Here is a 57430-nt window from a genome sequence, read left to right as displayed (position 1 = left end):
GTGCAGGGCAGCACAGCCGAAGATCACGCCATCGTGTTCGATGACGGTGTAACTGGCGATGTCGCGTTCGATCTCGGTGCGGTCGCGCTTGACCAGCGTGCCGTCGCGCTCGAAGGGTTCGATCAGCTGAATGATGCCGCCCACGTCGTCGATCGTGGCCTCGCGCAGTTCTTCGAGCTTTTCGTCAATGACCATGGTGCCGATGCCGTCGTGCACATAGATCTCCAGCAGCAGCGCTCCGTCGGTCGAAAAGGGCAGGATATGGCTGCGCTCCACGCCATGCTCGCAGGCGCGTACACAGTGCTGCAGATAAAAGCCCACATCGGTAGGTTGCTGTGCAGGCGGGAGCTGGGCCAGCAGGCGGCGCGCGGCGTCCAGCGGCAGCTCGGTATCGATAGGGTTGTTCTCGTCGGCCGGGCCGCTGGGGTCCATGCGCACTCCGGGCACTTCGGTCAGGAACAGCAGCTTGTCAGCCTTGAGTTCGATGGCCACGCGGGTGGCGACTTCTTCCATGCTGAGATTGAAGGCCTCGCCCGTGGGCGAGAAGCCGAAGGGGGAGACCAGCACCATGGCTTCGGAGTCCAGGGCGCTGCGAATGCCTTCCACGTCGACCTTGCGCACCAGACCGGAGTGCATGAAATCCACGCCGTCGACAATGCCCACGGGACGGGCCGTGAGGAAGTTGCCCGAAATCACGCGTACCCGCGCACCGGCCATGGGCGTGTTGGGCAATCCCTGGCTGAAGGCGGCTTCGATCTCGTAGCGCAGCTGGCCGGCCGCTTCCTGGGCGCAGTCCAGCGCGATGGAGTCGGTGACACGCATTCCGTTGTAATAGCGTGGCTCCTGGCCCTTGAGGCGCAGCTGCTCGTTGACCTGGGGGCGGAAGCCGTGCACCAGCACGATCTTGACGCCCATGGCCTGGATCATGGCCAGATCCTGGACGATGGAGCTGAGCTTGCCCGCATCAATGGCTTCACCGGTCAGGCCCACCACAAAGGTCTGGTGTCGGAACTTGTGGATATAGGGAGCCACAGACCGGAACCAGGGAACAAAGGTGAAATTGAAGACGGTGGACATGGCAGTGCGCGAAAACCTCGAAATCGGGGGAAAAAAAGGCCTGCGTGGGGTATTACGCAGGCCTGCGGCGCAAAGTGTAGCGGTTACTAGCGTGCCTGAGCTAATTGCTGCGTGGTTTTATGCGCGCTGATCGCACAGTTTGTGGCTTTTGTGGCGCGATGTTTTCAAAAAATGACGACTTGTACCCAGGAGCAGCTCCTGGAGCTGCGCGGAAAGCCGGGTGCGGCAGCTACGGACGCGGGCTTGCCGGCCGTGACGGCCCTGGGCCTAGCTCTGTCGTGCATTGGTGCGCTAGTTCCAGTTGTCGATCTTGGTGTCCTGGGGAGACGGGCTGCCTTTGCCGGTCTCGACCAGAGCTCTGAGGCTGAGCAGGAAGACGGCCCATTTCATGCTGCAATGGGCGGTGAACTCGACCGTTTCGCGCCAGTTCCGGTGGCCGAACAACAGGATGGTGTAGCCGTCCTGGCGGCTCAGCTCGAAGGTCGCCTCGGTGCCTATCCATTCTTCGGGCCCCTCCGTGAAACGCCAGCGCACGCTGTGCTCCCTCTCCGGCATGACGAGGTCGAAACAGATTTTTCCGAGCTCCCGACCGTCCTGGTCGATGAAGCGAGCGCTCATCGCGACTTCGGGCCCCGCGCTTGCGCTCATCTCCCGGGTCCACCAGCCGGCTATACCTGCAACGGACGAGATCGCCTGGAAAACATCGCCGACAGGCGCTCTGATACCAATTCTATGAATGATGTCCACCATGTCCTCGGTCTCCTCGTGGATTCAGATGGTCGACGATACCGATAAATCGGCGCCAACCATACAGCAGTTCCACCCGCAAGGCCAGGTGCGGCAGGCACAGGCAGCGCAGGCTCAGGGGCGTGAGAACACTTCCACCCTCGCCGGCGGCAGATTGCCCCACACGGTTTCGCGGTCTATGCGCTTGAGGCCGGCGCTCTGCCAGGCGGATGCGCCAAACAGCGAGTAAGTGAACTGGATCACGCGGCCATCGCTGGTCAGCGAGCGCGCCCAGGTGTCGGTGATCTTGTGCACTGACTGATGGGGCAGCGAGCGAAGCGGCAGGCCCGAGACTACGGCCTTGACCGCTGCACGACCGAGAATCGAGGGCCAGTCACCGGCATCGGCATGAAAAACGCTGATCTGCGGGAATCGCTCGGACAGGTAGCTGGCGAACGAGGAAGACTTTTCTATGATCACCAGTCTGCCGGGTGCGATGCCGCTGCGCAGCAGTGACTCGGTGATGACTCCTGTTCCTGCACCAAGCTCCACCACCAGACCCTCGTCTCCGCCACCCACCAAAGAGGCCATCGTATTGCCCAATCGCGTCGAACTCGGGCACAGGGCACCGATCTCGCGGGGAGACCGTATCACTTCGTTCAGCAGCATGAAGTTGCACGACATATTTTTCATTCAGAGCTCTCCCGGGTCTGGCCCATTGTGCGGATGAGTTTGAAATCATCGCTGCAGGAAATATTGAACGCGCTTCGTCAGATAGATGGAAAAAACGGTAACAACGCCGCTGCCCAGCATGTCCACCAGATAGTGCCCGCCGTTGATGGGCGTGGAGATCAGCATCAGGATGTTCAACGCGAGCACCCAGCGAAAAAGCCGGAGCTGTCTGTAGGCATGGATGAGCAGCAAGGCAATCGTCGTGTGATAGGAAGGGAACGTGACTATGCCTTTCAGATCCCCGAATGCGAACTCGCTCAGGCTTGCCTCCCTGAGCGCCATGAAGTGAGGCAGGTGCACGGCGTTCTCCAGCCCGACGGAGTGGAAGAAGAGAGTCCCTCCGGCAGGCAGCAGCCCCGATAGCAGGGCCGTCAGCATCAAGGCGATGGAAGACGACCACCACAACTCCTCATTTCTGTCGTTTCTTGCGCAGTGCGACAGGTAGATGATCGAGAAAAAGACTTGCAGCAGGCCGCTGAAATAGGCCAGCGTGAGCACGGCCCTGAGAAGCGGGTGTTGCTGGACAAAGCCATAGAAGGCCAGCCAGTTGAAGCCCAGCGCCTGATCCAGTCTGGTGAACTGGGCGTCGAGCAGCGGCAGATTCAAGGTCGCGAAGATATAGGTCAGTATGGCGCCGATCAGCGCTGTCACTATCCACAGGGCTGCGTAGAACGACATCTCGGACAAGGCCAGGCTACGCCCCGAATATCCATAGATCCAGCTGATGCTCAGCAGGATCAGAGTCGTCCAGAACACCGGCTCGGTGCCGGAAAAGACAAGCGGATGGGCATGTATCCACAGCGCTTCTCCGAGAGCCAGGGTGGCCAGGAAAAGCATGGGGGCGAGCTTTCGGGGACTGATCTGCTGCCAGCCATTGACGGTTCCCTGCATCAAGTTCATCGCAAGCTCCCTTGTGGATCCATTCGATCGTCCGCGAAGGCCGGCCGCTGCGTACCCAGGCCTGGGTTGTCCCTGCCTGGCGGCATGCCCGGGTCGCCAGGGGACTGCCGCAGTGGTGCGGCAGTCCGGGCGCGGCCTAGGCGCTTCCCGCGATCATGGGCAGCACCATGCGCAGCAGTCTGATGATTGCCGGGCCGAGAACCACCATCACGATGGCGGGGAAGATGCAAGTCACCAGCGGCAGCAGCATCTTGGTGGGGATCTTGGCGGCCAGTTCCTCGGCACGCATCTGACGCTTGTGGCGCAGATCGTCCGAGAACACCCGGATGGAGTCGCCGATGCTGGTGCCGAAGCGGTCCGCTTGCGTCAGCATGGCCGTGAAGGCGTGTATCTCGTCCACTCCGGTGCGGGCGGCCAGGTTGCGCAAGGATTTCTCGCGGGTGCTGCCGGCGCGCATTTCCAGATTGGTCCAGTGAAGTTCCTGGGCCAGGGCTTCGCTTTTGATGCGGATCTCGGCAGTCACCTTGCCCAGCGCCGCATCCAGTCCCATGCCTGCCTCCACGCAGACCAGCATCAGGTCGGCGGCATCGGGGAAATTCTCGAAGATCTCGCGCTTGCGGCGTGCGGCCATCCAGCGCAGCACCAGATTGGGCAGATAGCAGGCCACAAGCCCGGTGACCAGCGGATAGAGCAGCAGCTGCAGGCTGTCTGTCGTGCCCTGGGCCAGCATCAGCGAATAGACCAGGAACATCATCACCAGAGGCAGCAGCGTCTTCGCGCCAAAATACAGCAAGGGCGCGTTCTCGTGGCGAATGCCGGCATTTAGAAAGCGCAGACGCAACGGGGTGGCATCACTGCCCGCAGTGGGGGAGGAGAGGTGGGCGAACGGCCCAACCAGCTTGACCGCAGTTTCTGTCCAGCTACCGGACAGGGGGGCTGGGCTCAGCTCTTGCAGGCGCTGTTCTGTGACCGTGGGCGTGACCCAGAAGAACAGGGCTCCTGCAGCCAGCATGAGGGCGGCGAAAGTGAGCAGGGCGACGATTAACATGGCGGACTCCTTGCGGTTGGGATGCACTCATACCCGTATGCGGACAATGCGGCGCAGCATCAACATGCCGATCACCATGAGTCCGGTCAGCCATTGCAGAATGACGATGCCTATGGGGTCGGTCCACAAGGTGGACATGAATTCCGGGTTCACGAAATTGAGCAGGGCTGCCAGGGCAAAGGGCATCAGCCCCAGGATCCAGGCCGACATTCGTCCTTCGGAGGACAGAACCCGGATCTTGGTGTGAAGCTTGAGCCGCTCGCGGATCAGGCGGCTCAGATTGCTCAGCATCTCGGTGAGGTTGCCTCCCGATTCGCGCTGTATCAATACGGCGACGATGAAGTAGCGCAGATCGGTGATCGGTATTCTTTCTCCGAGATTGTTCAAGGCCTGCTGCAGCGTTGTGCCGTAGTTGATCTCGTCGTGCACGAGACGGAACTCGCCGGCTATGGGCTCTGACAGCTCTTCTCCGGCCATCTGCAGGCCTGCCGAAAATGCGTGGCCGGCGCGCAATGCCCGCGCAATCAGGTCCAGCGCCTCGGGGATCTGGCGCTCCAGCAGGCCCAGACGCTGATTGCGCTTGCGCTGCAGGTACAGCCATGGCAGGCAGCCCAGGACGGCACCGGCGAGCAACACCAGCTCCATGGGCAGATGGAACATGCTTGCGGCCAGTGCCCCCAGGAAAAATAGTATCCCGATGCCGAGCAGCAAACCGGAAACCGTCCATTCCAGGCCTGACTGAACAATCACGCGGTCCAGCTGGTGGGCGCGCGGCATGCTTTGCAGCATGCGCTGCATCCTGGGCATGTCGCTGAGTACGCGTTCCTTGACCAGCTTGGTCGGAGTGCTGTGATCGTCGGCGGCAGACAAGGCCCTGAGCCGGCGTTCAAGTCGCTTTGCCTCAGGGCTCTTGTACTGCTTCCAGACCAGGTGAACGCCTTCGAGCAGCAGGAGTACGGCGGCAAACACCAGCGCAATGATCACCAGGATCGAGTGGGAAGAGAAAAAGGACAGCATGGCAGCACCTTTGGGCCGAGTTCATTGATAGTGACGCTCTGGAGCGAAGATGCTGTCAGGCAGCGCAATGCCGAAGCCTTTGAGCCGGTCGGCGAACTTGGGCCTGACGCCTGTGGCATGGAAATACCCCTGGACTTCGCCGCTGACACCGACACCGGTCTGGGTGAAGGCAAAGATCTCCTGCATGGTGACCACATCGCCCTCCATGCCGGTGATCTCCTGGATGCTGGTGATCTTGCGCTTGCCGTCGGTAAGCCGCAGCACCTGCACGATCACCGTGATGGCCGAGGCAATCTGCTGGCGTGCGGCCTGGTGCGGCAGGTTGAGGCCCGCCATGCCGACCATGTTCTCCAGACGTGCCAGCGAGTCGCGCGGCGTATTGGCGTGGATGGTCGTCAGCGAGCCTTCGTGGCCGGTATTCATGGCCTGCAGCATGTCCACGGCCTCGGCGCCGCGGACTTCGCCGATGATGATGCGGTCAGGGCGCATGCGCAGGGCGTTGCGCACCAGCGAACGCTGCGTGATCTCACCGCGGCCCTCTATATTGGGCGGACGCGTTTCCATGCGCACCACATGCGGCTGTTGCAGCTGCAGCTCGGCGGCATCCTCGATGGTGACCACCCGTTCCACGGCAGGAATGTAGCCCGAAAGAATATTGAGCAGCGTTGTCTTGCCGGCGCCCGTGCCCCCGGAGATGATCATGTTCACCTTGGCCTTGGCCAAGGCTTCCAGAGTCAGAGCCATGCCTGGTGTCAGGCTTTTGAGGTCCTGGATCAGGTTCTCCATGCGCAGCGGGATGCGTGCAAAGCGCCGGATCGACATCATTGGGCCATCGAGCGCCACGGGCGGAATGACGGCGTTGACGCGCGATCCGTCGGGCAGGCGGGCATCGACCATGGGACTGGACTCATCGATGCGTCGGCCGATACGCGAGACGATCTTGTCGATGATGCGCAGCAGATGCTTGTCGTCCGTGAAGACCACGGGCGTGAGTTCGAGACGACCAAGGCGCTCCACATAGATCTGATCGTGACGGTTGACCAGGATGTCGGAGATCGCAGGGTCGGTCATGAGCAGCTCGAGAGGGCCGAAGCCCAGCATCTCGTGCTGGATGTCGCGGATCAGCAGCCTTCTTTCCAGATCGTTGACGACCGCTGCGTCTTCCTCCAGCAGGCGTTCGGTCATGCCGGCAATCTCCTGCTGCAGCGTCTGCGTGGGCAGCGACTCGAGCGCAGCCAGGTCGAAGCGCTCCAGTAGCTTGGCATGAATGCGCGTCCTGAGTGCCAGATAGGCTGCGGAGTGTCCGTAGTGCGGGGCGGGCGGCGCAGAGGGAGGCGCTTGCGGCGCGGCGACCTCGGGTGTGTCCGCTGCTTCGGTAACAACCTGCAGCGCCGGCTTGGAGGCGCGTGTCGCTGATGTGGCCAAGAAATCTCTGAGTGACATGACGGTCTCCTTGTGCGCTAAGGGATGGCTCATGCCCGGCGGAAGAGCCGGTTCAAAAAGCCGTTGCTGTCTTCCCGGGACTGGGGCGACAGCGCGTCGGCCCAGGCACCCAGTTCGCGGACCACGGCGCTGTTGCGGCAGGATTCGGCCAGCGGCACTCCCGCATTGATGCTCGCCTGCACCTCCGGCGCGGCGTCGGGAATGCTGCGCCATTGCTGCTCCAGGCCCAGTGCCTTGCGCACTTCGGGTAGGCCGATTTCGCTGCGCCGGTCGACCCGGTTCAGTACCGGATACAGACGGCTTTCGGGATAGCCCAGATCGTGGAACATGTGCAGCAGCTTCTGCGCATTGCGCACGGCCGGCACATTGGGCAGCAACACCGGCACGATCTGCTGGGCCCTGTCGAGCACACGCAGAGCCAGCGGATCGAGCACACGCCCCATGTCGATCAGCACAAAGTCATAGTGCATGCCGGCGAGCTGCAGGATGGCATCCACATGCAGCGGCTCGACCTCCATGGCATGCATGGCGCTTTCGGGGGCCGCCAGCACATGCAGATGAGGGGTGATCTTGACGGTGCTGGCCGTGAGAAAGGACGCATCGAGTCGATGGATGTCACGGGCCACATCTGCCAGGGTCGATGCGGGCTTGGCTTCATGCAGATAGGCCAGGGTGTCGCCGAACTGCAGGTTGAGGTCGATCAGCAGTACCGAGTGCTTGCGTGCCAGCATCCAGCCGAGGTTGGTGGTCAGAAAGGTGGCTCCGCTGCCGCCCTTGCAGGGCAGCAAGGCCATGACCTGGCCCTGATGGCGGTCCGCCGTGTGATGCTGCAGCTTGGCGGCGATGCGGTGCACGGCGTCCAGCAGGGCCTGATGCGGAGCCGGTGAAGTCAGTACTTCGCGAACGCCGGCGCGCATGGACTGCAGCAGAAACTCGGGGGTCTGCTGGGCACACAGCAAGATGACGGCGATGTGCGGCTGATGCGTGGTCACATACTCCACCGGCGCCAGGTCGGCCGGCTCGCAGCACATGCCGTCCACGATCATCAGATCGGGCCGGTGCTGCTCGGCAATCGAAGGCATGCGTGTCTTGCCGCCTTCGAAGGTCTGAACCTGGTGCGATTGCTCCTGCAGCACACGGGCCATCTCCTGAAGATGGGTGGTGTTGGGAGAGATGATGGCGATTTTCATGATGTGGGCACCCCTGGTTAGCTTGAGCAGGCCGTGCTGCTGTTGATGTCCTGGCGCATGACTTCCCGGGGCAGCGTGCTCGAGAAGCCGGGCATGGGGATGGCCGTTTGCAGGCCCTTACCCACGATGGGTGAAATCCATTGGAATTTCAGTCCCGTGATCGCGACGGTCACGCTTTGGCAGCTTGCCGCGGTGCAGCCGGAGGGGGCCCAGCTGACATTGACGGTGCTCACCTGGGGAAGCAGGGCCTGCATGCGCGCAAGCACCTTGGCCTGCTGGGCGGTGTCGTCGCAGACCGCGGCATAGCGTGCCCCCGCGCGCGCGGCTTCGTTGGCCGCCACCCAGGTGAACAGCATGCGGCTGAAATCCACGATGCCGAAGAGAAACATCAGGAAGACCAGCAGCGCCAGGGCAAACTCGACGATGGTTGCTCCGCGCTCGGAGCGGGAGTGACGTGGCGTTTTCATGTCTGTGTCCTCATCGTGGCGGCGATATTGCTCAGCGTCAGGCCGCCGTTGGCGTCGCCCAGTCGCAAGCCGAAGACGCTGGCCGTCATGGAGCGGAAGCGGTAGCCGGTGACGGTCACGGTGACGGTGTTGATCAGCGGATAGGTGCCGCTGGTCTGCCAGGAGCAGCTCACGGCCCCGGTGTTCAGACCGGGCGCCAGAGGCGTGGTGCCAGCCGTGGTCTGGCCGTACACCACCAGATTCTGGGCCTGGCTGCAGCCGGTGTTGGGCAGCTGGACCGAGAGATAGCGCACTGCATCACGTACCGATTTGGCGACCGTGTTGTATTCGTAGAGCGCACGGCCGAATTCGACGAGCAGCATGCTCAGCAGGAGCAGAAAAGGCAGGATCAGAGCCAGTTCCACCAGCTCCACCCCTTGTTGCCTATGGTGCTTGGACATGGCGTTCACCTCACGAGGACGGGAACCAGCGGGCCGGCCGAGCCGCCTGCGAGTCCGCTGGTGGTGCAGGGGCTGCCAGTGGCACTGGCATTGCCCAGGTACTCGAGCTGCACGTCATCGACCGGGATCTTCATGGGCTCGAGCATGAGCATGCAGGCGAAATCGACCACCTTGCGGCTGGTGTTGACGATGGGCACCGTCACGATGCGACGGTCCGCGCCATAGGTCCTGTGCTGGGCCGATGTGGCGACCGAAGAAAAGCCGCCACCCTGCTGTCCGCACTGCGACGGGTTGTTGCCGCAGGGCGTGAACGCCAGGCGCTGGGCGAGAAAGTTGGGCGTGCTGCCCGAGCTGCCGTTGTAGGCGCTGCGACCGGCGCTCCAGGTGCTGGTGTTGTAGATATAGCCGGTGTAGTCGGGCCGGCCCACGCTGGGTCCGCTGGAGTTCTTGTAGATGCCGAACCGGTAGTTCCAGATTTCGACGATGGAAGCCTGAACGCCGGGTGTGCCCAGGGTGTCGCCCAGCTTGCTGCCGCAATGGCCGTTGAGCTCGTCGGCGGTCTCGGAGGCGCTATTGGATCCGTCCAGATTGGCCCAGCCGAAGGTGCTGCCGCCGTTGGACTTGGCCAGCAGGGTGAGCCAGTCTCCCACTGTGTAGCCGTAGTCGGGCTTGGTTGCCCCAGGCGTTTTGGCCTGCAGTGCCACGGGAATCGGGCAGGCGCTTTGCGCGCTGGCCCTGGTGGCCACTGCATAGGTGCCCACATTGCCGGTGGCCGGAAAGCTGGCGCTGTTGCCGGAAAAAGCACCCAGGGCCTTCAGCAGCCACATGCCGATATTGGATTGGGTGTGCGTGCACTGCGAATAGACGGCAGCAGTCGCGCTGGTGGTGCTCAGATAGCTGGCGTCGCGAAAGCTGATATCGGCAGTGGTGATCTGGCCCTGACCGCTCCAGTTGGCCGACTGCAGGTTCACTCCGTTGAGATTGCCGGCTGCAGCACCGGCGCTCACGGCGCGGGTGATGGCATCCGGCTGCTTGTTGAGTTCGCGCGCCGCGGCCAGCGCGCAGCTGTCAAGTGCCGTCTGCAGCTCTGTCCTGACGATGAACAGGCGCCCGAAATCGAGCGCGATGCCCATGAATCCCAGCAGCAGCAAAAGAGCCAATGCTGCCGTGACGATGATGGCGCCATGCTGCTGGCGCCGTGAATTGTGCCGGCTGCGGCTTCCGGCAGGCCGCACCAGGGTCGGGGCAGGAATGCGGGTGCTCATGATGGCCTCTCATAGGGCGGCAGAACCGGTGAATGATTGCGGGTCAGAGGCGGTCGGCACCGCAGCAGGACTGCTGCGCCGACCCCTTTGACATCGCTCCTAGGTGCAGGTGCCCGTCAGGCAGTTTGTGACTCGTGTGATGAAGTCCGCAAACTTGCCGCCAGCCAGGCCCTGAATCGCCACGACCAGTGCTATGGAGACCACGGCAATGATCAGCGCGTACTCGACGACCTGCGCACCTTCATCGTCCCTGAGCAGTTGCTGCAGACGCAGGCCCGATTGGGTGATGGAGTACATGGCGTTCTCCTGTAAAGGTGTATGTCCGGGACAGCCTTGAGCCGGCTCAAGAGCAGGTCGAGGTTGTCAGGCAGTTCGTGACGCGGGTGATGAAGGAGCTGAAGCCACCACCGGAGGAGGTGAGGGCCTTGAGCGCGACGACCAGTGCGATGGAGACCACGGCAATGATCAGTGCGTATTCGACGACCTGCGCACCCTCATCGTCACGAGCAAAAGACAGCAGGGAATGGCCAAATTGTTGAGCGATATGGGACATGATGAACCTCACAATGTTGATGGATTGAAGACAGTTTCGAAAGGTCGGCGGCTGTGCCGAGGGCTGGCGTGCAAGGCCGGTGTGCGATCGGTGCTCCTTTCGGAATCAATTGGTTGGATGGTGAAAAACCGTGGGCTGTTCAGGGCGTTCCGCCGCTGCCGCCGGAGTTGTTGCTGGTCAGCGAGCCGCCGATGTTGATGACGTTGATGGCCTGAGGCGGGCTCTTGTAGCTTTGCTCGTACCGCTCCATGCTGTGGCGCGTGGCGCGACCGTCCATGCCGGTGGCGCCGTCCACGCCGACTCCGGCCGTCTTGCCCGCTTGCGGGTCTATGGTCATCTGCAGTCGGGCGCTGCGTACGGCTTCGCCAAAGCGGGCGTCGTAGTGCGGTGTTGCGCTGCTGCAGCCCGCCAGCAGGGCGGCGAGGGCCACGGGAAATAGGATGCTGCGTTCGGTCATGGCTTGCCTCCGGTTCAGGTGGGCGGATTCAGGGGAGCAGGGCGGTCGACCGAGGGCTCGGCCGGCGCTTGGGGTTGCAGCTCCTGGGGTGCTGCGGCTGGTGCCGGCATCGGTGTCGCTGCGCCGGCAGGCATGGCAGGTGTGGGCGCCGTCTTCTCTGCGGGCGCGGGCTTGGAGCTCTCCAATGCGCCGTTCAGATAGACCTCGGCGCGTGAGGGCACCACATGGTTGTCGGTGGGCACCCTGGGGGCTTCGGCCAGAGCCTGTACCAAGCGCGGCGTGATGACGAACATCAGCTCGGTCTGATCGGTCTGGAACTCGGTGCTGCGGGCCAGCGCGCCGAGAACCGGTATCTCTCCCAGCCCCGGAAAGCGCTTGATGGCCTCGGTGACGTTGTTCTTGATGAGGCCCGCAATGACCAGGCTTTGTCCGTCATTGAGCTGCACCGTGGTGTCCGCGCGCCTTACCGTGAGCGAGGGAATGACGGAGGTGACGCCGTTGATGGAGGTGAAGGGCGAGCCGGTCTGCGACAGATCAGAGACCTCGGACACCAGCTTGAGGTTGACGCGCGAGTTGCCGAGCACGGTGGGCGTGAACTTGACGCCGATACCGAACTCCTTTTCCTCCAGCGTCATGACCGGCACGCCATTGGTATTGGTCTGGGCCACTGGAATGAAGATCTTGCCGCCCGAGAGAAAGCTCGCCTGCTGGCCGCTGATGGCCATGATGTTGGGCTCGGCCAGGATGCGCACCAGGCCGTCATCCTTCTGGCCATCGATACTGATCGAGCCCCTGCCCAGGCGCATGGCGTTCAGCAGGCCGCCGCCGCCGCTCAGGAAGTTGGAGAGGATGGTGTAGCTGTTCTGGCCGTTGCTGGTGACGCGCTGGCCGCTGAGGCTGGAGCCCAGCTTGTCGAGCAAGGTCTTGCTGATTTCGGCAATCTTGACTTCCAGCATCACCTGGTGAGGCGAGGTGGTGCGCAGCAGGTTGACGATCTTCTTGCTGTCGCTGTAGGCGCCGGCCAGCGTCACCACATCGTCCAGGCGCAGCGGATTGCTGATCTCTCCGCTCAGGACCAGGGCATTGTCGGCACCCTGGACGCGGATGCTGCGTTCCTCCGGCATGAGCTCGCTGAGCTTGGCCTGCAGCGGTCCCGGGTCCATGGTGACGATCACATCCTTGATGAAGCAGGCACCCTGGGCGTTCTGCAGGATGACGTTCATGGAGCCGGACTTGCGGCCGCGAAAGAACAGATCCCTGGGGCTGAGCAACTGCACTTCGATATCGCCCATGCCGTTCTGTACCTGCATCTGCGGCTGTCCGGTGGCGGCTGCCTGGCCGGCTCCCGGCGTCTGGCCGCTGACCAGGATGCGCGCCATCGGCGAGTTCAGCGGAATGACCACCGATTTACCCAGCGTGACCGTGGTCGGGTCTTCTGTGTGAATGGCCGTACAGTTCCTGGCGGGCAGGGTGGTGCGAGGAGCTGCGGGAGCGGGGGCGGCCGAAGCCGCGGCCGCAGTGCCGGGCTGGGCAGCTGTGCCCGCAGACTGGGCCAGCACAGGTGCTGAGCTGGCGAGCAGCATGCTAGCTGCTATATATAAGTGATGGTGTTGCACGGCCGACCTCTCTGAGTGGTTGCGGGTAGAAGATCAGAAGCAGTTGAGAGTTCGAGCGCCGCCCTGGATCACTTCGACACAGGTGGCTGTCGAAGCCTGGGGTGCGGGCCTGGCTCGCTGCATCACGGGTTTGGCAGGTGCTGCTACCTTGACGGGGGCAGGTGCAGGCTCAGGTGTTCCAAACAGCTGGTGCTTGGTGATGCCGACGGTGCTGGTCGGGTCCTTGTCGATCTGGTTGCGCAGCACCAGTGACAGATTGCCCACGCTGCGTGCAAGATCGAGCTTCTCGGCATCTTCGGGGCTCAGCTCAAGGGTGACGGCGCTCACCACCTTGGGTTTGGTTTCGTCGCGGTCGGCTTCCTGGGCCACGGCCAGGACCAGCACGTTTTCAAGTACGGTCTTGCTGATCTGGCGCGAATCCTCCATCTTGCCGGCCTGCTCCTGCTGGGCATTGACCACCACATCCACGTAGTTGCCGGGCAGGGCGAATCCCGCCACACCGACCACATCGTTGACGCGCACCGTCATGGCCCGCTTGCCCGGAGCGATGACGGCTGCCAGTCCGCCCTTGGTGCCGACCGGGGCCAGCTTGCCTTCGAGCACAGCCTCGCCGCGCAGCACGCCGACCTTGACGACCCGGTCTTGCAGCTGCTGCATGTCATGGAAAGCGCCATCCGGTATGGAGCCCCGCGGCCAGTCCACCGTGTTCAGCATGTTCGGCAGGATCTTGCCGCCCAGTGGAATGTCGGTGGCAGCAACGACCACCTTGTCGGCGTCCAGGCTGCCGCGCTGGGCGACCCAGTTGGCGGCGTAGACCGCAGCCGCCAGGCTGGCCAGTACGGCGAGGACAAACAGACCCAAAGCTTTGAGGTTTTTCATGGGAGGCTCCCGCTATGCCGTGATGTAAGTGACTAGACCCAGGTGAACTGCCGAGCGACCAGGAACGCCAAGGTTCCCAGGGCGATGCTGACGCCGTAGGGCAGCTTGCCTACGGAATGCGCCGAACTGGAGCGGGCATCGGGAGCGATCCCTGCCGCGACATTGATGTAGAGCAGCTGGACCGCCTCGGCAGAGTTGCGCAGCAGCTTGCCGGCCATGCGGTGCCAGAGTGCGTAGCCGATGGCTGCCACACCGCCGGTGATGAAGACAAAGATCACGGCCTGCCAGGTGGCTTCGGGTCCGATGAAGCTGCCGACCATGGCCATCAGCTTGACGTCGCCGCCGCCCATGGCATGCAGCAGATACAGAGGCAGCATCATGGCCAGACCCAGCGCCATGCCGCCCAGTGCCCAGAAAAAGCCGCCGCCATGGGGGTGAGGTGCCAGCAAGCCATAGAGCAGGGCCAGGGCGATGCCGCCGAAAGTCAGGCGATTGGGGATGCGCCGTGTGCGCAGGTCGCTGATGCTGGCCGCCAGCAGAAGCAGCAGTAACACCAGCGAGCGCGGCTCTGTGAACAGGCCAGCCATCAGCTCGGATGCTGCGCTGAGTTCGGAAGATGTCATGGTCAATCTCCAGTTCTGTGTTCAGCGAATCCTGTCCAGACCTCAGATGCCACGCTGGCTGCTGCTGCTGCTGCGTTCAGGTCATTTGGCGGGTGCCGGCATGATTCGGGCGATCTGTGACTAAATACAATTTTTCTATCAACTTCATTCTTTTGTTTAATTTTGTGGAAATACTATTCCTATAGAAAACGCTTATCAATATTCTGGTTCGTAAGAATTTTCCTAATCATCATGAGATGCAAATGTGACGCTGTTGTAGGTTGCGTAAGCAGTGGTCTCAGCGCTTGCTGACGCAGTCCGGCCAATGGTCGGTGCCGGCTGCAAGGGGCGATCACAGGCCTTGCCTGGAGCCCGCGTGTAGAGGGCCCGGGAGGCGGCAGAGGCGTTGATGCGGTTTGAAGAGCGACCGGGCCCGGTGGGGCCGGGCGGTGCCCGGGGTCAGGCCGGCAGGCGCTGAAATGCGTTACGGGCGTTACCCATATTCCGGGGTCTGAAGTGCCCGCTGCTGCATGGCGGGGCAGGCCCGGGGCGTCGGCATCACGGCTGAGGGCAGGGCCGTGGCGGACTGAGTAGCCGCTTTGAGGGATGAGGCCGGGGTAATCCCCGGCAAGCCGCGCCCGGCAGGAGGCCGGCGTTTCCTGCTGGCCTGCTGGCGGCGTCCTGACTACAGTCTGCTGCGAGCGTTGACCCGGCTTCAGGCAGCACCCGCCCGGCGCAGTTACAGGGAACGTGATGCTATATAAAATATAGCTTATAGCGCTTTTGCTGAATAGATTTCACTGCTGAAATGGCTTGATTTCATTGTCAGCGATGCGGTAGATGCTTCTATTTTTGATTGCCTTCTAAAGGCAAGAGAACATCGGCGCAGCTTCAGGCATTTGCTCTGCGCTGGCTGTGCAGGCCGAGCAGCACCAGCACGACCGCCACCAGCGGCAGCATGCCGATATTGATGCCGTTCCAGCCGGCGCTGTGCAGCAGCTGCCCCGATCCGAACGAGGCCACGGCCACCGTGCCGAAGACCAGGAAGTCGTTGAGTGCCTGCACCTTGGCACGCTCCGAAGGGCGGTAGCACTCGGTCAGCAGCGCCGTGGCGCCAATGAAGCCGAAGTTCCAGCCCACGCCCAGCAAAATCAGCGAGCCCCAGAAGTGGAAGATGTCCAGGCCCATCAAGGCCAGCACGCCGGCCGCGCCTATCATCAGCAGGCCCAGAGCGGTCACGGGCCGCTTGCCATAACGCGCAATCAGCTTGCCGGTAAAGAAGCTGGGCACGAACATGGCCAGCACATGCCATTGGATGCCCATGGCGGCTTCGCCCACGCTGTGGCCGCAGCCCACCATGGCCATGGGCGCAGCGGTCATCAGGAACGCCATCAAGCCGTAGCTGACCACACCGGCCGCGCAGGCCACGACGAACTGGGGCGTGCGGGCAATTTCGCCCAGAGGCCTGGCGTCGCCGACCACGGCTTTCTTGCTCTGAGGCGGCGGCAGGCGCAGGCCCATGAGCAGAGGCAGAGCCAGCAGGGCCAGCGCCGCCTGGCTGTAGAAGCTGCCGGCAAACGGGGTGGCAGGCAGGGCGTCGCGCGTCCAGATCACCACCTGCGGGCCGATGATGGCGGCAATCAGGCCGCCGATCATCACGCGCGAAATGGCCTTGGCCTGCTGCGCGGGCTCGCTCACCATATCGGTGGCGGCAAAGCGGTAGCTCTGCACGCAGGCCGCATAGAAGCCGGCCAGCGCCGTGCCGATGCAGAAGGTGACGAAGTCGCTGTGCGCAATGCCTTGTGCGGCGACCACGCCGGAGATCACGCCCAGAATGGCGCCCAGCACATAGGCCGCGCGGCGACCCATGCGGTTCATGATCCAGGCCGTAGGCAGGGTGGATAGCGCCAGCCCGAGCTGGTAGATGCTGACCGGCAGGGTGGACGCTGCGGGGTTGGACGACAGCTGCTGCCCGACCAGGCCGCCCAGTGAGATGATGATGGGCGGAGAGGCTCCCCCCAGGGATTGGGCTGCGACCAGCAGGCCCATGTTGCGGCTTTGTTGTGTGTTGTTGTCTGATTGCATAAATCGCTTTGGCTGCCCATGCTTGTGCGCAGATTTGTCACATCTTGCAGCATTCATATTGGCCGCACATTAAAGGGTTTGCTGCGGGTATGCATGCAGATGCAAGCCTGGTGATCGAAGTAAATGGAAGTGATATGACGCTGAAATCCCCAACCGGCTTTGCAGGCCTGAACATCGCTTTGGCGCTCATGAGCTGGGCGTCGATGGCGCATGCCGAGACGGCAGACACCTCGCATGAAGCGGTGGTCTGGTCGGCGAGCTATCGCGGCGAGATCGCCGGCAAGGCCGTCAAGCTGGAGCTGTGGCGGCTCGACGGCGCCGTTGGCGGCAGCTACTGCTACGAGCCCTGCAATCGGCCCGGAGCCACGCTTGATCTGGAAGGCTCGGCAAGCGGACAGCTGACGGAAACGCCCATGACGGGGGCAAGCGACCCCAAGCCTTCGGGCCGCTGGTCGCTGGCGGCATTGCCGGGCATGGCGCCACCGCGTCTGCAGGGCCAGTGGCAGTCCATGGATGGCAAAAGACGCTGGCCGGTCAATCTGCTGCGCCAGCCCCCGGCCTTCTCCCATACGCTGCATTACGAGCTGCGCCTGCTGATGAATCAGAAGCTGCGCTCCCTGGCCGACTGCGGCGAACATACGGACCTCCAGGTTTCCGCCATCCAGGTCTACGAGCAGGGACGCCTGAAGCAAAGCCTGCCAACCGACGCCGTGGGCAGTTGCTGGCTGGTGCAGCCGCGCTGGGTGGATGCGAATTTTGACGGCTGGCCGGATCTGACCCAGGCGCTGGATCTGCCTGCGGGGCCGAATATTGCGCACCGCACCTGGCTTTACGACCCGGGGACTCAGAAGTTGGTGCTGGGGCCGCAGTCCCTGCAGGAGATCAGCTCGCCCGCCTTCGATGGCAAGGCCAAGCGCATCTACAGCGAATGGCGAGCCAGTTGCTGCAGCCATGGCGTGGACATCTATGCCTGGAAGCCCGCAGGGCCGGAGCTGGTTGAGCAGGCCGAAAGCCATATGCTGCCGGTGCGCAAGGGCGGCAAGCTCATGGCCTGCTATCAGATGCCGGCCTATGCACAAGGCCATGTGCGCTGGCCTAGCGGCCTGTACCAGCGCGGCGGCGACCTGAGTCTGGCGCAGGAGCCCGCCGCCGACTGGTGCGATGCTGACCCTAGCGCCACCATGGGCCAGAACCAGGTACAGGTGCTGGCCGAGCCCAGAGCCGGACAGCCACCCCAGGTTCTCAAGACCTATGGCGCAAGCTACCGCAAGGTCGAGACGCCCCAAGGCGCCCGCTACTGCCCCGATATCGCAGTCTTCGATGCCGATGCCCGCAAGGTGGTGCGTGTGCTGATGAGCGAGAACGTCGAGCAGGACTGCGAGACGGAAAAGCCCGCCGGGACTCAGCCCTGAAAACGGTTTATGGCGTTGCATGGAAATCGCTTGCTGCTATCGTTTTTGGATGGTTTGCGTGTTATACAATTTAACCGAATTGAGATTCATTCTCAATAAACCTTAGCCACGCACTTCGTTCTAGCCATAGGAGATCAATCAAAAACGAGGTCTACATGGCAACCCCGGTTCGTGGCGGCGCAGGCAAGGTGCCGCCGGCATCCGCACAGTTCGCGCCATTCGCGTATTGGCTTTCTTCTGCGGCGTGCCGCAGCCCGCGCTCTGCCGTGGGTCTGGCGGTATTGCTGGCTCTGAGTGCCACATCCCATGCCCAGACGCTGCCTCAGACAGCGCCGTCGCCGGAAAAACGCCTGAGCGAAGTCACGGTTTCCGACAAGCAGGACGGCAGCGGTCTGCCCGCGCTTGCCCCTGGCGCCCAGGTTGCCAAAGGGGCGGCGCTGGGGATGCTGGGCAATGTGGATGTGATGGATGCTGCTTTCAACATCACCGCCTACTCCGAAGAGCTGATCCGCGACCAGAATGCGGCCACCGTGGCTGCCGTGCTGGAAAACGACTCTTCGGTGCGCTTCACCACCAATACCGGCCATGTCAACGAGAACTATGTGATCCGCGGCTTCGACGTCAACGCCAGCGAAGTGGCTTTCAACGGCCTGTACGGGCTGGCGCCCGACAGCCATGTGCCGACCGAGATGATCGAGCGCGTGGAACTGCTCAAGGGCCCGGGTGCGCTGCTCGGCGGCATGGCTCCCAACGGCGCGGTGGGCGGTGTGGTGAATGTGGTCAGCAAGAAGCCGCAGGCCGAGGATCTGACCCGGCTGACCACCACCTACACCTCGGGCTCGCAGCTGCAGGAGCATGTGGATGTATCGCGGCGCTTCGGTCCCGAGCGCCGCCTGGGCATACGTTTCAATGGTGCGCTGTCCAGCGGGGAAACCGAGGTCGACGACCAGAAGCGCCGCCGCCGCCTGGGTGCCGTGGCACTGGACTATCAGGGCGATCGCTTCACGCTGGGGCTGGATGCCTATCACTACAAGGTGAACCTGGACAACGGCAGTCCGGTGATGGTGAGCTTTGGCAAGATGAAGAATCTGATTGCGGCGCCGGATGCCAGCAACAATCTGTTCCGCGGCGTCAATACCGAAGTGGAGAACAAATCGGTGGCGCTGCGCGGCAGCTTCGAGCTCAGCGACAGATGGCAGCTCTACGGCAGCCTGGGCAAGGCCTGGCATGACTATGCAGGCCAGCCCACGGGCACGCGCGTGGTGCTCAATGCCGTGGGAGACGGCTCTGCCGTGGGCCAGACCTATAACCTGCAGGGCTATACCAACAGCACGGCGCTGGATGCGGGTTTGCGCGGGCGCTTCAAGACCGGCGATGTGGGCCATCAGCTGGTGTTCTCGTTCAACGAGCTGCAGCAGCAAAGCGGGCGCGCGCTGCCCATCGTGGTCAGCAGCAGCTACACCACCAATATCTACGACCCGGTGCTGCCGGTTCTGGCCGGACCGCGCAATGCCGTGCGCCAGGAAAACGACAATGTGATCCGCAGTTTCGCCGTGGCCGATACCCTGAGCCTGCTGCAGGACAGGCTGCAGCTGACGCTGGGCGCGCGCCACCAGCGCGTGAATCAGAAGATGAAGGGCTACGACGAGAGCGCCGTCACTCCCATGCTGGGCCTGGTGGCCAAGCCCTGGGGCGAGGCTCTGTCCTTCTACGCCAACTACATCGAAGGGCTGAGTCCGGGCCTCGAGGTCGGCTCCACCTACGCCAATGCCGGCGAGACATTCGCGCCCTACAAATCCAAACAGATGGAGGCGGGCGTGAAGTGGCGCCGCGCAGGCTGGACGAATACGCTGTCGCTGTTCCAGATCGAGAAGCCTTCGACCACCATCGATACGGCGGCCAATACCCTCAAGCTCAATGGCGAGCAGCGCAATCGCGGTGTGGAGTGGAATACCTTTGGTGCCGTGAGCTCCCGTTTGCGCGTGCTGGGCGGCATCACCTACCTGCAGCCCAAGCTGACCAGCACCCAGGGCGGCGCCAACGACGGCCATGATGCGTTCGGAGCAGCACGCTGGGCGGCCAATCTGGCGGCGGACTGGGATGTGCCGGGTGTGGCCGGTCTGGCGCTGAACGCACGCCTGGTGCACACGGGCAAGCAGTGGGTCAACTCGGCCAACACCTTGCGTGCCCCGAGCTGGACGCGTTTTGATGTCGGCGCGCGCTACACCACGCGCATTGCCGACAAGAAAGTGGTCTTGCGCGGCACGGTGGACAACGTCTTCGGCCGCAATTACTGGGCCGGCGCCTTTGCCGACAACTTCCTGACCGTGGGCGCGCCGCGCACCGTGCGCATCAGCGCGGCCGTGGACTTCTGAGGCGGAGTAAACATCAATGCATGAAGATCATCAAGGGTTGCCATTGCCGGTGACGCGTCACCGGCCATCGGGCAGGAGACTGCGTTCCGTGCTTGTTCCTGGTTTGCTGGCTGCGGCTGGCGTCGGCGTCGCCAGCACGGCCGGTGCGGCCAAACCTTTGCCCGCCGACACCACTCAGAGCGCGGCCAAGGCGGCATCGTCGCTGGCGGTGCGCGAGCCGCTCTCAGGTCGGCTGTCACCGGGACAGGTGCTGAGCCTGCAGCTGGAGGCACCGGCCGGTGCCGTGGTGCGCGGCAATCTGCAGGCGCTGGGCGTGGTGCTCGATGTGCAGACACCTGACGGGCGCCATCTGCGGCGGCTGAGCCAGGGCGAAGGCGTCGATCACGCATTCAGCTGGCTCAGCCGGGGCAAGGCGAAGGAGCGTCTGGTGCTGCGTGCAGAGAACGTCCCGCCTTATGCATCGACAGCAAACAGCATGTCGGTGGCGCAGGGCGGGCACAGCGATGCACCGACCCATGCCGCGCCCAGTCCTGGCGCCTACGAGCTGACGATCACCCAGGTGCTGGCGCCGTTGGCGGCTGGCCATGGGCCTGCGGCAGAGATCGAGCCCGAGCCGCTGCGCAGCCCCAGGCTCAAGGCCTTGCAGGCAAGGCTCGCGCAGGGCGGCGACAGCCGTGGCTTCTGGCAGGAAATGAAACGCCAGGGAACGCCGCTGATCGAGCCCTGGGATGCCGAGCATCAGCTGGTGAGCTTTGTCTGGCGCGGCGCGGGGCAGTCCGTGCGGCTGTTCGGCAGTCCCTCGGGCAATCATGAGCCGCTGCAGCGCCTCGGAAGCAGCGATGTCTGGTGGGCCAGTTTCGTCATGCCCAGTGATGCGCGTCTCAGCTATGGCTTTGCGCCCGATGTGCCTGCGGTCTCGGCCGATGCCATGATTCAGCGCCGTGCCATTCTGTCCACCTTGCAGCGCGATCCGCTCAATCGCCAGAGCTGGGGGCGGTCTGCGGATCTGCCGGCGGTGCAGGATCGCTTCGACGGTCGCTCCGTGCTGACACTGGCCAAGGCACCGCCCCAGCCCTGGAGCCAACCCCGTGCCGGCGTGGCTGCCGGCCAGCTGCAGCGTCACTGGCTGGACAGCCAGGAGCTGGGCAACGGGCGCGATATCTGGATCTACAAGCCGCAGGGCTGGCAGCAGTCCGATGCGGCTCAGCGTTCCCTGCTGGTGCTGTTCGACGCACAGGCCTATCTGCGCCAGGTTCCCACGCCCGCCATCATCGACAACCTGATGGCAGACGGCCTTGTGCCTGCAACGGCTGTCGTGCTGGTGGCCAATGGCGCAGGCGACGCACGCAGCCGCGAGCTGCCGCCCAATCCGGTGTTTGCCGACTTCATGGGCAGGCAGCTCATGCCCTGGCTCAAGGCACAGGGCATAGCGGCAGCTGCCGAGCGCACGGTGATTGCCGGATCGAGTTATGGCGGCCTGGCCTCAAGCTATGTGGCGCTGCGCCATCCGCAGTGGTTTGGCAATGTGCTCAGTCTTTCGGGCTCCTACTGGTGGGCTCCCAAGGGCGAGTCGCCCAACTGGCTGGCGCGTCAGTATCAGCAATCGCCGCAGCTACCGATCCGCTTTTACCTGGATGCCGGGATCTACGAGGGGGCTCGTGGCGGGCAGGCAGGCATACGCGAGACCAGCCAGGAGCTGGGCGATGTATTGCGTGCCAAGGGCAATAGCGTGGTGCAGCGCGTGCACAGCACCGGCCACGACTATGTGCACTGGCAGGGCTCGCTGGCCTGCGGGCTGCTTGCGTTGACGGGGCGCGAGCCATTGACCGAGAGGCTCAAGGAGCAGGTCGCGCAGTCCTGCGGGCTCTGAGTCCGGGAGGTACGAAAAAAGGGGCCTCAGGCCCCTTTTTATTGGCCCGCAGCACCTGCTTGTGAAGCGCTGCGGGCTTTCATGCAAGCTGCTACTTGAGCTTGTTGCCGCATTCGCCGCAGAACAGGTCATTGGCTGCCACGGGGGCGCTGCAGGCGGGGCAGCTCGGCGCCGCCTGGCTCTGGCGGGCTTTTTCAGCGGCTTGTGCTTCGGCACGGACCCGGGCCGCTTCACGCTCGGCTGCCTGCTGCTCGGCCTGTGCCTTCAGACGCTGGGCCTCGGCCTGCTGACGTGCTTCTTCGGCAGCCTGGGCTGCGGCGCGTTCCTCTGCGGCCTGGGCTTCCGCACGCTGGCGTGCGGCCAGTTCCTGGGCTTCGGCGGCAGCACGTTCGCGTACCGCACGTTCGTGTGCCGCACGCTCTCGGGCTGCCTGCTCGGCGGCCTCGGCTTCGGCCTTCAGACGGGCTGCCTCGGCTTCGGCGCGCAGGCGTGCCGCTTCGGCTTCGCTGCGCTGGCGGGCGGCTGCTTCTTCAGCGTCTTGACGTGCCTTGTCTGCCGCGTCGGCTGCAGCGCGCTCACGTGCCTGCTGTTCGGCAAAGGCCTGCTCGGTGGATGCGGCTGCGGCAGCAGTCAGGCCTGCTGCGGCGGCTGCTGCGGTGGCATTGCCGTCGGTTCCGGGCTGGATGTCGGTGGCGGCGGGCTTGGCTGTGGCTTCCTGCAGGCGCTCGCTGGCAGCCTGCTTGGCACGCTCGGCGGCGGCCATGGTGCGTTCTGCGGCAGCCATGGTCTGGGCCTTGGCTTCTTCGGCCTTTTTGCGCACATCGCCAATCAGGCTGTCCAGTGCACCCTCGGCTTCGGCAGGGTCCACGCTTTCACGGGCCTGCAGATAGATCAGGTTCATGCCCATAATGGCCACCTGGGCCAGCAGGGCGCCCACCACGCAATAGAGAACGCCCAGGCCGGCAATGAGGCCGGTGCTGCCGCCGCCCATCATGCCCATGGGATTGAAGCCACCGCCGTACCCACGGCCGTAGCCGCCGCCCATGAACATGCCGGCCATGGAGCCGGCATCTCCGGTAATGCTCATGGCCATCCCGGTCAGGGAGACGGTGGCGGGAACCAGTCCGGCAAACAGCATGAAGCAGACCAGGCCCAGAATGACGTAGAGCACGACTTCCATCAGCACCACTTCGACCAGGCGCTTGCGTGCAATGCTCAGCACATTGGCCAGCGCAGCCTTGACGGACAGGCCGCTCCAAAGCGCTGGGCCCATCAAGGGGCCGACGACCCAGATCATGGCGATCAGCAAAGCTGCGGCGACCAGCACCAGAATCGGATGGGCCACAAAGGCCAGAATGCTGCCGAGCACGGGAATCTTGCAGATGAAGTAGATGACGGCAGCCAGCAGGTAGTAGGCCAGCGTGGCAAGCAATACCGCCAGACCGACCAGCAGGAACTTGGGCAGGCACAGCAGGCCGGCCGACGCTGCCGCCGAGAAGGAGCGCACGGGCTCGTTCTTGGCCTTGTCCATGAGCATGATGCCGACGCCCGAAGAGCCGGCCAGCAGCGCGATGACGGACGCCAGCATGAAGATCAGGTACATGAAGAAGCCGGCCTTGACCAGCATCCAGGCCGCGCCTGCGATCAGTGCGCCGGTGACCAGCAGCGTCAGAAAGCTCAGCAGCAGCGGTCGCCACTGAGTCAGCCCTTCGGCGGCTCTGGCAAGGGTGGCAAAACGTATTTCTCCCAGGGGTTGCTCTCTCATTTTTCGTCCTGTCTTGTGGTTGAGGCTGGCTGGTCTGGCACGGTGAGCCGCTGGCTGGCCGGGTGTCAAAGCTTGCCGCGGATCTCGCCGGCTTCTATGGTGTAGCGCTCAACGCCGGCGGGCAGACCAGTGTCGATCTTCTTGATGACAGTGACGGGTTTGCCACCCTTGGACTGGGTGGTGCCTGTGGCGGTATTCACACGTCCGGCCTTGACATCCTCGTCCGACTGATCGACCACGATGCTGGAGGAGCCGCGGTTGTCGGCCAGTTCATTGGCCAGCTCCTTGAGCACGTTCATGGCCTGGGTGTATTCCTTGCGACCCTTGGCGGCCAGCGGCATCTCCACGGTCAGGGCGGAGAAGCTGCGCATCTGGTGTGCCTGTCCCGATTGCCCGTCGGCGATGCTGACGGTCCTGGTCTGCACCGGACCGGCCACCGCGCGCTGCTTGGGCGGCAGCTTCTGCATGGCCTGCACGGCCTGGGCTTGCATGCTCTGTGCCTGCTGGGTCTCCTGATCCAGAGCGGCTTGCAGACGCGCAAAGCGCTCGCCCTGACCGCCCGAAACAGCAGGCGCGCCGCCGCCAGGGCCGCAGCTGGGGTCTGCAGAATTGGTGACGCGCGAGAGCATGCAGCTCAGCGATGTGGAGGCATCTTGCAAGGTGGCGCAGCCGCCGAGCAGGGGCGCGGCGCAGGCGAGCACAGTGAGTTTGAGTTTTTTCATGGCTTTCAATCCAGCAGGTCATCCAGCGATGGTGCGGTGCTCTTCTTGACTGGAGGTGTTCTTGCAGGGGCCGGCACAGGCGGTTTGCCGGATGCCGGGGCTGCGGGCAGCTGCGGGCTGGCCGCTTGTGCGGGCGCCGCGCTGACGGTGTCTGGGCTCACCACCACGGGGGCGACTGCGGTGGAGGGCACAGTGACGACACTGCCGGCATTCGGGGCGCTGATAGTGGCACTTTCGGCAGGCGTTGCCTGCGCGGCCGTATTGCCGCCCAGAGGGCCGACCAGGGCATCGGCCTTGGCCTTGTCCTCGGCCGAAATCGCATCCTTGCCGGCCTGGGTCGCACCCGATGCGCTATTGGTGCTACTGCCCGTGCCGGTCAGGCCCTTCATATTGCTGGCCATCATCACACCGCCCGCAATGGCGGCGATCAGCAGTGCCAGCACTGCCCATTTGATCCAGGCATTGCTGCCGCGCACCGGCTCCTGAGGAAAGGCCGGCGGACGGTGGTTGCGCGGCGCAGGGTTGGCTGCAGGCTCAGGCAACGGCGGCCTTGGCGCGGGCTGGTCCATGGGCTCGATCAGGGGTGGAGCCAGACTGGCTTCGTCGATGGCCTGCGCAGCGCCCGAAGTCATCTGAGGCGCGGCCGCCAGCACATCGGCGTCGGCGCGGCTCTCGAAAACCATGCCGCAGCGCGTGCAGAAACGGGCGTCGGGCTTGCAGACCGCCTGGCATTGGCTGCAGATTTTTTCAACCGCAGTGATGGCCGCTTCCGGAGCTTGTCTGGTGCCGCAGTTCTTGCAGAACTTGGCATTCGGAGAGAGCGGATTGCCGCATTGGGAACAATTCATGGTCTGCAATCGAGAAAAGAGTCCGCGGGCGATGGCCGCTGCGCGGCTTTGCTGCCTTGGCAAGGTCCGGAATATGGCCTGTTTCAGGGCAATGGCCTGAACCGGTACGGACTGTGAAAAATGATTTGTATCTTAGCGGCGCATTGGCCGCAGCCTGTTGGATCGCTTTATGCGAAGGTGGACACGCGCAGTTGTGACAGCTTTTTGTCAGGCATGACTGTCAATGAACGGGGTCGCAGTTAATCGGGCCGGGCGCGGAGTTTCGGGAGTTTTCTTGCCTAAGTGACTGATTTGAAAAGAAGGCTGTAAATCAGCTGCTTTATGGCGGTCGGAATTGCCGGGAAAAGCCCGGACTTTGAAATCTGTTTGATTTTTGCAAATGCTTCAAATGGTTGAGATTGTTTTGCGCTGTAAGAATTTCGAGGAAATACAGGCCCTGTCGAACTGCGCGAGTTCGCAAGGCCGGTAATCACTGCTGTGCAACCAGCGTCAGCAACTCGATTCGCGGCGCCACGCCAAGGCGTACGGCAAAACCGGCCCACAGGCCTGCGCCGCTGCTGACCAGCAGCTTCATATTGCCGACGTCATATTCGCCGCGCACAAAACCGTTGTTGACGGGGGCCACCAGCCAGCGGTCCATGCCCAGGATCAGCCCGCCATGGGTATGGCCCGAGATCTGCAGATTCACGCCCTTGTCCGCGTTGTCGCGCGCGAACTTGGGCTGATGTGCCAGCAGGATATGAAACGCTGCCCCCGCCTTGCGGGCCTGGGCGGCAACCGCATCCACGTCGGGGGGGATGCCTTCGGCCTCCTCGGGATTGGCATTGTTGGGCGAGGTGCGGCCGAACACCGGGTCGCCGATGCCGGACAGCGCCAGCTTGCTGCCCTTGATGCTCAGCAGCTGCGTGCGGTTTTCCAGCAGATTCAGGCCCAGGCGGCGGAACTCGGCCATCCAGGCGTTGTAGCCGCTGTAGTACTCGTGGTTGCCCGGTGCCGCCCAGACGCCGTAGCGTGCGCTCAAACCGGCCAGTGGTGCCACATGGGGACGGCTGGTGGCGACATCGCCGTCCACCATGTCGCCGGGCAGCACGATCAGGTCAGGTGTGGTGGCAAGGGTACGCTGCACGATGGTCTGCACATAGCTTGCATCGTTGATCGGGCTGGCGTGGATATCGGCCAGCACGGCAATGCGCAGGCCCTGCAGTGCGGCAGGCAGGTTTCTGACCGCTATCTGCTGCTCGTGCACCCGGGGTGGCTGCAGGGCGTTGAAGACACCGATGGCGCTCAGGCAGCCGGTTGCGATCACGGCGGCCATGGTGAGAGCGGGAAGATGCAGCAGCTGCGCCAGGCCGGTGCGTCCCATGAGCCGGGCGATGAGCCACAGCAGATCGCGCAGCAGCACGAACAGTGCCAGCATCAGCAGCATGGCCAGAATCCAGCCGCCCGGAACCTGCAGGCGTGCCACCAGGGCGTAGGGCAGGGCGTTGGTCTGCACGGCCTTGAGCAGCAAGGCCGGGGCGACGCCCAGCAAGCTTGTGATCAGCACGGCCAGCAGGCGGGCCAGACGGGACGTACCGTTGAGGCTGGAGACAGGCCACCAGAGCCAGAGAGCCAGAAGAGGGATGACGAGAGCAGCAGTCGAAACCATGTGTAGCGGAGAAATCAAAACACGACTTGCGCAAAACGGGCTCAGGCCGGGCGACGGCCCTAGAAGGCAGGCCGTTGTCGCATTCCTGTTTGCGTAAGTCCTACATAAATTGCCGCGAGCATAGCAAGCGTTGCTGTCCCTGCGATGAATGCCGCTGCTGCCGTCATCGCCGGCGCAACGCAGTGCGTTGAAAATGGCGCGGCACGGCTGCTTTTGCCATTGCTGCGCAAGACTGGTCAAGGACGGGGATAATCCCAGCCCTTATGTCTTTGAAGATCAACTTCCCCGAGTCGCTCCCCGTATCCAGCCGTCGCCAGGAAATCATGGAGGCCATGGATCGCCATCAGGTCATCATCGTCTGTGGCGAGACCGGCTCGGGCAAGACCACGCAGCTGCCCAAGATCGCACTGGCGCTGGGCCGGGGCAGGCTCAATGCCGCCCCCGATGCCAACGGCCAGGTTCGCGGCCATCTGATCGGCCACACCCAGCCGCGCCGCATTGCCGCCAGCTCGGTGGCCAAGCGCATTGCCGAGGAGCTGAACACCCCGCTGGGCGAAGTGGTGGGCTACAAGGTGCGCTTTCAGGACACGCTGCAGAAGAACGCCTCCGTCAAGCTGATGACCGACGGCATCTTGCTGGCCGAGACCCAGACCGATCCGCTGCTCAAGGCCTACGACACGCTGATCATCGACGAGGCGCATGAGCGCAGCCTGAACATCGACTTTCTGCTCGGCTATCTCAAGCAGATCCTGCCCAAGCGCCCAGACCTGAAAGTGGTGGTGACCTCGGCGACCATCGATGCGGACCGCTTTGCCAAGCACTTCGAATCGAAGAACGGTCCTGCGCCCGTGATCATGGTCTCGGGTCGTACCTATCCGGTGGAGATGCGCTATCGCCCGTTCGAGGGTGAAAAGGACAAGGATCTGAACGACGCCATTGCCGATGGCGTGGACGAACTCTGGGCCGGCGGCAAGGGCGGCGACATTCTGATCTTCCTGCCCGGCGAGCGCGAAATTCGCGAAGCCGCCGACCATCTGCGCAAGCATTTGCAGCACTCGCCCACGCTGCGCAGTGCCGAGGTGCTGCCGCTGTTCTCGCGCCTGTCGCAAGCCGAGCAGGACCGTATCTTTGACGGCCATACGGGCCGGCGCATCGTGCTGGCCACCAATGTGGCCGAAACCTCGCTCACGGTTCCGGGCATTCGCTATGTGATCGACGCCGGTACGGCACGCGTGAAGCGCTACTCCTTCCGCAGCAAGGTGGAGCAGCTGCTGGTCGAGCCGATCTCGCAGGCCGCGGCCAACCAGCGCGCGGGCCGTTGCGGCCGTGTGGCCAACGGTATCTGCATTCGCCTGTATGACGAAGAGAGCTTTGTCAGCCGCGACCGCTTCACCGACCCCGAAATCCTGCGCTCCTCGCTGGCCGGCGTGATCCTGCGCATGAAGTCGCTGGGTCTGGGCGATGTGGTGCATTTTCCCTTCCTCGAAGCCCCCTCGGGCCGTGCCATTGCCGACGGCTATCAGTTGCTGGCCGAGCTGGGCGCGGTGGACGATCACGGCCATCTGCTGCCCATGGGCAAGGAGCTGTCGCGCCTGCCGCTGGACCCGCGCGTGGGCCGCATGATTCTGGAAGCGCGCGAGCGCCGCGCCTTGGCCGAGGTGCTGATCATCGCCTCGGCCCTCAGCGTGCAGGATGTGCGCGATCGCCCCATGGAAGCGCAGCAGCAGGCCGACCAGGCCCATGCCAAGTTCGACGACGAGAAAAGCGAATTCAGCGGCTATCTGCGTTTGTGGAAGTGGCTGTCGGATGCGCGCGGCGGCAAGGTCGTGGCCAAGAGCCGCAAGGAGATGGCGGCCCAGCACGCGCCTGCGGCCAAGCCCAATGCGCGCAACCAGGCCTTCCTGCCCGTCAGTCAGCGTGCCAGCGGCGCGCAGGTCGAAGGCACGGTGCAAGAGCGGCTGGCGCTGTTCAACCCCGCCGAGCAGGCCGACGAGGCCACGCACAAGATCAGCAACCGCCAGTGGGAGCAGTTGCTGCGCCAGAACTTCATCAATATCCGCCGCGTGCGTGAGTGGCGAGACATCCACTCTCAGCTGCTGACGGTGGTGAAGGAGCAGAAATGGCTGCTCAACAACGAGGCGGCGGGCTATGAGGCCGTGCACCTGTCCATGCTGTCTGGCCTGCTCGGCAATATTGGCTACAAGGCCGGGGAAAGCGAGAGCTATCTGGGCGCGCACGGCATCAAGTTCCACCCGCATCCCGGCGCCCACCTGAGCAAGAAGCCCGGTCGCTGGATCGTGGCGGCCGAGCAGGTCGAGACCTCGCGCCTTTACGGCCGCGGCATTGCGGCCATAGAGCCGCAGTGGCTGGAGGAGGTGGGCGGCCATCTGCTCAAGAAGCAGCTGCTGGACCCGCACTGGAGCAAGAAGCAGGCCGATGTGGTGGCGCTGGAGCGCGCCACGCTCTATGGCCTGGTGGTCTACAACGGCCGCCGCATCAGCTATGGCCGCGTCGATCCGTACGAGGCGCGCAATCTCTTCATCCGCCAGGCGCTGGTGGAGGGTGAGTGGGAAACCAAGTGGCATTTCCTGCCCGCCAACCTCAAGCTCATGCGCAAGGTCGAGGAGCTGGAGCACAAGAGCCGCCGCCAGGACGTGCTGGTCGACGACGAGCTGATCTTTGCCTTCTACGACCAGCATCTGCCCAAGGATGTGTACAGCGGCGCGACTTTTGACAAGTGGTTTCGTCTTGAATCCAAGAACCAGCCCGAGCTGCTGCGCCTTTCCAAAGATGAGCTGATGCGCCACGAGGCCGCCGGCATCACCACGGACAAATTCCCCAAGACCGTGAAGCTGGGCGGTGCCGATTGCAGCGCCAGCTATCTGCACAGCCCTGGCGACGCGCGCGACGGCATCACGGTCACCGTGCCGCTGTTTGTGCTCAACCAGGTGTCGGAGGAGCGCGCCGAGTGGCTGGTGCCGGGCATGCTCAAGGACAAGATCCAGGCGCTGCTCAAGAGCCTGCCCCAGCGCCCGCGCAGCCGTTTCGTGCCGCTGCCCGAGAGTGCGGCGCGGCTGGCCGAGCTGTTCACACAGAGCGAGCGCTGGGCCCAGGGTGGACTCATCGATGCCTTGCTCAAGCAGGTGCGCGACGAGACTTCGCTGGATGTGAAGCGTGCCGACTTCAAGCTGGACATGCTGAGCCCGCATCTGTTCATGAACTTCCGCATCACGGACGAGCACGGCCGCCAGCTGGGCCAGGGCCGCAATCTGGGTGCGCTCAAGGCCGAGTGGGGCGCCAAGGCTCGCGGCGCTTTTCAGGCGCTTGCTTCATTAAAGGTAGCTGCTAGCGCAAGTGATACAAGCATTTCAGAGACAAAAGTATCTGAAAATGAGAAGGATAAGGCGCAAGCAGCTCCTAAAAATGATAAGGCTGCGGCGGGCAAGCCGGTCCAGTCGCATGATGCACGCTACAAGGACTGGAGCTTTGGCGAGCTGCCCGAGCTTATGGAAATCAAGAAGGGCGGCACCACGCTGATCGGCTTTCCGGCCCTGATCGACCATGGCGACGCCGTCGGCATCGAGGTCTTCGACGAACCCGAGGCCGCAGCCGCAAAGCACCGTGTGGGCCTGCGCCGCCTGTTCGCGCTGCAGATTCGCGATGCGCTCAAGTATCTGGAGAAGAACATTCCCGATCTGCAGAAGATGGCCGTGGCCTATATGCCGCTGGGCACGCAGGAGGAGCTGCGCGGCCAGATCATCGATGTGGCCATAGACCGCGCCTTCCTGCAGGAGCTGCTGCCGAGCAACGAGGCCGACTTCAGGCAGCGCGTGCAGGACGGCCGTGGGCGATTGACGCTGATTGCCAACGAGGTGGCTCGCATGTCGGCCGTCATCCTTGCCGAATACGCGGCCGCCGCACGCAAGATCAAGGACACCAAGAACGCGCCCGAGGCCACCAAGGACGCGAGCGAGCAGCTGCAAAAGCTCATGCCCAAAAACTTCATCGCCGTGGCCCCCTGGGCGCAGCTCGGTCATTACGCGCGCTACCTCAAGGCCATTACCTCACGCCTGGACAAGTACCGTGCCGATCCGGCGCGCGATGCCGCCAAGCTCAAGGAGCTGCTGCCGCTGGAGCAGCGCTACTGGCGGCTGGTGGCCGAGCGCAAGGGGCAGATCGATGCCCGCATGCAGGAGTACCGCTGGATGCTGGAGGAGCTGCGCGTGAGCTTTTTTGCCCAGGAGCTGCGCACGCCGTATCCGGTCAGCGCCAAGCGGCTGGACAAGGTCTGGGCGCAGCTGCAGCAATGATGCAGGCCTGACGGCCTGACGAGTGTGGCCCTGCCTGACTAGGCGGGCCGGCTTTCGCCCTGCAGCAGCGGGTTGCGCGAAAACAGCTCCACCACCCAGTCCACAAAGGCGCGCACCTTGGCGCTGAGGTGGGAATTGGGCGGATAGACCACGTAGATCGGCAGCAGAGGGTGCTTCCAGTCTTCGAGCACCCGTTGCAGCTGGCCGTTTTCCAGGTACTTGTGAATCTGGAAGCGGCTGAGCTGCCCTATGCCCTGGCCCGCAAGGATGGCGCTGATATAGGCATTGCCTTCGTTGATGCCCAGGTGGGCGGGACTGGCGATCTCAATCACTTCGCCGCCCTTGTGAAACTCCAGCGGATAGCGCCGCGCCGATACCGGGGAGAAATAGATCACATTGCGATGGCCGGACTCCAGGTCGCGCGGATGCCGGGGCACGCCGTGGCGCTGCAGATATTCGGGTGCGGCAACCGTGATGAATTCCAGATTGCCGATGCGGCGCGCCACCAGGGACTGGTCGGAGAGTTCGCCGCCGCGGATCACGCAGTCCACGTTGTCGCTGATCAGATCCACGGTGCGGTCGCTCACGCCCAGATCGATCTGTATCTCGGGGTAGCGGGACTGGAACTCGCTCAGATGGGGAATGATGAGCAGACGCGCCACCGTCGTTCCCACATCCACGCGCAGGCGCCCGCGTGGCGTGGTGCGGGCCTGGCTGACGCTGGCCTCGAGGTCGTCGAAGTCGGCGAGCAGGCGCACCGCGCGGTCGTAGTAGGCCGCTCCATCGGCGGTCACGGTGACGCGACGCGTGGTACGGTTGAGCAGCTTCACGCGCAGGCGCTCTTCCAGCGCCTGAACGTTCTTGGTCACACTGGCTTTTGGCATTTGCAGCGAATCGGCTGCACGCGTGAAAGTGCCGGCTTCCACGACCCGCGCGAAAATACGCATGGCCTGTATCTGATCCATGGGATCTCCTTGTCCTCGCGAAAACCCGGACTCGCCGAGGATGCGGGATTCTCACACACAGCTCACCCCGTCATTGTTCGAGAATTGGAAACAGTGTGGCCGCGTTTGCGGGGTTTATGCCGTGAATCACTGTTGCTACATTTCTGTTCCATCACCCGGTCCTGTCCGGAAAATCCATGTCAAACACCAAAGCCACCGCATTGCAGCCGATTCCTCGCACCGACACCACGATTTCCGTGGCCGATGGTGTGCAGGCCCATGTGCGCCTCTATGGCGGCAAGCGACGCGGCGAAGTGGTCCCGCTGGTGCTGCATTTCCATGGCGGCGCCTTTGTGGCCGGGGATCTGGACAACGGTTGCACCGTCGGCAGCTCGCTGGCGGCGGCCGGGGCCTGTGTGGTGTCGCTGGCTTATCCGCTGGCACCCGAGCATCCGTTTCCGCGTCCGCTGGAGCTGGGCTACGAGGTGCTGCTGTGGGCCTACAAGCAACGCACCAAGCTGGCCGGAAAGGGCGCTCCGCTCTATCTGGCCGGTGAAGAGGCAGGCGCCAATCTGGCGGCCGGCGTCTGCATGATGGCACGCGATCAGCAGCAGCCGCCGCTGGCCGGGCAGATTCTGATCTCTCCCATGCTGGACCCTTGCTCGGCCACGCCTTCGCAGCGTGCCGCCCAGGGCGAGTCCGTCGAATGCAAATGGGCTTCGGGCTGGTGCCAGTACCTGGGCGAGCCGCATGATGCGGAGCACCCCTATGCGGTGCCGGCGAGGGCCCGCCGCCTCGCGGGACTGCCGCCCACGCTGATTCTGGTCGGCGAGGCCGACCCCATGCGGGATGAGGCACTGAACTATGGCGCGCGGCTGGAAGCTGCCGGCCTGAGCGTGTTTCGCCATGTGTTTGCAGAAGCGGGGGAATGGCCGCAGGCACTGCTGGAGCAGCCGCCCGAGTCCTGCCCTTGCGCCGCGCAGTTGCAAGAGCAGCTGCGCCAGTTTTTCGAAACCACCCGATGTCGGCTCTGAGCTGATCTTTCCCTGCTGATACCGCTGACCTGATCCGGCCTCCTGGGCCGGACGCAGCACGGCTGCGCCTTTTTTCTTCTCTTTCTCATTCGATTCCTGGCCTGAGCGCTGGAAGGGATGAGTCTTGCCTGCCGCCGAAAGAGCCGCTACCGCTTTCAACCCTTGAACCAAAGACATTGCCATGAACGAGCACTCCAAACTCTCCAATCGCCGCCGGTGGGCCGCCGCCGGCGTCGCCGCTGCCGTGATCGCCACGACCGCCGCCATGCTGGGCCTGCAGGCATCGCACGCGGAAGCACCGGCTGCGCAAGCCGCAGCGCCGGCAGTGCCGGTCTCGGCAGCCCAGGTCCTGCAGCAGGACGTGACGCTGTGGAATGAATTCTCCGGCCGTCTTGAAGCCGTGCAGCGCGTGGATGTGCAGCCGCGCGTCTCGGGCGCGGTGCAGGCCGTGCATTTCAAGGAAGGCGCGCTGGTCAAGGCCGGTGATCTGCTGTTCACCGTGGACCCGGCTCCCTATGTGGCAGAAGTCGATCGCGCCGAAGCCCAGGTGGTTGCCGCCAAAGCGCGCATGGCCTATACCCAGAGCGAGTCCGAGCGCGCCACGCGTCTGTGGGACGAGCGGGCGATCGCGCAAAAGGAATACGACGAGCGCGTGAATGCCCGGCGCGAGGCCGATGCGAATCTGCGCGCCGCCCAGGCGGCGCTGCAGACCGCCAAGCTGAATCTGGGCTACACCCAGGTCAAGGCTCCGGTGAACGGGCGCGTGGGCCGTATCGAGGTCACGGTGGGCAATCTCGTGAGCTCGGGAGCCGGAGCGCCGGTGCTGACCACCCTGGTGTCGGTGGACCCGATGTATGCCAGTTTCGACGCCGACGAGCAGATCGTGGCCCAGGCGCTGCATGGCCTGCAGAGCGCAAGCCAGGGGCGCAGCACGCGTGCGCTGATTGAAACCATTCCCGTGCAGATGGGTGTGGGCACCAGCGGCGGAACGCCCTATGCCGGTCATCTGCAGCTCATCGACAACCAGGTCGATGCCAAGAGCGGCACGGTGCGTGTGCGCGCCGTGTTCGGCAACGTGGACGGCACGCTCATGGCAGGTCAGTTCGCGCGCATCCGCATGGGGCAGCCCCAGACCACCCAGGCCGTGCTCATCAACGAGCGCGCCGTGGGCACGGACCAGAGCAAGAAATTCGTGCTGGTGGTAGGCGAGGGCAACAAGGCCGAATACCGGGAGGTGCAACTGGGCGCACCGGTGAACGGCTTGCGCGTGGTCACTTCGGGCCTCAAGGCCGGCGAGCGCATCGTCGTCAACGGACTGCAGCGTGTGCGCCCCGGCGTGGTGGTCGCGCCTCAGGACGTGCCCATGGACGCCAAGGCCGAGCTGGCCGATGGCCGCGGCGCCGCCAAGCAACACACGGTCTGAGAACCCTTAATCCTCCGACACCATGAACCTTTCCCGATTTTTCATCGACCGCCCGATCTTCGCGGGTGTGCTGTCGGTGCTCATCTTTCTCGCTGGCCTGATCGCCATGCGGACGCTGCCGATCTCGGAATACCCCGAGGTCGCCCCCCCTTCGGTGGTGGTGCGCGCCCAGTACCCGGGTGCCAACCCCAAGGTGATTGCCGAAACTGTGGCCACGCCGCTGGAGGAATCCATCAACGGCGTGGAAGGCATGCTCTATATGGGCAGCCAGGCCACGACCGACGGCGTGATGACGCTGACCGTGACCTTCGCGCTGGGCACCGATCCCGACAAGGCGCAGCAGCTGGTGCAGAACCGCGTCTCCCAGGCCGAGCCGCGCCTGCCCGAGGAAGTGCGCCGCCTGGGCATCACCACGGTCAAGAGTGCGCCCGACCTGACCATGGTCGTGCACATGGTCTCGCCCAACGGCCGCTATGACATCGACTATCTGCGCAACTATGCCGTGCTCAATGTGAAGGACCGCCTGGCGCGCATCCAGGGTGTGGGCCAGGTGCAGATCTTCGGCGGCGGCGACTATTCCATGCGTGCCTGGCTGGATCCGCAGAAGGTGGCGCAGCGAGGTCTCTCGGCCGCCGACGTGGTGGCCGCCATCCGCGGCCAGAACGTGCAGGCTGCAGCCGGCGTGGTCGGCGCCTCGCCCGGTCTGCCCGGTGTGGACATGCAACTGTCCATCAATGCGCAAGGCCGCTTGCAGACCGAGGAAGAGTTCGGCGACATCATCGTCAAGACCGGCTCCGACGGTGCCGTGACGCGCCTGCGTGACGTGGCCAGGCTGGAGCTGGGCGCAGCCGATTATTCGCTGCGCTCCCTGCTCAACAACGACCCGGCCGTGGGCATGGGCGTGTTCCAGGCTCCGGGCTCGAATGCCCTGGAGATCTCGGCCAATGTGCGCTCCACCATGGCCGAGCTGCAAAAGCACATGCCTGAAGGCGTGGAGTTCCGCATTGCCTACGACCCCACGCAATTCGTGCGGGCTTCGATCAAGTCCGTGATCCAGACCCTGCTGGAAGCCGTGGCCCTGGTCGTGGTGGTGGTGATCCTGTTCCTGCAGACCTGGCGCGCTTCCATCATTCCGCTGCTGGCCGTGCCGGTGTCGGTGGTGGGTACCTTCGCCGTGCTGCACCTGCTGGGCTTTTCCATCAATGCGCTGAGCCTGTTCGGCCTGGTGCTGGCCATCGGCATCGTGGTGGATGACGCCATCGTGGTGGTGGAGAACGTGGAGCGCAACATCGAGGCCGGTCTGTCGCCGCGCCAGGCTACCTACCGCGCCATGCAGGAGGTGAGCGGGCCCATCATCGCCATTGCACTGGTGCTGGTGGCCGTGTTCGTGCCGCTGGCCTTCATCAGCGGCCTGACGGGCCAGTTCTATCGCCAGTTCGCGGTGACCATCGCCATCTCGACGGTGATCTCGGCCATCAACTCGCTGACCCTGTCGCCTGCGCTGTCCGCGCTGCTGCTGCGCGGCCACGATGCTCCCAAGGACGCGCTGACACGCGGCATGGAGCGTGTGCTGGGCGGGTTCTTTCGCCGCTTCAACGCCTTGTTCCGGCGCGGCTCCGATGCCTATAGCGTCGGCGTGCAGCGCGTCATCGGCCGCAAGGCGCTGATGCTGGTGATCTACGCCGTGCTGGTAGGCGCGACCTGGGGGCTGTTCAAGCTGGTGCCCGGCGGTTTTGTGCCGGCCCAGGACAAGCAGTACCTGGTCGGCTTTGCCCAGTTGCCCGATGGCGCCACACTGGACCGCACTGAAGATGTGATCCGCCGCATGGGCGAGATCGTCAAGAACAATCCCAATGTGGAAGACGCCATCGCCTTCCCCGGACTGTCCATCAACGGCTTCACCAACAGCTCCAACTCGGGCATCGTCTTTGTCACGCTCAAGCCCTTTGCCGAGCGCACGCATGCCGACCAGAGCGGCGGTGCCGTGGCGGGCCAGCTCAACCAGGCCTTTGGCAGCATCCAGGAAGCCTTTATCGCCATGTTCCCGCCGCCCCCTGTGGCCGGCCTCGGAACGACCGGCGGCTTCAAGCTGCAGATCGAGGATCGTGCCTCGCTGGGCTACGACGCTATGGACGCGGCCGTGAAGGCATTCATGGCCAAGGCCTACCAGACGCCCGAGCTGGCTGGCCTGTTCACCAGCTGGCAGGTCAACGTGCCCCAGCTCTATGCCGCCATCGACCGCACCAAGGCGCGCCAGCTCGGTGTGCCGGTGACGGATATCTTCGAGACGCTGCAGATCTACCTGGGTAGCTTGTATGCGAATGACTTCAACCAGTTCGGCCGCACCTATAGTGTACGCGTCCAGGCCGATGCCGCCTATCGGGCGCGCGCCGAAGACGTGGGCCTGCTCAAGGTGCGTTCCACCACGGGCGAGATGGTGCCGCTGTCAGCGTTGATGAAGCTCGAACCCAGTTTCGGGCCCGAGCGCGCCATGCGCTACAACGGCTTTCTGGCCGCCGACGTGAATGGCGGGCCCGCGCCCGGCTTCTCCTCGGGCCAGGCACAGGCCGCCGTCGAACGCATTGCCGCCGAAACCCTGCCGCCCGGCATAGGCTTCGAGTGGACCGAGCTGACCTACCAGGAAATCCTGGCCGGCAATTCCGCCGTGCTGGTGTTCCCCATCGCCATCCTGCTGGTCTTCCTGGTGCTGGCGGCGCAGTACGAAAGCCTGACTTTGCCGATTGCCATCATCCTCATCGTGCCCATGGGTCTGCTGGCCGCCATGACCGGCGTGTGGCTGAGCGGCGGCGACAACAATGTGTTCACACAGATCGGGCTCATCGTACTGGTGGGGTTGTCGGCCAAGAACGCCATCCTGATCGTGGAGTTCGCCCGCGAGCTCGAATTTGCCGGCCGCACCCCCGTGCAGGCCGCCATCGAAGCCAGTCGCCTGCGCCTGCGCCCCATCCTCATGACCTCGCTGGCCTTTGTCATGGGCGTGCTGCCGCTGGTGCTGTCCACGGGCGCTGGAGCCGAGATGCGCAGCGCCATGGGCGTGGCGGTGTTCGCCGGCATGATCGGTGTGACGGCCTTCGGCCTGTTCCTCACGCCGGTGTTCTATGTGGTGCTGCGCCGTCTGGCCGGCAACCGTCCGCTGCAGCAGCATGGCAGTCATGTGGCGCCGATCAGCGAGCCGGGTCACGGTGCCTCGGCCCTGCCCATGCCTGCTGCGCCGCGCGGCCATGACGAATAGGCCCCAATCAACCATGGATTCCGATATGAAAACGATGCAAGGCATTCGATCCCTGATGCCGTCTCTGAGCGCTCTGACGGCAGCCTTGGTGCTGGCGGGTTGCGCCAGCGCACCGCCCACTGTGGCCGAGCATGCCGGCGTTGCCGTGCCGGCAAGCTTCAGCGCCCAGGCCGCAGCCGCGGGCTGGACGCAGGCCGTCCCGGCCGAGGCCCAGTCGCGCGGGGCCTGGTGGCTGGTATTTGCCGACGCCGAACTCAGCGCTCTGGTGGAGCGTGCGGGTGAAGCCAATACCGATGTGCAGACCGCTGCGGCACGCCTGGCCGAAGCCCGCGCGTTGCTGCGCTCGGCCGATGCCCAGCGGCAGCCGCAGATCGGGGCCTCGGGCGGCGCTGTGCGCCAGGCCGGTGCGAACACGGCGAACGGCCTGCAGCCCGCCACCCTGGTCACGGCCGGCCTGAACTTCTCCTATGAAGCGGATCTGTTTGGCAGGCTGTCGCGAGCCAGCGAAGCGGCACGCCAGGATGCCAATGCACGCGAGGCCTTGCTGCAGAGCACGCGCCTGATGGTGCAGGCCGATGTGGCGCAGACCTATCTGCAGCTGCGTTCGCTGCAGACCGAGCGCCAGCTGGTCGAGCAGAGTCTGGTGGCCTATCGCGAGACGTTGACGCTGATCGAGAAGCGCTTCCGGGCCGGCGATGCGGCAGAGCTGGACGTGGCGCGCATGCAGACCGAGGTTTCGGCCACCGAGGCCGAGACGCTGGCGCTGGAGCGCCAGCAGGCGGCCCTCACGCATGCGCTGGCCGTGCTGGTCGGGGACATCGCCACTGGCTTCACGCTGGCTACGCAGCCTGTGCTGGCAACGCTGCCCGTGATTCCGGCAGGCGTGCCCGCCACGGTGCTGGCGCGCCGCCCCGATGTGTCGGCGGCCCAGGCATCGGTGCTGGCGGCCCAGGCCCGCGTGGGCGTGGCCCAGGCTGCATGGTTTCCGGCCATCACGCTCACGGGCAATGGCGGCTATGCCTCGCCGGAGCTCGGCGATCTGTTCAAGTGGTCTGCGCGCTCCTGGGGCATAGGCGCCTTGCTGTCCCTGCCCATCTTCGACGGCGGCCAGCGCGCAGCGCAGGAAGAGGGGGCCCGTGCACGCCTGGAGGCTGCCGTGGCAGCCCAGCGCGGTCAGGTGCTCGCGGCCTTCCGGGAGGTCGAGGATCAGCTCAGTGCCTTGCGCCTGCTCTCGGGTCAGGCCCATGTGCTGGGGCAGGCCGTACAGTCTTCGGAGCGCGCCACCCATCTCTCGGACGTGCGCTACCGTAATGGTCTGGTGAGCCAGCTGGAGCTGCTCGATGCGCGTCGCAACGAGTTGCGCAACCGGCGTCAGGCCCTGCAGGTGCGCACTGCGCAGTACACGGCCACGGTGGCGCTGATTCGTGCGCTGGGCGGCGGCTGGGACAGCGGCCAGCCGGTGGCTGCACGCGGATGAGGAGGGGCTCGTTCTGGATCCGGTTTGCGCGCTGTTGCTGCACTAACCGGGTCCGAGCAGGCCTGGGCTGAAGTCAGCGGCAAAGCTACGAGGCCAGTGAATTGCCCGTGTCTGGATTGGGATTGGCGCGAGCTCGTGACGCACGACCTTGAAGCCTCCGGGTGTGAAATTCTCCGGACTCGGAGGACTACGGGGTACATCAAGGTCTTTGCGACAAGCGCTGCAATGGAAGTGACGACGGTTAGCTGGTGGTTGCTTTCGTATCGCGTCGGCTCATCTTGTTATCCCGGGCTTGCGCTCTGCGATACCGTCTAGGGCGAAAGCTCATGCTTCTGCGGTGATGCCGAACTGGACATGGCCCCCGTGAACAATGAGTTCGTCTGGGCCAAAGAGCACGCCGTTGAAAGTGCCTGTTGTTGCTTCGGAGGCGCTGGGCATTACCATTTCCGATAACTCACCAAATGCGATTGGAGCCTTGAAGTGCAGCCTCATGCCTGTGCAAAAGGTCACGATGAAGGGCTCGCCAATGATTGCCTGGTAGGCACCGGTATGCATGCAATGTTTCGTCATGTTGTTTCGCTCTTTTGCTTACGCCCAGGTCGGGAAAGGGTCCTTGAAGGTTCTCCACGCCCGGGGGCCTAGAGTCATCTCCCGGTCTGTTAACAGGCATGCGTCGAACATGCGTCGGAGTGCTGCTTCGTCCATATCAATTCCGATGAGGACCAACTCTTGGCGTGCGTCTCCAACCTCCTCGTCCCAGTTCTTCTTGATGGCCGCAATGGCCTCCGAGTCCTTTGGCCAATGCTCTTGAGGCACGGTGGCCCACCATTGACCAGCGAGGCCGTTCCGACACACGGCACCTGCCTGAGACCAGTCGCCGACCTTGGCGGGGCGACTGGCCAGCCAGAAGAAGCCTTTGGAACGAATGACTCCCGGCCATTCGGTCTCCACCAGCCTGTGAAAGCGCTCGGGGTGGAAGGGGCGGCGCGACCGATAGACAAAGCTGCCAATCCCGTATTCATCGGTCTCAGGCTTGTGCTCACCACGAAGCTCCTTGAGCCAGCCCGGGGCCTTTGCCGCCTCTTCAAAGTTGAAGAGCTTGGTTGAAAGCACGGATGCGAGGGGCACTTTGCCGAAGGTCGCCTCAACGATTCTGGCGCGAGGGTTCAAGCTCGCCAGAATGGCCCGTAGACGCAATTGCTCCGCGTCGGAGATGAGGTCGGTCTTGTTCAGAACGAGCACATCGCAAAACTCGATTTGCTCGATAAGCAAGTCGACAACACACCGTTGGTCCTCCTGTCCAAGCGATTCGCCACGGCTCTTGAGGCTATCCCTTGATTCATAGTCCTTGAGGAAATTGAAGCCATCGACAACCGTGACCATGGTGTCCAGAGCCGCGATATCGGAAAGACTTGCTCCTGCTTCGTCGGTGAAGGTGAACGTTTCGGCCACAGGCAGTGGCTCTGAAATACCTGTGGATTCGATGACGAGATGGTCGAAGCGTTTTTCTTTGGCGAGCCTGCGGACCTCCACCAGAAGGTCTTCGCGCAAGGTGCAGCAGATGCAGCCATTGCTCATTTCAACCAGCTTCTCCTCGGTCCGGGAGAGCTTGCTACCGCCATCGCGCACCAGAGCCGCATCGATGTTCACCTCGGACATGTCATTGACTATGACTGCAACTCGGCGGCCTTCGCGGTTGTTGAGTATGTGGTTGAGAAGGGTCGTTTTGCCCGCCCCCAGAAAGCCTGAGAGAACGGTCACTGGAAGCAGCTTAGCCATCGTGAACCTCAGTGTTTAATTGATAATGATAATTCGTTATCAATTATGGCGTAAAAAAGCACGACTGGTTAAATTGGTTGCATGGGTGTGTTGTCCGGCCACCGGTCTGCCTGCAGGCGACTATCTCAATGCGATACTTGGTGCGGATATCACGCGTACATGCCGAGAAGCACCGAAGTTAAGCCTATGAGCACTATTGAAAGATTCCACGTCGAGCAGCGTTTTTCAGACATGGCTGTTTTTGGAAACACAATCTATCTTGCCGGTCAGGTGCCGTCCGATGGCATTCACGACATCAAGGCACAGACAGCAGACGTGTTGGCGACCATAGACCGTCTGCTGAGTGAGGGTGGTGGCAGCAAGCAGAGCATCCTGATGGCTACCGTCTACTTGGCAGATATGGCCGACTATGCGGGCATGAATGAAGCCTGGGACGCATGGGTGCCTGCGGGTAACGCGCCTCCCAGGGCTGCAGTGGAGGCCAAACTGGCCGAGCCCGAGTGGCGTGTTGAAATTGTCGTAGTAGCAGCTCGAATCCAAACTAATGTCGGCGCCATGGTCGACGTTCCATCGCTGCTTGCCTTTGTACTAGCGGCTTCCACCCTGACGGTGACAACTGGAGTGGACACAGCGATGGATGGACGTCGGTCTGCCGTGATGGCCACTTTAGGTATAGCCCAGGGCTGCTTCGCACGGGGAACTGCCGCGGCATTTGGGCTGGTGCGCTCTTGGATGTTTCGGCGGCCGCATACACATTGGTCAAGTGGGTTGGCGCCGCATACCTCGCCTGGATTGGTGCGAAGCTTTTGGCTGGACCTCCAACAGCTTTGGATGGCACCACTCCTGAATCTGAGTCTCACCATGGAGCCGGCGCATTCTGGGGGAGGGTTGCTGAGCAAACTGCCGAATTCCAAGTCGGCATTTTTTGCATCACGCTGCTTGCCGCAGCTCATACCCTCAAGTGCGAACGTTGCTGCGTAGTCGGTCTTCCTTGCCTGCTGCCACATTGCTTTGACCCTTCTGAGGCTCACAACCCTGCAGTGAAGGCGAAAGTTGATAAGGTCACCCATATAGCGCAGGATTTGCCGCTGGTTCGAGAGTTGTGGTACTCGCCCACAGAAGTGTCACTAGCCCCGCCGAACGGCCTTGTTCCTTTGTGCTTGATGCCAGACCGACTCACCGAAATACGTAGATGACGTCCTGTCTTTTCAACACGCAAAGATGAACAGTTTCCGCGCTTTCTTTCGCGAGCGCTGGGTCGTTCGGATGCTTTGTGGCGATAGGGCTGCGCCAGTAGAACGCGCATCCGCTATGTCGCCGTGGTCTGGGAGCCTTTGGGTTGAGGTCTGTTTTTTGCTGAAATGGTTGCCACGGAAGGGCGATTCAATGATGCCACCCACGCTGCTGGCGAGTGATGGCATCTTTCGTGGGCTTCGCAAGAAGCAGTCCCAGGCAGTTCCTTATAGACCGAGGTCTGACAGCCCGGGATGGTCATCGGGACGGCGACCAAGTGGCCAGTGGAACTTCCGCTCCGATTCCTTGATAGGCATGTCGTTGATGCATGCATAGCGACGTCGCATGAGGCCGTCGTCCTCGAATTCCCAGTTTTCGTTCCCGTACGACCGGAACCAGTTTCCCGCGTCGTCGTGCCACTCATACGCATACCGAACCGCTATGCGGTTGCCTTCATGCAACCAAAGCTCTTTGATGAGTCTGTAGTCAAGCTCCTTGTTCCACTTCCTCTCAAGGAAAGCTTGAGCTTCAGCAGGACTGTTGGCGAATTCCGCACGATTGCGCCACTTGGTGTCTAGGGTGTAAGCCATCGCTACCTTGGCCGCATCGCGAGTGTTCCAGCCGTCTTCGGCCAAGCGGACTTTTTGAATAGCAGTTTCCAGTGTGAATGGAGGGAGGGGTGGGCGAGTTTCCATGGTGCGGCCTCTTTAAAAGATATGTAGAACGTTCTGTCTACATTTCCAATGCTAGTGGAAGTAGAACGACCTGTCTACAATGGCCGCATGAAATCTGATGAACAACCTTATGACTCATTGCCTCCGAGGGAGCGCATCCTGGTCGCGGCTCACGCTCTTTTCTATAGAGAGGGCATCAGGGCGACGGGCGTTGACAAGATCATTGACCAGTCGTCGGTCAGCAAGGTCACCTTCTATCGTCAATACGCAAGTAAAGACGACCTGATTCGGGCGTACCTCGATTACCGACACGAGAAGTGGATTTCTTGGTTCCAGTCGAGCATGGCTCAAGCTACCAGTGATGGTTTTTCGCCGGCGGACGCTCTCGTTGGCACTCTTAGGACTTGGTTCAACAGTCCCGATTTCCGGGGCTGCGCCTTTCTCAATGCCGCTGCTGAACTGGGGTCGACAGACCCCGAAATCCTGGTAGTAGTCCGTCAACACAAACAAGAAATGTCATCCGTGCTGGACAGCTTGTTTGGTCACGATTCTGTCTCTGCCGGCAATAAGCTATCTCTGGTGATAGATGGCGCTATCGTCCATGCGCAGATGGGTCAACCGGTTGATGAAGTGATGGGGCACTTCAAAGCGTCAGTTGAAGGAATTCTGAGCAGATGAGGTACATCGGCGAGAGTCCAGCCGTTTGAGGGCACTGCGCAAGCTCCATGATCAGTCCTCTGAAATAGTGAGGTTGTCATGGGGTGAAGGCGAGCTAGGCAATAGCTTTAGTGGGATGCTTGAACATCTCGATATGGGGGATACCATCGTCATCGTAGACATCTCCCACAGGCACGAATCCAAGCGAGCCATAGAAATTTTGAAGATGGGCTTGCGCACCAATGCGGATGCCTTGACCTTGAAAATTCGACTCGGTGAAAGCTATAGCCTCGGCGACCAAGGCTCGTCCGATTTGTCGGTCACGGAAATTTTTTAGTGTTATCACACGGCCAATAGAGGGCTCAGGGTATTTGATGCCCGGTTCAACAACACGCGCGTAGGCGGCAAGCTCACCATCTAAAAGCACGCTGAGATGCCAGGACTGAGGGTCCGCGCCATCTGCTTCCTGGTATGCACATTGTTGCTCCACAACGAATACGGACTCACGCGCCTTAATAACTTCGTACATCTCCAGAGCCGTCATCGACTCCATGCGATTCCATCTGAAATGCAGATTCATCTTCTACTTTCTTTGTCTGTCGGTTGAGGCAGGTACCGCTATTGGTAGTGTCTTTTGATCACGAGGTAACGCGCAGTCACTGCTGCTTGATTGTCAAACGCGCTCTCTTGGGTGGTTGAAATCCGAGCACAGTCGCCGGGCTGTAGCTCATAGACGATGGCTCCGCTGCGAAGGCTCAATCTGCCTTCAAGCAACAAGACCTGGTCGGATGAATGAAGGCTCTCTGTTGCGGGGAAAACCACGGTCTGCCCTGCGGGCAGCTCCACTGCAACAATCTCAACCTCTTCGTCATCGCCCGGTGGAGATATCAGCCGGCGAATGTATCCGGTCTCGGGGTCGACCCAGTGCGGCTGTTCTTGCACGTGACGAAGTTGTGGGCTCACCATTCGTGGCTCGCTCATCAGTGACGACAGGCTCAGGCCCATCGCATCCGCAATTTTTGAAAGAAGCACTGCGGTTGGGCTGCTCTCTGCGCGTTCAATCTTGGAAATCATCGCGCGGCTAACGCCCGCCATCTCCCCAAGCTGGTCAAGTGTCAAACCGCGTCGAGTCCGTTCTTCACGAACACGCAGCGGAATCAAGTTCTCAGGAGACGGGCTATCTGTCATGATATCTACTATAGTAGAAAATCTACTATGATGGAATTGACTGGGGCGGTGTTGACGTCACCGAGTTCTGGAAGACAGGGCTGTTGCTCCTCTTGACCTTTGACGAGGAGACTCAGATCGGATGGCGAGGTCGTCGCATGTCGCGAAACGTCACCGACCACCGCATCTCGGAGGTCTCTTCAACGCAGTGCTGCCATTTCCAGCGAGCATCTCCCCGCATGACATAGATGGACCTAGGCCTGACTTCCAAGCTGACCGTTTGATGCGGGCGCTTTGGGTTGTATGGATACGGGCGGAATTTCAGCGTCGCTGTTGCGCCGAAAGAGATCCCGAAGATGCTCTCGAAGTCCGGGACATCGCGATGCCAGCCGAGCGGTGTGCCGGGCGAGTACTCGGACACCAGGGCGTGAGAGAGTCTTTCAGGCTCCATGTTGGCCCACTGCGCGACACGCATACGCAATGGCAACAGGCGCTGGTCGAGGGGCTGTCCCGGCTTGAGTTGGTTCGTCTCGAAGTCGAAGCTTCCGCCGAAGCCCACGACACGTCGCTTGGCGAAGTACTGCTTGTATTTTGCGGACTTGAACGGCAGGGACTGGATTACTTCAATGAGATGGGCTTCTTCCGTCGAGCTCAGGAAGTTCTCCTCGTACCGAAGTCCAGGAATAGATGCCTGTAGCGATTGGTCGTCAAAAAGACCGGCTTGCATAAACAGTTCCTTGGCGGAGGCTCCGGTTTCCAGTTTGCATGGCTACTTTGCTGCATACGATGTAGATGTCAGTGGCAGGCATGAAAAGATGCTGATAGGAGACTACCCCACTTCATGAAAAAAATCCTTTCATGAGAGAACTTTGGGAGGTAAAGCGCCCAAAGACCTTTTAGCCAGGTATTTCAAGTTGGGACGAAGCACATAGGAGTCGTCAACGGATGCTTCATGAACATCACTTTTCACGGTGCGGCGCAGTCGGCCACGGGGTCCTGCTTCCTGGTCCAGGCCCATGACTGCCGCTTTCTCATTGACTGCGGCATGGCCCAGGGCGGCCGCGAAGCTGATGAGCATAATCAGCAGGCCTTTGCCTTCGATGCCGCCGATCTGGATCTTGTGGTTCTGACCCATGCACATATCGACCACAGCGGCCTGCTGCCCAAGCTTGTGGCCCAGGGTTTCAAGGGCTCTGTCTATGCCACGCTGGCCACCCGGGACCTGCACGAAGTCCTGCTCAAGGACAGTGCCCGCCTACAGATGATGGATGCCGAACGGGCGGCGAGGCGCGAGCACCAGCCGGCAGTGCCGCTGTATTCGCCGGCCCATGTGGCAAGCACGCTGGAGCAGGTCCAGGCCAGGCCCTATGGTCACAGCTTCGAGCCGGTAGCGGCACGCGGTTGAGGCCGAGCCGGCGCTGCTGCATCAAATGGTTGCGGGCCCGTCCATGGGTCTGCAAAGTGTACTCTTCAGTGCGCGCACCGCGCTGTCTACCGTGGTGAGTACCGGCAGGCCCGAAGCCTGCTCGCACAGTGCTCTGGCTCTTGCCATGCTGAACTGAGCCAGAGCGATGCGCGCGCATCCTTCATCTCTCAAGCGACGGGCCTGGGCCGCGATGAGCGCATCGTGGCGGGCCAGATCTCCTTCATTCAGGGCCTGCAATGCGCCTTCGGCCAGAGCTAGAAAAAGGTCTGCTGCGGGACCGAACTCGGGCGGCATCGATTTCAGCGTGGGGGCAAAAGTCGCGATGAGTCCAATCTTTCCTGGCTGTTGCAGGGCTTCGGCCACCATGGCCTCATTGGGCCGAAGCACCGGGAGGTCGGCGTGCCGAGCAGCGACTGCATCGATGCAGGGACCGAAGGCCGAGCAGGTAAAGAGCAGGCCTTGTGCACCTGTGGCCACCGCATAGTCGGCCAGTACCTCGAAGCGCTTGTGCATGGCAGCGTCTAGGCTGCTGTTGCTTCGCGCAAGGTCTGCCGACAGGCTGTCGTCGAGCAGGTTCATGCGCACGGCTTGCGGCCAGTCCCTATCGAAGGCGGTATTGATGGGCTCGACCGAATGGCTGAGGGCGTGAATGAGGGCGATCCGAGTCATGTGTGGTTGCCTGGAAGTCGATGAAGTTCAGATGCCTTTGGAGGAAGGATTCTCGAAGCCTTCTCTGGTCTCGGCATTGAGCGGGTAGTTGATATTGGTTCCCTTTGGTGGAATCGGCGACATGAACCATTTTTTGTAGAGCATCTCCATCTCGCCGGATTTCATCATCCCGACCACGACGCGGTCTACCAGCGCCTTGAACTGCGGGTCGTCCTTGCGCAGCATCAGTGACTGATTTTCCGTGCGCAGGTTCTCGCCGGTGATGATGAACTCCTTGGGATTCTGGGTGTTCGCGATCAGACCGGCTAACAGGATGTCGTCGAGCACAAAGGCTGAGGCGCGGCCCGAATTCAGCAGAAGAAAGGAGTCTAGATGGTCTTTTCCGGACAGCTGTGTGACTTCGAGCACCTTGCCGCGGTTGGCTTCACGCAGTAGACGGAACGAGGTCGTGCCGGCGGTGGTGACGACCGACTTGCCCTGCAGGTCGGCAATGCTCTTGATGCCCGAGCTGGCCTTGACGGCCATGCGCACGTTGTAGCGGAAGATGTCTGGTGAGAAGGCCACGTCCTTCTGGCGCTCAACCAGATTGGTCGTGGAGCCGCACTCGATGTCGACGGTCCCGTTGGTCACGAGAGGGATGCGGTTCTGAGACGTCACCACCTGGTATTTGATAGCGATCCTGGGCTGCTTCAGCTCGGCCTTGATGGCGTCCACGATCTTCATGCAGATGTCGATGCTGTAGCCAATGGGAGTTGCGTTATCGGAGATGTAGGAGAAGCCGAACGAGGCCTCGCGGTGACCCAGGGTGATGGTCCCGCTGTCCTTGATCTTCTTCAAAGTAGGCGACTCTTGTGCGAGAGCCTCGCATGCGGGAACAAGTGCAGTGGCCAGCATGGCGGCAGTCATGAGGTTTTGAAGATGGAAGCGCATGGTATTCCTGATTCAGGCAGTGGGGAGGGAGGTCTTCAGGCCGCGATTGCGGCATGTCCGGTGGTTGCGTCCACGGACTCAGCCAGCAGGCTGGCAATAGTCCTGAGCTCATCGCGGCTGGCGATATAGGGCGGAGCAAGCAGCACATGGTCGCCGTTGACGCCATCGACGGTGCCGCCGAACGGGTAGCAGAGCAGGCCCCGTGCCATGGCGTCTTTCTTGAGCCTGGCATTGAGCTTGAGCGCTGGGCTGAATGGCCGTTTCTCGGCCTTGTCGGCCACCAGTTCTATGCCCCAGAAGAAACCTCGACCGCGCACCTCCCCCACATGAGGGTGGTCGCGCAGGGACTCGCGCAGCAGCGCGCCGAAGAACTCGCCGTCTTCGCGCACCTTGGCGAGCAGGCCGTCGCGGTGGATGACCCGCTGGACGGCAAGTGCTGCAGCACAGGCAACGGGATGGCCGAGATAGGTATGGCCGTGCTGGAAGAAGCCGCTGCCGCAGGACATGGCGTCGACAATGTGTTTTTGTGCAAGCACGGCGCCTATGGCCTGATAGCCGCCGCCCAGCCCCTTGGCGACGGTCATCAGGTCCGGGCTGACGCCTTCCTGCTCGCAGGCATGCAGCGTCCCGGTCCGTCCCATGCCGCACATCACTTCATCGAGAATCAGCAGCACGCCATGGCGGTCGCAGACTTCGCGTACGGCCTTGAAGTAACCCGGCACGGGGGTCAACACGCCTGCCGTGGCTCCGCCCACGGTTTCCGCCACAAAGGCGATGACCCGGCCGGGACCTTGGGCGAGTATGGCCGTGTCCAGCTCCTGCGCCAGCCGTTGTCCATATTGCTCAGGAGTCTCTTCGGCGCGTTGTTCGCGGTAGGGGTAGCAAGGTGCCACATGCGTGGCAGGCACCAGGATGGGAGCAAAGGGAGCGCGGCGCCACTCGTTGCCGCCGACGGCCAGAGCACCCAGAGTATTGCCGTGGTAGCTCTGCCGCCGCGCAATGAAATGAGTGCGCTCGGGCTGTCCGATCTCCACAAAGTACTGGCGCGCCATCTTCAGGGCAGACTCCACGGCTTCGGAGCCCCCGCTGACCAGATAGACATGGCTCATGCCTTCGGGGGCCGTGCGGATCAGCTCGTCGGCGAGCTCCTCGGCCGGCCGAGAGCTGAAGAAGCTGGTGTGTGCGTACGCGAGCTCGTCGATCTGGGCATGCATCGCCGCAATCACGTCGGGATGCCCATGGCCCAGCGAGGAAACGGCAGCGCCCCCCGAGGCATCCAGGTAGCTATGGCCGTTGGCATCCTGAATTCGCATGCCGCGAGCTGATACGGCAATGGGTGGGGTGGTTCGCAGATGGCGGTGGAAGACATGCGTCATGGGGAAGGTTCCGAAAATTGATACGGGTGCCAGGCAGCTTCGCCTGGCATTGGAACTAATGTTCTGTTTAAAGTATTTATTGGAACAAATGTTTCGTCAAGAGAAATATCACCCGGTTGTATGCTCTGGGAACATTTGTTCCATTCGCGTTCCAGCCAGGCACTTGGCGAGGACCGCTTTCGATTAAGTCTTCAACAATGACAGTCAAGGACGAGCTGCGAGGCCGCTTCAACTCGCTGAGTCCCGCTCTTCAGCGGATCGCGAAATACGTGCTGGACCACCCCAACGAGGTGGTCACTAGTTCGATGCGCCATGTGGGAGTCAGCGCGGATGCACGCCCGGCGACTCTGGTACGCTTTGCCCAGCAACTGGGCTTTGCGGGCTGGCCGGAACTCAAGCAGGCGATCGCGCAGGAGATGGGCCTGGGCCGGGAGGCCTATGGCGACCGGGCCCGCTCCTTGCTGGAGCGCGCCAGTGACCAGTGCCTGGCGACTGAGATATTCCAGGTTCACAAGGCGAACCTCGAGACCACGGAGCGTCACAGCAGGAGCGGGCTCAACGATGCAGCCGCCTTGCTGGAGGGGGCGGCCCATGTGCATGCTGCGGGGTTCCGGGCCTGCTTTCCCATCGCGTTTTCTTTCGTCTATGTGTACAGGCTGTTTCGGAACTCCGTGCATCTCATGGACGGCCAGGGCGGCTCTCTGGAGATGCAGACCCGGTCCATGGTCGCGGGTGATGCGCTGCTGGTCATCAGCTTCGCGCCGTATTCGCGCGAGGTGCTGCAGGTGGCGGAAGCGGCCAAACGTGGCGGATGCAAAGTGATTGCGATCACCGATAGCGATGCCTCGCCGCTTTCGCTTCTCGCGGACGTGACGCTGCTGTTCTCGACGCAGAGTCCCTCGTTTTTCCCATCGATCACCTCGGGCATGGCATTGACCGAGTCGCTGCTGGAACTGCTGGTCAGCCGTGCTGGCAAGCCGGTCATCGACCGCATTGAGAGGGCAGAGGCCCATTTGTTCGAGTCAGGCGCCTATGTGGATGCCGGGGGCCGAGGTGGTTAAACCGGCTTAGGAGGCAAGAGGCTCGGCCCCCGTCACAGTGTGCACGGCAAGGCTCTTTGCCTGCAATCATGGAGCGGGTCAAAATTCAATCACTGGCTGAACTGCCGTCTCGTTCCCATGAACCACCTCCGGTTTGAGCTTCCGTCTTAACAGAGTGCCCTTGAAACCGGCAACAGCCCATGCAGCCAGACAGATTGATGGAAGTCCGATATCACAGCAGGCAGCGCAGGGTTTAAGTAGTAAAAGGGCTGTTTACTAATAGAGATCGCTGGCTAAATCCAACCGATAACCAACGCCATATACAGATCGAATTGGCTCATCAGTGACCCCGGCTTCTATGAGCTTGCGACGCAGGTTCTTGATATGGCTGTCGACCGTCCGATCAACGACTACACGGTGATCGGGATACAGCTGATTCAATAGTTGCTCGCGTGGCCAGATGCGCAAAGGACTGGAGGCCAACGCGCTGAGCAGGCGGAACTCCACCGGCGTGAGATCCAGCTCTCTGCCATACAGCCGGGCGCGCAAGTTTTGCTCCTCGATCTGCAGGGCCTGTGTTCTTGGCGCTGGTATCTGGTGGTAACGGCGCAGTACCGTACCCACTCTGGCTACCACTTCCCGAGGGCTGAAGGGCTTGCACACATAGTCATCGGCACCGATCTGCAGACCCAGCAGACGGTCAACCTCGTCGACACGCGCCGTGACCATGATGATGGGAACCTGGCTTTGCGCGCGTAGCTCCCGGCACAGACTGACGCCATCGCGGTTGGGCAGCATCACGTCCAGCAGGATCAGATCGTGCCGGCGCTGCGCATAGGCGGAAATGACCTGTGCGCCGTCGGCTATCCATTCGCAGCGATAGCCTGTTGCGAGCAGGTAGTCCGAGAGCACGGCGGCTAACCGTGGCTCGTCTTCCACAATCAGAATCAAGGCATCCGTTGGGGCACGGGCGGGGGAGCTGGGGATATTCATGGCGGGGGCAAGGCAGGCAGGCGGATCATGATGCACAGACCGCCCAGACGAGAGGGGAGTGCCGCGATTTCTCCGCCATGGAACTCGACGATATTGCGGCAGATAGAAAGGCCCAGGCCGCTGCCGCCACTGCTTCGGTTGCGCGAGGCGTCGACTCGGTAAAACCGTTCGAACAGCTGCTGTCTTGAGGGTTCGTCGACGCCGGGAGGCGAATCTTCGATGCTGAGTTCGGCTTCGCCGGCCTGGGTGGTGAGCGTCAGCAGAATCTGTCCGCCGCGCTGTGTGTAGCGAATGGAATTTTCCAGCAGGTTGGACAGCAGCTGTTGCAGACGTGACTCATCGCCCTGAATGAACACTGGCTGCCCCTTGCTGGAGTAGGCCATGGAGAGGCCGCAGTCCCTGGCGCGAGCTTGCATGGTCATGGTGCAGTGCGCAACGATTCGGTCGAGATCCAGCGCTTCAAAGGTGTAGCGGAACTCGCCGGTCTGTGTGACGGCCAGCTCATGGAGATCGTCCACCAGCTTGTTGAGCTGAGTGACTTCGCTTTGCAGCGGCATCAGCGTGCTCAGGCTCATGGGGCGTATCCCGTCCTGTATGGCTTCCAGCTCGGCCTGAAGTACGGCCAGCGGCGTGCGCAACTCGTGCGAAATATCGGCCATGAAGGCACGCCGGTTGTGTTCGATGTTCTCCAGCTTGCCGGCCAGTTGTGAGATGTCGCTGGCCAACTGATCTAGTTCGTCGCGATCGCGCACGGGAATACGCTTGGAGTAGTCGCCGATTGCCAGGCCATGCACAAACTGGGCAATTACCTTCAGCCGCCTGAGCAGGGTCCCGGTCAGCAGCCAGGCCAGCAGTGCCGCTACGACCACCGAGGCCGCTCCGTTCAACCAGCGCGCACGCAGCTGGGCTTCATAAAAGCGCACATCGCCGGCGGCAATCGCATTCTGGAACGGCACCATGGCCAGCCAGCCGACCTGCTGGCCTTGCCTGAGGTTGATTGGCAGGCGAATGGCATCGGCTGCAGCGGCGTTGGCATTGCCGATGACTATGCCTCCGTCAATATCCAGCAGGGCAAAGCGCAGGATGGCGCCGGTCTGGTCGGAGACCGGTGGTACGATTTTTAGGGGCGCTTGCTCCATGGAGGGCGGGCGCATCAGCGCAAACCATTTTTCGGGGTTCTGACGGGCGAATTCCCAGCTACCGTGGCTTTCGTAGGCGGCACTGAGGCGTGGCACGACCTCGTGCATGCGCTCCACACCTTGCTCGTTGAGGTAGCCCATGAAGTCGCGCACGAAGGAGATGCGCACGAAGACCGAGTTCACCACGAGCACGAGAATGCAGGCCGCCAAAATGGCCAGAAACAGCTTGAAGGAAAGTCCGAGCTTGAGGCGCATGAGTGAAGGCAGATGAGGCAATAGCGTCATTGGGCGTCATCCCGGGTCCAGCGTCAACAGGCGCGGCCAGGCGCGTCGGGTCTTCCATATTTCCTGCACATTTGCTGGCGAGCATGAGGGCCTCTGTATTGATCTGTCCTCTCCCATGGCTTTGTTGGCTTCAAGTTCTTCCTGCAGGCGGTCTCGCTACCGCCTTTCTGTATTGTCGGTGGCGCTGTTGTGCGCGGGCTGGCTGGCCGGCTGCAAGCTCCAGCAGCAGGGCCTGCCGCCCCAGGGGGAGGCCGTGGTCGAGGTGCAGGTCATCCAGGCGCAATCGCTGGTGATGGAGCAGTCGCTGGCAGGGCGTTCCGCCGCGCACATGGTGTCTGAGGTGCGCCCGCAGGTGGGAGGCATCATCCTCAAGCGCCTGTTCGATGAAGGCCAGCAGGTCAAGGCCGGGCAGGTGCTCTACCAGATCGACCCGCGCACCTATGAAGCTAGCCTGGAAAGCGCCAAGGCCCAGCTGGCCCAGGCCGAGGCCGCCGTGCTGGCGGCCAAGCCCAAGGCCGAGCGCTACCAGAACCTGGTGGGTATCGACGCCATCAGCAAGCAGGACGGCGACGATGCCCTGGCCACGCTGCGCCAGAACGAGGCCGCCGTGGTGGCGGCGCGCGCCGCGGTGAAGACGGCGCAGATCAATCTGGACTACACCAAGGTCACCGCGCCCATCAGCGGGCGCATCGGTACCTCCACCTACACGCCCGGCGCCCTGGTGACGGCCGGCCAGACGGCCGCGCTGACCACCATCCAGCAGCTGAACCCGATCTATGTGGATGTGACACAGACCAGTGCCCAGCTGCTGGCGCTGCGCAAGCAGATTGCCAGCGGCGCGCTGAAGGCCGTCAACGGCAAGGTGGCGGTGCGCATCATTCTGGAAGACGGCAGCGAGCTGGCCGACAGCGGCACGCTGGAGTTTGTGGGCACTTCGGTGGACACCGGCACCGGCAATGTGTCGCTGCGCGCCGTGGTGCCCAACCCAGACGGCCTGCTGCTGCCCGGCACCTATGTGAAAGCGGTGGTGCCCGCTGCGGTGAACGAGCAGGCCATTCTGGTGTCGCAAAGCGCGGTGACCCGCAACACCAAGGGGGAGCCGGTGGTCAAGCTGGTGGGCCAGGACGGCAAGGTGGAAGAGCGCCGGATTGAAACCGGCGATGCGATCAAGGACCAGTGGGTGGTCACCACCGGGCTGAAGGCGGGTGAGCAATTGATCACCAGCGGCGCCACCAAGGTGCGCGGCGGGCAGCAGGTGAAGACCGCGCCGGCGGAGCAGGGACCAAAGGACAACGCAGCACAGGAGCCACAGGCGCCCAAGGATGCCAAGGCGCAGCAGGCAGCAACGTCATCGGCTGCCTCTGCTGCATCCGCTGTAGCGGGTGCGCCCACCGCATCCACCGGCACGCCGCAATAAGAAGGAGGCTCCATGTCACGCTTCTTCATCGACCGGCCGATTTTTGCCTGGGTGATTGCCATTGTCATCACGCTGTCGGGTCTGCTGTCCATCACCACCTTGCCGGTGGAGCAATACCCCGACATTGCCCCGCCGTCGGTCACCATCCGCGCCACCTACACCGGTGCGTCGGCGCAGACTACTGAAAACTCGGTCACGCAGGTGATCGAGCAGAACATGACAGGACTGGACAACCTTCTGTACATGAATTCCAGCAGCACGTCCTCGGGCTCGGCCCAGGTCACGCTGACCTTTGCCTCCGGCACCGACCCGGACATCGCCCAGGTGCAGGTGCAGAACAAGCTGCAGCAGGCCCAGTCCAAGCTGCCGGAGACGGTGCAGTCCATCGGGGTGACGGTGACCAAGTCCTCGGGCAGCATCTCCATGGTGCTGGCCTTCTACTCCGAAGACGGCAGCATGGACGGCACCGACATTGCCGACTACATGTCGTCCTCCATCAAGGACCCCATCAGCCGCCTCAACGGCGTGGGCAATGTGCAGATCATGGGGGCCGAATATGCAATGCGCATCTGGCTGCACCCCGAGAAGATGCGTACCTATGCGCTGATGCCGTCGGATGTGACCGCCGCACTGCAGGCGCAGAACGCCGACGTTTCTTCCGGCTCGCTGGGCGAGGTGCCTGCGGTAGACGGCCAGGCGCTGAACGCCACGGTCAAGTCGCGCAATCGCCTGCAGACGCCCGATGAGTTCGAGAACATTGTGGTCAAGTCCGACAGCCGAGGCGCCGTGGTGCGTCTGTCGGACGTGGCGCGGGTGGAGCTGGGCAGCCAGTCCTATTCCACGGTGGGCAAGTTCAACGGCAAGCCCGCCGCCGCTCTGGGGGTGGAGCTGGCATCGGGCGCCAACGCCATGAAGGTGTCGGAGCTGGTTGACGCCAAGCTCAAGGAGCTGCAGCCGTATTTCCCCAGCGGCCTGCACTATGAGGTGGCGCACAGCACTACGCCGTTTGTGAAGATCTCCATCCAGGAAGTGGTGCAGACGCTGGTGGAAGCCATTGTGCTGGTGGTTGCCATCATGTACCTGTTCCTGCAGAACTGGCGCGTGACGCTGATCCCGGCCATTGCCGTGCCGGTGGTGCTGATGGGCACCTTCGGCGTGCTGGCCAGCCTGGGGTATTCGATCAACACCCTGTCTATGTTTGCCATGGTGCTGGCCATCGGTCTGCTGGTGGACGATGCCATCGTGGTGGTGGAAAACGTGGAGCGGGTGATGAGCGAGGAGGGCCTGTCCCCCTACGAAGCCACACGCAAGTCCATGGGCCAGATCACGGGCGCGCTGGTGGGCATTGCGCTGGTGCTGACGGCGGTGTTCCTGCCCATGGCGTTCTTTGGCGGCTCCACCGGGGCCATCTACCGCCAGTTCTCCATCACCATCGCTTCGGCCATGCTGCTGTCGGTGCTGGTGGCCATGACGCTGACTCCCGCGCTGTGCGCCAGCATGCTTCAGCCGATTGAAAAAGGCGGCCATGTCACGCAGCGCGGTCCGCTGGGGCGCTTCTTTGCCTGGTTCAACACCCGCTTTGACGCCCTGTCGCACAGCTATGCGCGCGGCGTGGCCGTGCTGACCCGGCGCCGTCTGGCCGGGGTGGCGGTGTTCGCCGTGGTGCTGGGCGTGATGGCCCTGCTGTTCATGCGCCTGCCCACATCCTTCCTGCCGGAAGAAGACCAGGGCGCGCTGTTTGTGCAGGTCAAGCTGCCTTCCGGTTCCACCCAGCAGCAGACGCTGAAGGTGATGGACGAGGTGTCGGCCTATGTGCGCCAGCAGCCCGAGGTGGACTCCACCATGGCGGTGTCGGGCTTCAGCTTCAGCGGCGCCGGGCAGAATGCGGGCATGGCCTTTGTACGCCTAAAGGACTGGAGCCAGCGCCAGGCCGATGCCACGTCCATCGGCAACCGCATCACCATGGCCATGATGCAGAAGTACAGCGACGCGCAGATCTTTGCCATGGCGCCTTCGGGCATTCCGGGGCTGGGGCAGAGCGCGGGCTTCACCCTGCAGCTGCTGGACCAGGGCGGCGCTGGCCACGAGGCCCTGGTGGCCGCACGCCAGCAACTGCTGGCGCTGGCCGCCAAGAGCGACAAGGTGCAATCAGTGCGCTACGGTAGCCTGGAAGACGCGCCCACGTTCGATGTGCAGATTGACGATGCCAAGGCCGGTGCGCTGAGTCTGTCGCAAAGCAATATCAACAGCACCTTGGCCACGGCGCTGGGCAGCACCTATGTGAACGACTTTGTGAACCGGGGCCGCATCAAGAAGGTCTATGTGCAAGGCGAGGCGGATGCCCGCATGCTGCCCGGGGACCTGGGGCGCTGGTCTGTGCGCAACAACAACGGGGACATGGTGCCATTCTCGGCCTTCTCCACCACCAGCTGGAGCAGTGCACCGGCCGCGCTGGCGCGCTTCAACGGCACATCGGCCATGGAAATCAGCGGCCAGGCCGCCCCGGGCGTGAGTTCGGGCGAGGCCATGCTGGAGATGGCGCGCCTGGTGCAGGAAGTGCCGGGCGGCTTTGGCCTGGCATGGTCCGGTCTGTCCTACCAAGAGCAGCAATCGGGCTCGCAGGCGCCGCTGCTGTATGCCATCTCGCTGCTGTTCGTTTTCCTGTGCCTGGCCGCGCTGTACGAGAGCTGGTCCATCCCGTTCTCGGTGATGCTGGCGGTGCCCATCGGCGTGGTCGGTGCCCTGCTGTTCACGGCGGTGCGCGGGCTGTCCAACGACGTGTACTTCCAGGTGGGGCTGCTGGCCACCATCGGCCTGGCGGCCAAGAACGGCATCCTGATTGTGGAGTTTGCCAAGGAGCTGCAGGACAAGCATGGCATGCCCCTGGTGCAGGCCACGCTGCAGGCAGCCCAGCAGCGGTTGCGCCCGATTGTGATGACCTCGCTGGCCTTCATGCTGGGGGTGCTGCCTCTGGTGGTCAGCTCGGGCGCGGGCTCGGGCGGGCGTCATTCGCTGGGCACGGGCGTGCTGGGCGGTACCTTGGCCTCGACCCTGTTCGGCATCTTCT

Annotated in this window: 47 protein-coding genes and 1 pseudogene (1 of these 48 only partly in view); 14 read left to right on the top strand and 34 right to left on the bottom strand. The window is 62.8% G+C overall.

Annotated elements, in window-relative coordinates; translation table 11 throughout:
- The 18 genes from argA to ACLBXN_RS10260 all read right to left on the bottom strand — a co-directional run.
- On the bottom strand, positions 1-1077 hold the 5' portion of the coding sequence (argA, locus tag ACLBXN_RS10345; RefSeq protein ID WP_003079639.1) for an amino-acid N-acetyltransferase. 270 nt of this gene lie to the left of the window's left edge; the window shows 1077 of its 1347 coding nt (coding positions 1-1077); the start codon lies at positions 1075-1077; its stop codon lies beyond the left edge, outside the window.
- A gap of 291 nt (positions 1078-1368) precedes the next feature.
- Positions 1369-1827: an SRPBCC family protein gene (locus ACLBXN_RS10340; RefSeq protein ID WP_447612065.1), complete on the bottom strand. Its 459-nt coding sequence runs from the start codon at positions 1825-1827 to the stop codon at positions 1369-1371.
- A gap of 111 nt (positions 1828-1938) precedes the next feature.
- Positions 1939-2496, bottom strand: coding sequence for a class I SAM-dependent methyltransferase (locus ACLBXN_RS10335; protein WP_407716048.1), 558 nt, complete (start codon positions 2494-2496; stop codon positions 1939-1941).
- A gap of 45 nt (positions 2497-2541) precedes the next feature.
- Entirely contained in the window at positions 2542-3435 is an 894-nt protein-coding gene (locus ACLBXN_RS10330; RefSeq protein WP_447612064.1) for a phosphatase PAP2 family protein, read from the bottom strand.
- A gap of 136 nt (positions 3436-3571) precedes the next feature.
- Entirely contained in the window at positions 3572-4483 is a 912-nt protein-coding gene (locus tag ACLBXN_RS10325) for a type II secretion system F family protein (RefSeq protein WP_211456101.1), read from the bottom strand.
- A 27-nt stretch (positions 4484-4510) separates the two neighbouring features.
- Positions 4511-5500: a type II secretion system F family protein gene (locus tag ACLBXN_RS10320; protein ID WP_447612063.1), complete on the bottom strand. Its 990-nt coding sequence runs from the start codon at positions 5498-5500 to the stop codon at positions 4511-4513.
- Between the two features lie 21 nt (positions 5501-5521).
- The gene (locus tag ACLBXN_RS10315; protein WP_447612062.1) at positions 5522-6943 is read right to left on the bottom strand and encodes a CpaF family protein; all 1422 of its coding nucleotides are present in this window, start codon (positions 6941-6943) and stop codon (positions 5522-5524) included.
- A gap of 29 nt (positions 6944-6972) precedes the next feature.
- Complete coding sequence (locus tag ACLBXN_RS10310) at positions 6973-8133, bottom strand: AAA family ATPase (RefSeq protein ID WP_211456104.1); 1161 nt, start codon at positions 8131-8133, stop codon at positions 6973-6975.
- Positions 8134-8150: 17 nt separating this feature from the next.
- A complete protein-coding gene (locus ACLBXN_RS10305; RefSeq protein WP_447612061.1) occupies positions 8151-8600 on the bottom strand; it encodes a TadE/TadG family type IV pilus assembly protein in 450 nt (149 codons plus the stop codon).
- Positions 8597-9040, bottom strand: a complete 444-nt coding sequence (locus tag ACLBXN_RS10300; protein ID WP_447612060.1) for a TadE/TadG family type IV pilus assembly protein — start codon at positions 9038-9040, stop codon at positions 8597-8599. Before ACLBXN_RS10300 ends, ACLBXN_RS10305 begins: the two co-directional genes overlap by 4 nt.
- Positions 9041-9045: 5 nt before the next feature.
- Complete coding sequence (locus ACLBXN_RS10295) at positions 9046-10305, bottom strand: pilus assembly protein TadG-related protein (RefSeq protein WP_447612059.1); 1260 nt, start codon at positions 10303-10305, stop codon at positions 9046-9048.
- 99 nt (positions 10306-10404) lie between these two features.
- Entirely contained in the window at positions 10405-10602 is a 198-nt protein-coding gene (locus tag ACLBXN_RS10290) for a Flp family type IVb pilin (protein WP_211456105.1), read from the bottom strand.
- Between the two features lie 46 nt (positions 10603-10648).
- Positions 10649-10858 carry a Flp family type IVb pilin gene (locus ACLBXN_RS10285; protein WP_046462061.1) on the bottom strand — a complete coding sequence of 70 codons (210 nt, stop codon included), beginning with the start codon at positions 10856-10858 and terminating at the stop codon, positions 10649-10651.
- A 139-nt stretch (positions 10859-10997) separates the two neighbouring features.
- The gene (locus ACLBXN_RS10280; protein ID WP_407716055.1) at positions 10998-11315 is read right to left on the bottom strand and encodes a hypothetical protein; all 318 of its coding nucleotides are present in this window, start codon (positions 11313-11315) and stop codon (positions 10998-11000) included.
- A gap of 14 nt (positions 11316-11329) precedes the next feature.
- Entirely contained in the window at positions 11330-12898 is a 1569-nt protein-coding gene (locus ACLBXN_RS10275; RefSeq protein WP_447612058.1) for a type II and III secretion system protein family protein, read from the bottom strand.
- Positions 12899-12964: 66 nt separating this feature from the next.
- Complete coding sequence (cpaB, locus tag ACLBXN_RS10270) at positions 12965-13810, bottom strand: Flp pilus assembly protein CpaB (protein ID WP_211456109.1); 846 nt, start codon at positions 13808-13810, stop codon at positions 12965-12967.
- 32 nt (positions 13811-13842) lie between these two features.
- A complete protein-coding gene (locus tag ACLBXN_RS10265; protein WP_211456110.1) occupies positions 13843-14433 on the bottom strand; it encodes an A24 family peptidase in 591 nt (196 codons plus the stop codon).
- 870 nt (positions 14434-15303) lie between these two features.
- Positions 15304-16497: an MFS transporter gene (locus ACLBXN_RS10260; protein ID WP_447612057.1), complete on the bottom strand. Its 1194-nt coding sequence runs from the start codon at positions 16495-16497 to the stop codon at positions 15304-15306.
- 134 nt (positions 16498-16631) lie between these two features.
- Here ACLBXN_RS10260 and ACLBXN_RS10255 point away from each other — a divergent pair, with 134 nt between their 5' ends.
- The 3 genes from ACLBXN_RS10255 to ACLBXN_RS10245 all read left to right on the top strand — a co-directional run bounded on the left by ACLBXN_RS10255 (position 16632) and on the right by ACLBXN_RS10245 (position 22154).
- A complete protein-coding gene (locus tag ACLBXN_RS10255; protein WP_447612056.1) occupies positions 16632-17909 on the top strand; it encodes an XAC2610-related protein in 1278 nt (425 codons plus the stop codon).
- A gap of 155 nt (positions 17910-18064) precedes the next feature.
- Positions 18065-20284, top strand: coding sequence for a TonB-dependent receptor (locus tag ACLBXN_RS10250; protein WP_447612055.1), 2220 nt, complete (start codon positions 18065-18067; stop codon positions 20282-20284).
- Between the two features lie 16 nt (positions 20285-20300).
- Positions 20301-22154 carry an enterochelin esterase domain-containing protein gene (locus tag ACLBXN_RS10245; RefSeq protein ID WP_447612054.1) on the top strand — a complete coding sequence of 618 codons (1854 nt, stop codon included), beginning with the start codon at positions 20301-20303 and terminating at the stop codon, positions 22152-22154.
- A gap of 91 nt (positions 22155-22245) precedes the next feature.
- Here the strand turns inward: ACLBXN_RS10245 and ACLBXN_RS10240 are convergent, their stop codons facing one another.
- The 4 genes from ACLBXN_RS10240 to ACLBXN_RS10225 form a co-directional block, all read right to left on the bottom strand.
- Positions 22246-23919 (bottom strand): zinc ribbon domain-containing protein, encoded by a 1674-nt coding sequence (locus ACLBXN_RS10240; RefSeq protein WP_447612053.1) that lies wholly within the window; start codon positions 23917-23919, stop codon positions 22246-22248.
- A 65-nt stretch (positions 23920-23984) separates the two neighbouring features.
- Positions 23985-24641 carry a hypothetical protein gene (locus tag ACLBXN_RS10235; protein WP_447612052.1) on the bottom strand — a complete coding sequence of 219 codons (657 nt, stop codon included), beginning with the start codon at positions 24639-24641 and terminating at the stop codon, positions 23985-23987.
- 5 nt (positions 24642-24646) lie between these two features.
- A complete protein-coding gene (locus ACLBXN_RS10230; protein ID WP_447612051.1) occupies positions 24647-25489 on the bottom strand; it encodes a double zinc ribbon domain-containing protein in 843 nt (280 codons plus the stop codon).
- A gap of 469 nt (positions 25490-25958) precedes the next feature.
- A complete protein-coding gene (locus ACLBXN_RS10225) occupies positions 25959-27137 on the bottom strand; it encodes a metallophosphoesterase (protein ID WP_447612050.1) in 1179 nt (392 codons plus the stop codon).
- Between the two features lie 263 nt (positions 27138-27400).
- On the opposite strand from ACLBXN_RS10225, the gene hrpA reads away from it, so the two are divergent.
- Positions 27401-31447: an ATP-dependent RNA helicase HrpA gene (gene hrpA, locus ACLBXN_RS10220; protein ID WP_447612049.1), complete on the top strand. Its 4047-nt coding sequence runs from the start codon at positions 27401-27403 to the stop codon at positions 31445-31447.
- A gap of 38 nt (positions 31448-31485) precedes the next feature.
- Here the strand turns inward: hrpA and ACLBXN_RS10215 are convergent, their stop codons facing one another.
- Positions 31486-32412: a LysR family transcriptional regulator gene (locus tag ACLBXN_RS10215; protein WP_167001742.1), complete on the bottom strand. Its 927-nt coding sequence runs from the start codon at positions 32410-32412 to the stop codon at positions 31486-31488.
- 176 nt (positions 32413-32588) lie between these two features.
- Here ACLBXN_RS10215 and ACLBXN_RS10210 point away from each other — a divergent pair, with 176 nt between their 5' ends.
- The 4 genes from ACLBXN_RS10210 to ACLBXN_RS10195 all read left to right on the top strand — a co-directional run bounded on the left by ACLBXN_RS10210 (position 32589) and on the right by ACLBXN_RS10195 (position 39578).
- The gene (locus ACLBXN_RS10210) at positions 32589-33425 is read left to right on the top strand and encodes an alpha/beta hydrolase (protein WP_447612048.1); all 837 of its coding nucleotides are present in this window, start codon (positions 32589-32591) and stop codon (positions 33423-33425) included.
- A 181-nt stretch (positions 33426-33606) separates the two neighbouring features.
- Positions 33607-34848 carry an efflux RND transporter periplasmic adaptor subunit gene (locus ACLBXN_RS10205; RefSeq protein ID WP_447612047.1) on the top strand — a complete coding sequence of 414 codons (1242 nt, stop codon included), beginning with the start codon at positions 33607-33609 and terminating at the stop codon, positions 34846-34848.
- 22 nt (positions 34849-34870) lie between these two features.
- Positions 34871-38101, top strand: coding sequence for an efflux RND transporter permease subunit (locus tag ACLBXN_RS10200; RefSeq protein WP_447612046.1), 3231 nt, complete (start codon positions 34871-34873; stop codon positions 38099-38101).
- A 13-nt stretch (positions 38102-38114) separates the two neighbouring features.
- Entirely contained in the window at positions 38115-39578 is a 1464-nt protein-coding gene (locus tag ACLBXN_RS10195) for an efflux transporter outer membrane subunit (protein WP_447612045.1), read from the top strand.
- Positions 39579-39902: 324 nt separating this feature from the next.
- On the opposite strand, the gene ACLBXN_RS10190 is transcribed toward ACLBXN_RS10195, so the two are convergent.
- Together ACLBXN_RS10190 and zigA are read right to left on the bottom strand one after the other, a co-directional pair.
- Positions 39903-40148 (bottom strand): hypothetical protein, encoded by a 246-nt coding sequence (locus ACLBXN_RS10190; protein WP_447612044.1) that lies wholly within the window; start codon positions 40146-40148, stop codon positions 39903-39905.
- 18 nt (positions 40149-40166) lie between these two features.
- Complete coding sequence (zigA, locus tag ACLBXN_RS10185; RefSeq protein WP_447612043.1) at positions 40167-41357, bottom strand: zinc metallochaperone GTPase ZigA; 1191 nt, start codon at positions 41355-41357, stop codon at positions 40167-40169.
- 186 nt (positions 41358-41543) lie between these two features.
- On the opposite strand from zigA, the pseudogene ACLBXN_RS10180 reads away from it, so the two are divergent.
- Positions 41544-41888 (top strand): annotated as a pseudogene (locus tag ACLBXN_RS10180) (RidA family protein); the annotation flags it as partial.
- A 929-nt stretch (positions 41889-42817) separates the two neighbouring features.
- On the opposite strand, the gene ACLBXN_RS10175 reads toward ACLBXN_RS10180, so the two are convergent.
- Positions 42818-43285, bottom strand: a complete 468-nt coding sequence (locus tag ACLBXN_RS10175; protein WP_447612042.1) for a nuclear transport factor 2 family protein — start codon at positions 43283-43285, stop codon at positions 42818-42820.
- Between the two features lie 87 nt (positions 43286-43372).
- Between ACLBXN_RS10175 and ACLBXN_RS10170 the strand changes: the two genes are divergently transcribed.
- On the top strand, positions 43373-43942 hold the full coding sequence (locus tag ACLBXN_RS10170; RefSeq protein WP_447612041.1) for a TetR/AcrR family transcriptional regulator: 570 nt from the start codon (positions 43373-43375) through the stop codon (positions 43940-43942).
- A gap of 94 nt (positions 43943-44036) precedes the next feature.
- Here the strand turns inward: ACLBXN_RS10170 and ACLBXN_RS10165 are convergent, their stop codons facing one another.
- The 3 genes from ACLBXN_RS10165 to ACLBXN_RS10155 form a co-directional block, all read right to left on the bottom strand.
- Positions 44037-44501 (bottom strand): GNAT family N-acetyltransferase, encoded by a 465-nt coding sequence (locus tag ACLBXN_RS10165; protein WP_043002977.1) that lies wholly within the window; start codon positions 44499-44501, stop codon positions 44037-44039.
- Between the two features lie 38 nt (positions 44502-44539).
- Positions 44540-45109, bottom strand: a complete 570-nt coding sequence (locus ACLBXN_RS10160; RefSeq protein ID WP_447612040.1) for a helix-turn-helix domain-containing protein — start codon at positions 45107-45109, stop codon at positions 44540-44542.
- Between the two features lie 112 nt (positions 45110-45221).
- Complete coding sequence (locus tag ACLBXN_RS10155) at positions 45222-45815, bottom strand: alpha-ketoglutarate-dependent dioxygenase AlkB (protein ID WP_447612039.1); 594 nt, start codon at positions 45813-45815, stop codon at positions 45222-45224.
- A gap of 225 nt (positions 45816-46040) precedes the next feature.
- Between ACLBXN_RS10155 and ACLBXN_RS10150 the strand changes: the two genes are divergently transcribed.
- Entirely contained in the window at positions 46041-46493 is a 453-nt protein-coding gene (locus ACLBXN_RS10150; RefSeq protein WP_447612038.1) for an MBL fold metallo-hydrolase, read from the top strand.
- A 21-nt stretch (positions 46494-46514) separates the two neighbouring features.
- Here ACLBXN_RS10150 and ACLBXN_RS10145 read toward each other — a convergent pair whose 3' ends face one another.
- Genes ACLBXN_RS10145 through ACLBXN_RS10135 form a run of 3 tightly spaced genes read right to left on the bottom strand, consistent with a single transcriptional unit; the run spans position 46515 to position 49489 of the window.
- Complete coding sequence (locus ACLBXN_RS10145; RefSeq protein ID WP_447612037.1) at positions 46515-47183, bottom strand: aspartate/glutamate racemase family protein; 669 nt, start codon at positions 47181-47183, stop codon at positions 46515-46517.
- 27 nt (positions 47184-47210) lie between these two features.
- Entirely contained in the window at positions 47211-48089 is an 879-nt protein-coding gene (locus ACLBXN_RS10140; protein WP_447612103.1) for an amino acid ABC transporter substrate-binding protein, read from the bottom strand.
- Between the two features lie 59 nt (positions 48090-48148).
- A complete protein-coding gene (locus ACLBXN_RS10135; RefSeq protein WP_447612036.1) occupies positions 48149-49489 on the bottom strand; it encodes an aspartate aminotransferase family protein in 1341 nt (446 codons plus the stop codon).
- A gap of 197 nt (positions 49490-49686) precedes the next feature.
- Here ACLBXN_RS10135 and ACLBXN_RS10130 point away from each other — a divergent pair, with 197 nt between their 5' ends.
- On the top strand, positions 49687-50550 hold the full coding sequence (locus ACLBXN_RS10130; protein ID WP_447612035.1) for a MurR/RpiR family transcriptional regulator: 864 nt from the start codon (positions 49687-49689) through the stop codon (positions 50548-50550).
- Positions 50551-50805: 255 nt separating this feature from the next.
- Here the strand turns inward: ACLBXN_RS10130 and ACLBXN_RS10125 are convergent, their stop codons facing one another.
- Positions 50806-51522, bottom strand: coding sequence for a response regulator (locus ACLBXN_RS10125; RefSeq protein ID WP_447612034.1), 717 nt, complete (start codon positions 51520-51522; stop codon positions 50806-50808).
- Complete coding sequence (locus ACLBXN_RS10120; RefSeq protein ID WP_447612033.1) at positions 51519-52916, bottom strand: ATP-binding protein; 1398 nt, start codon at positions 52914-52916, stop codon at positions 51519-51521. Before ACLBXN_RS10120 ends, ACLBXN_RS10125 begins: the two co-directional genes overlap by 4 nt.
- Positions 52917-53124: 208 nt before the next feature.
- On the opposite strand from ACLBXN_RS10120, the gene ACLBXN_RS10115 reads away from it, so the two are divergent.
- Together ACLBXN_RS10115 and ACLBXN_RS10110 are read left to right on the top strand one after the other, a co-directional pair.
- A complete protein-coding gene (locus ACLBXN_RS10115) occupies positions 53125-54363 on the top strand; it encodes an efflux RND transporter periplasmic adaptor subunit (protein WP_447612032.1) in 1239 nt (412 codons plus the stop codon).
- A gap of 12 nt (positions 54364-54375) precedes the next feature.
- On the top strand, positions 54376-57430 hold a 3055-nt coding region (locus ACLBXN_RS10110), incomplete at its 3' end, for an efflux RND transporter permease subunit (protein WP_447612031.1).

The organism is Comamonas sp. C24C, assembly GCF_053345995.1.
This window is presented reverse-complemented; position numbering and strand designations above follow the sequence as displayed.

Excerpts from the sequence above, each read along its gene's own strand:
- hrpA (WP_447612049.1), top strand. The coding sequence starts at position 27,401 with ATGTCTTTGAAGATCAACTTCCCCGAGTCGCTCCCCGTATCCAGCCGT.
- ACLBXN_RS10250 (WP_447612055.1), top strand. The coding sequence starts at position 18,065 with ATGGCAACCCCGGTTCGTGGCGGCGCAGGCAAGGTGCCGCCGGCATCC.
- ACLBXN_RS10125 (WP_447612034.1), bottom strand. The coding sequence starts at position 51,522 with ATGAATATCCCCAGCTCCCCCGCCCGTGCCCCAACGGATGCCTTGATT.
- ACLBXN_RS10170 (WP_447612041.1), top strand. The coding sequence starts at position 43,373 with ATGAAATCTGATGAACAACCTTATGACTCATTGCCTCCGAGGGAGCGC.
- ACLBXN_RS10190 (WP_447612044.1), bottom strand. The coding sequence starts at position 40,148 with ATGACGAAACATTGCATGCATACCGGTGCCTACCAGGCAATCATTGGC.
- ACLBXN_RS10315 (WP_447612062.1), bottom strand. The coding sequence starts at position 6,943 with ATGTCACTCAGAGATTTCTTGGCCACATCAGCGACACGCGCCTCCAAG.
- cpaB (WP_211456109.1), bottom strand. The coding sequence starts at position 13,810 with ATGAAAAACCTCAAAGCTTTGGGTCTGTTTGTCCTCGCCGTACTGGCC.
- ACLBXN_RS10330 (WP_447612064.1), bottom strand. The coding sequence starts at position 3,435 with ATGAACTTGATGCAGGGAACCGTCAATGGCTGGCAGCAGATCAGTCCC.
- zigA (WP_447612043.1), bottom strand. The coding sequence starts at position 41,357 with ATGGCTAAGCTGCTTCCAGTGACCGTTCTCTCAGGCTTTCTGGGGGCG.
- ACLBXN_RS10200 (WP_447612046.1), top strand. The coding sequence starts at position 34,871 with ATGAACCTTTCCCGATTTTTCATCGACCGCCCGATCTTCGCGGGTGTG.
- ACLBXN_RS10120 (WP_447612033.1), bottom strand. The coding sequence starts at position 52,916 with ATGCGCCTCAAGCTCGGACTTTCCTTCAAGCTGTTTCTGGCCATTTTG.
- ACLBXN_RS10285 (WP_046462061.1), bottom strand. The coding sequence starts at position 10,858 with ATGTCCCATATCGCTCAACAATTTGGCCATTCCCTGCTGTCTTTTGCT.
- ACLBXN_RS10225 (WP_447612050.1), bottom strand. The coding sequence starts at position 27,137 with ATGGTTTCGACTGCTGCTCTCGTCATCCCTCTTCTGGCTCTCTGGCTC.
- ACLBXN_RS10205 (WP_447612047.1), top strand. The coding sequence starts at position 33,607 with ATGAACGAGCACTCCAAACTCTCCAATCGCCGCCGGTGGGCCGCCGCC.
- ACLBXN_RS10290 (WP_211456105.1), bottom strand. The coding sequence starts at position 10,602 with ATGTACTCCATCACCCAATCGGGCCTGCGTCTGCAGCAACTGCTCAGG.
- ACLBXN_RS10325 (WP_211456101.1), bottom strand. The coding sequence starts at position 4,483 with ATGTTAATCGTCGCCCTGCTCACTTTCGCCGCCCTCATGCTGGCTGCA.
- ACLBXN_RS10210 (WP_447612048.1), top strand. The coding sequence starts at position 32,589 with ATGTCAAACACCAAAGCCACCGCATTGCAGCCGATTCCTCGCACCGAC.
- ACLBXN_RS10145 (WP_447612037.1), bottom strand. The coding sequence starts at position 47,183 with ATGACTCGGATCGCCCTCATTCACGCCCTCAGCCATTCGGTCGAGCCC.
- ACLBXN_RS10265 (WP_211456110.1), bottom strand. The coding sequence starts at position 14,433 with ATGACATCTTCCGAACTCAGCGCAGCATCCGAGCTGATGGCTGGCCTG.
- ACLBXN_RS10255 (WP_447612056.1), top strand. The coding sequence starts at position 16,632 with ATGACGCTGAAATCCCCAACCGGCTTTGCAGGCCTGAACATCGCTTTG.
- ACLBXN_RS10130 (WP_447612035.1), top strand. The coding sequence starts at position 49,687 with ATGACAGTCAAGGACGAGCTGCGAGGCCGCTTCAACTCGCTGAGTCCC.
- ACLBXN_RS10300 (WP_447612060.1), bottom strand. The coding sequence starts at position 9,040 with ATGTCCAAGCACCATAGGCAACAAGGGGTGGAGCTGGTGGAACTGGCT.
- ACLBXN_RS10295 (WP_447612059.1), bottom strand. The coding sequence starts at position 10,305 with ATGAGCACCCGCATTCCTGCCCCGACCCTGGTGCGGCCTGCCGGAAGC.
- ACLBXN_RS10165 (WP_043002977.1), bottom strand. The coding sequence starts at position 44,501 with ATGAATCTGCATTTCAGATGGAATCGCATGGAGTCGATGACGGCTCTG.
- ACLBXN_RS10155 (WP_447612039.1), bottom strand. The coding sequence starts at position 45,815 with ATGCAAGCCGGTCTTTTTGACGACCAATCGCTACAGGCATCTATTCCT.
- ACLBXN_RS10340 (WP_447612065.1), bottom strand. The coding sequence starts at position 1,827 with ATGGTGGACATCATTCATAGAATTGGTATCAGAGCGCCTGTCGGCGAT.
- ACLBXN_RS10230 (WP_447612051.1), bottom strand. The coding sequence starts at position 25,489 with ATGAATTGTTCCCAATGCGGCAATCCGCTCTCTCCGAATGCCAAGTTC.
- ACLBXN_RS10335 (WP_407716048.1), bottom strand. The coding sequence starts at position 2,496 with ATGAAAAATATGTCGTGCAACTTCATGCTGCTGAACGAAGTGATACGG.
- ACLBXN_RS10245 (WP_447612054.1), top strand. The coding sequence starts at position 20,301 with ATGCATGAAGATCATCAAGGGTTGCCATTGCCGGTGACGCGTCACCGG.
- ACLBXN_RS10150 (WP_447612038.1), top strand. The coding sequence starts at position 46,041 with ATGAACATCACTTTTCACGGTGCGGCGCAGTCGGCCACGGGGTCCTGC.
- ACLBXN_RS10280 (WP_407716055.1), bottom strand. The coding sequence starts at position 11,315 with ATGACCGAACGCAGCATCCTATTTCCCGTGGCCCTCGCCGCCCTGCTG.
- ACLBXN_RS10160 (WP_447612040.1), bottom strand. The coding sequence starts at position 45,109 with ATGACAGATAGCCCGTCTCCTGAGAACTTGATTCCGCTGCGTGTTCGT.
- ACLBXN_RS10310 (WP_211456104.1), bottom strand. The coding sequence starts at position 8,133 with ATGAAAATCGCCATCATCTCTCCCAACACCACCCATCTTCAGGAGATG.
- ACLBXN_RS10305 (WP_447612061.1), bottom strand. The coding sequence starts at position 8,600 with ATGAAAACGCCACGTCACTCCCGCTCCGAGCGCGGAGCAACCATCGTC.
- ACLBXN_RS10215 (WP_167001742.1), bottom strand. The coding sequence starts at position 32,412 with ATGGATCAGATACAGGCCATGCGTATTTTCGCGCGGGTCGTGGAAGCC.
- ACLBXN_RS10260 (WP_447612057.1), bottom strand. The coding sequence starts at position 16,497 with ATGCAATCAGACAACAACACACAACAAAGCCGCAACATGGGCCTGCTG.
- ACLBXN_RS10235 (WP_447612052.1), bottom strand. The coding sequence starts at position 24,641 with ATGAAAAAACTCAAACTCACTGTGCTCGCCTGCGCCGCGCCCCTGCTC.
- ACLBXN_RS10140 (WP_447612103.1), bottom strand. The coding sequence starts at position 48,089 with ATGACTGCCGCCATGCTGGCCACTGCACTTGTTCCCGCATGCGAGGCT.
- ACLBXN_RS10275 (WP_447612058.1), bottom strand. The coding sequence starts at position 12,898 with ATGCTGCTCGCCAGCTCAGCACCTGTGCTGGCCCAGTCTGCGGGCACA.
- ACLBXN_RS10320 (WP_447612063.1), bottom strand. The coding sequence starts at position 5,500 with ATGCTGTCCTTTTTCTCTTCCCACTCGATCCTGGTGATCATTGCGCTG.
- ACLBXN_RS10135 (WP_447612036.1), bottom strand. The coding sequence starts at position 49,489 with ATGACGCATGTCTTCCACCGCCATCTGCGAACCACCCCACCCATTGCC.
- ACLBXN_RS10240 (WP_447612053.1), bottom strand. The coding sequence starts at position 23,919 with ATGAGAGAGCAACCCCTGGGAGAAATACGTTTTGCCACCCTTGCCAGA.
- ACLBXN_RS10195 (WP_447612045.1), top strand. The coding sequence starts at position 38,115 with ATGGATTCCGATATGAAAACGATGCAAGGCATTCGATCCCTGATGCCG.
- ACLBXN_RS10175 (WP_447612042.1), bottom strand. The coding sequence starts at position 43,285 with ATGGAAACTCGCCCACCCCTCCCTCCATTCACACTGGAAACTGCTATT.